This window comes from Nonomuraea sp. 3-1Str, from assembly GCF_031570565.1.
Lineage (GTDB): Bacteria > Actinomycetota > Actinomycetes > Streptosporangiales > Streptosporangiaceae > Nonomuraea.
In genome coordinates this window covers 57275-114101 of sequence record NZ_JALHBK010000005.1, presented here as the reverse complement: position 1 = coordinate 114101, position 56827 = coordinate 57275, and the positions used below count along the sequence as shown (strand labels likewise).

The window sequence follows — 56827 nt, the reverse complement described above, 5'->3', positions numbered from 1 at the left end:
CCGGGGGCCGACTGGGGCGGTGCGCCGGGCTCGACCTTGACGCTCACCCCGTTCCTTCCCTTGACGTCCTTGGCCACGACGTCGATCACCATGCGGACGGAGTCTCCGGCGCCGACGACGGGAGACGCCGGCCGCAGGTTGATCTCGCGGATGGTCGGGACACGGGCGGCGCGCGCGGCGGCGGCGAGCCCAGGGCCGGAGGCGGAGGCGGAGGTGGAGGTGGAGGCGACCCCGGCGGGACTCGCGGCCCCGGGCAGGGTCGTGGCGGCGGAGGACGCCGGCGCGGGCACCGTGAGGGCCCCCGCCGCGAGCGAGACGAGAACGAGTCTTCTGGTCATGATCCAGACCGTAGGAAGCGCCCGGTCATGGCAGTGACCACGACACACGCCCCGGAGGGCAAAGACTCGTCAGCCGGAGTACAGCTCCTCGATCAGGTCCGCGTACTTGGCGTGGATGACCCGCCGCTTCAGCTTCAGGCTGGGCGTCAGCTCCTCGGTCTCGGCCGTCCATTCGGCGCCGAGCAGCGCCCACCGCTTGACCTGCTGGACCCGGGCGAGCCGCTGGTTGGCGGCGGCGACGGCGGTCTCGACCTCCTTGAGCACGTCGGGGTGGGCGGCCAGCTCGGCGAGGGTGCCCTCGATGCCGCGGGCCCGGGCCCAGCCGGGCGCCATGTCCGCGTCGAGGGTGAGGAGGGCGACCGGGTAGGGGCGATTGTCGCCGTAGGCCAGGGCCTGGCCGACGAGGGGGTGCTCCTTGAGGTGGTTCTCGATCGCGGCGGGCGAGATGTTCTCGCCGCCGGAGGTGATGATGAGCTCCTTCTTGCGGTCCACGACCCGGTAGAAGCCGTCGTCGTCGACCGTGCCGATGTCGCCGGTGTGCAGCCAGCCGCCGGCGTCGACGAGCGCGGCGGTGCCGTCGGGCCGGTTGAGGTAGCCGCGGGTGTTGAGGGGGCTGCGGGTGAGGATCTCGCCGTCCTCGGCGATGCGCACCTCGACGCCGGGCTCGGCCCGGCCGACGGTGCCGAGCCGGTAGCAGCCGGGGCCGTTGCCGGTGAACGCGCCGGTCGTCTCCGTCATGCCGTACACGTCGATGACCTTGAGGCCGAGACCGGCGTAGAAGCGCTGCACCTCGGCGGGCAGCGGCGCGGCGCCGGTGGCGGTCCACTCCGCGCGGTCGAACCCGATGAGCGCGCGCACTCCGGCCAGCAGCTCCGCGTCGGCGCGCTCGTAGGCGGCGCGGACCTCCGGGGTGACGGTGTGGCCGTGCTGCCCCGCCTCGACGTAGGCGAGGCCCGCCGCCATGGCCCGCCGCACCGCCTCCTGGCGCTCCTCGGGCTGGGCGGAGAGCACGGCGAGCAGGCGGGCCATCATCTTCTCCCACACGCGGGGCACGCCGAAGAACAGCATCGGCCGCACCTGCCCGAGCGTGGCGCCGAGCTGGGCCAGGTCGGTGCAGAAGTGCACGTGCGACGCCTTCACCAGCGGCAGGTAGAGGCTGAGGACCCGCTCGGCGATGTGCGCGTACGTCAGGTAGGAGACCTGGGTGCCGCGCTCCGGCAGCCGGGCCATGCGGTCGGTGGCCGCGACCTCGTACAGCACGTTGCGGTGGGTGAGCGGCACGCCCTTGGGCGTGCCGGTGGTGCCCGAGGTGTAGAGGACGGTCACCACGTCCTCGGCGGTGACGGCGCGCAGGCGGGCCTCGGCGGCCTCCGGATCGGCGGCCAGCGCGGAGCGGCCGAGCGCGAGCAGGTCGTCCCACGCCATGAACCGGTCGCCGGCCGGCGCCCCCTCCAGCAGGATGACCTTCCGCAGGCCGGGCAGCTCGTCGAGCACGGGCTGCCAGCGCGCGAGGTCGTCGGGGCCGCCCAGCACGGCGTAGGCCGCGCCGGCGTCGGCGGCGGCGAACGCGATCTGGCCGGGCGCGAACGTGGAGTAGATCGTGCACCCGACGCCGCCCGCGTGGACGGCGCCCAGGTCGGCCAGCACGTGCTCGCTGCGGTTGACCATCATGAGCGCGACCGTCTCACCGGGCCGCAGGCCGAGCGCGGCGAACCCGGCGGCGATCTCCAGCACCCGCAGCCGCGCCTCGGCGTAGGTGAGCGTGACCCAGCCGCCTCCGGCCGGATCCGAATAGGCGGGAGCGCCGGGATGCCGCTCGGCCGCCGTCCTGAGCTGGTCGCAGATGGTACGGCCGGCGATCAGCTCGTCGATCTCCGCCCGCACGTCGAGGACATCGGCCATGGCAACCGCCTCCGCAGCTGTTCACTTGTCCGCTCACTTGTCCGCGTGGCATGCATCGCACCACACGACCGGGGTAGCGGCAAGGCCTCACCGGTGACGGAGTCCGCTATCACGTAGAGTGATGAATCGACTGCGGAAGAATGCCCGGGGGCGCGCATGAAAACGCACGAACGCACCTTTTTCGGCCATCCGTGGGGGCTGGCCACGCTCTTCGGCACGGAGATGTGGGAGCGGTTCAGCTGGTACGGCCTGCGCGCCATCCTGGCCACCTTCATGGCCGCGTCCCCCGCCCAGCACGGCCTGGGCATGAGCGAGCAGACCGCGACGGCCGTCGTCGGCGTGTACGGCGCGCTCATCTACCTGGTGGCGCTGCCCGGCGGCTGGATCGCCGACCGCATCCTCGGCCCGCGGCGCTCGGTGTTCTGGGGCGGGTTCGTCATCATGTGCGGCCACATCAGCATGGCCGTGCCGGTGACGTCGCCGGTCTTCGTGTGGCTGGGGCTGGGGCTGATCATCGCCGGGACCGGCCTGCTCAAGCCGAACATCTCCGTCATGGTGGGCAAGCTCTACCCGGACGAGGACGACGGCCGCCGCGACGCCGGGTTCTCGCTGTTCTACCTGGGGATCAACCTGGGCGCGTTCTTCGCGCCGATCGTGGTGGGCTGGCTGGCCGACGGCGACCGCTGGCACCTGGGATTCAGCGCCGCGGCCGTCGGCATGGCCCTCGGCCTGGCCCAGTACGTCCTCGGCCGCGGAAACCTGCGCGGCGTCGGCGACCGGCCCGGCATGCCGCTGCCGCCGGAGCACCGCCGGCAGGTGCTGCGGCACGTGGGGCTGGGCACGCTCGGCGTCGTGGCGGCCATGGCGATCTGGGTGGCGACGGGCACGTTCACCATCGACCGGTTCACGGTCGTCGTGACCGTGATCATCCTGGCGGTGCCGGTCGTCTACTTCGGCTACATCCTGCTGGGCAGCCACGACCTGACCGAGGACGAGCGCTCCCGGGTGAAGGCGTACGTGTGGCTGTTCGCCGCCGCGGCGATCTTCTGGATGCTGTACGACCTGGCGCCGAGCAAGCTGCTGTTCTTCGCCGAGAACGACACGGACCTGACGCTGTTCGGGATCCACATCAACGCGGCCACCACCCAGTCCTTCAACCCGCTGTTCATCATGATCTTCGTGCCGGTGTTCGCGGCGCTGTGGGTGAAGCTGGGCACGCGGGTGAGCACGCCGCAGAAGTTCTCCTTCGCGCTGGTCATGGTGGGGCTGAGCTTCCTGGTGATGGCGGTGGCGGCCACGCTCGCCCAGGGCGGCCGGGTGTCGGTGTGGTGGCTGGTGCTGGTCTACCTCATCCAGGTGTTCGGCGAGCTGTCGCTGAGCCCCGTCGGGCTGTCGGTCACCACCAAGCTGGCTCCCCGGGCGTTCAAGGGGCAGATGCTGGGGCTGTGGTTCATCGCGGTCTCGGTGGGCGACGCGGTCGGCGGGCAGACCGGGCGGCTGAGCGGCGTCGTGTCCGAGCCGATGTACTACACGTTGCTGGCGCTGATGGCGATCGTGGCGGGGCTGGCCCTGCTGATGTTCACCCGCAGGCTGCGCCACCTGATGTCCGAGCACCACGAGCCCGCGACGCCGCCGATCCGCTGACTCCGCCCGCCCGTCCCGCCCGCTGAGTCCGCCCGCTGAGCCCGTCCGGGCGGCCCCGCACGCGCCCGCGGGACGGCCGATCCGATAGACATGTGACCGTGCCCGAACTGCTCGACCTGGTGGGAATCTTCGTCTTCGCGCTGTCCGGCGCGCTCATGGGCGTGCGCAAGCGGCTCGACGTCGTGGGGATGGCGGTGCTCGCCGAGATGACGGCGCTGGGCGGGGGCGTGGTGCGCGACCTCATCCTGAACGTGCGGCCGATCGCGTTCCAGAGCGTGGGGTACGTGCTGGTGCCACTGGCGGCCACGGTGATCGTGTTCTTCTGGCACCCGCACGTGGCGCGGCTGATGCCGGCGATCCTGGTGTTCGACGCGGCCGGACTCGGGCTGTTCTGCGCGGTCGGCACGGTCAAGGCGCTGGACTACGGGTTGAGCCCGCTGCACGCCACCCTGCTCGGCGTCACCACGGCCGTCGGCGGCGGCGTGCTGCGCGATGTGCTGGCACGCGAGATCCCTGCGCTGCTGTACGACCGCCAGCTCTACGCGGTGCCCGCGCTGCTCGGCTCGGCCATGATGGCGGAGCTGTCCACCCTGGGGCTGCACGGCTGGCCGGCCACGCTGGCCTCGGCGCTGGTGGCCTTCGGGCTGCGCGTGGTCGCGATGCGCTACAAGTGGCGCGCTCCGCTGACCCGGGGAGTCACACGCTCCGAGTGAGAGCCGGTCAGACCATCGGGACCAGCGAGTCGGCGGGCCTGTCCCCTCCTGCGGGGCCGTGGTCGCGGGCGGCCACGATGCGCTCCACGGCCTCCTCCAGCACCGCCGGCGGCAGCGTGTACGGCAGGCGCAGGTACCCCTCCAGCGTCCCGTCGACGCCGAACCACGGCCCGGGCGCCAGCCGCACCCCGCGCGTGGCGGCGGCCTCGGCCAGGGTGACGGCCGAGCCGGAGTCGAGCCGTACCCACAGCGTGCCGCCGCCGCGCGGCACCGTGAACTCCCAGGCGGGCAGTCGCTCCCGCAGCGCGGCCACAAGCGTGGCGCGGGAGGCGCGCAGCCCGCGCAGGCGCTCGGCCCTGGTCTCCTCCAGCCGGTCGAACAGGCGGGCCACCACGAGCTGCTCCAGCACCGGGCTGGCGATGTCGACGGCGGCCCGGTGCACGGCCAGCCGGCGGATCAGCGCGGCGCTGGCGCGCAGCCAGCCGATGCGCAGCCCGCCCCACCACAGCTTCGAGGCGGAGCCGATGCTGATCATCCGGTTGTCGGAGTCGAAGGCGCCCATGGGCGCGACGGTCCCGCTCCTGACAGCCGTGTGAGGGGCGGGCTCGGACGGGTCGGGCTCGGACGGGTCGGGCTCGGACAGGTCCAGCTCGGCCCAGGTCTCGTCGATGAGGATCGTGGTGTCGGTGCGCCGGGCCGCGCCGGCGACGGCGGCGCGGGTGGCGTCGTCCATGAGCGCGCCGGTGGGGTTCTGGAAGTCGGGCATGAGGTACGCCACCCGGGCCGCCGACTGGCGCAGCGCGCAGGCGACCAGGTCGGCCTGCCAGCCCTCGTGGGAGATGCCGACCGGGACGATCCGGGCGCCGCACCGGCGGGCCGCGTCGATGGCGTGCGGGTAGGTGGGCGACTCGACGAGCACGGGGTCGCCGGGCCCGGCCAGCAGGCTCATGGCGAGGTGGAGGGCGTGCTGGGAGCCGGTGGTGACGAGGATCTGCTCGGGCCGGGTGGCCAGCCCGCGCGCGGTGTAGCGGGCGGCGACGCGCTCGCGCAGCACGGCCAGGCCCATGGGGTCGTAGCCGTGGCCCATGCCGTACCGGGGCAGGTCCTCGACGGCCTCGGCCATCGCCTCGCGCAGCGCGGACGGCGCGGGCGGGGCGGCGGCGTGGAGCTGGATGAGCCCGTCGCGGCCGGTGGACAGCCACGGGTTGTCGTCGGTGGAGGCGGGGTCGGGCAGGGCGGTCCAGCTTCCGGAGCCCTGCCTGCTGTCGAGGTAGCCTCGTTCGCGCAGCAGGTCGTAGGCGGCCGTCACGGTGGTGCGGCTGACGCCCAGGGTGGCGGCGAGGTGCCGCTCGGCGGGCATGCGCACGCGGACGGGGATGCGCCCGTCGAGGATGAGCGCGCGCACGGCGTCGGCGAGCGCCCGGTAGTACGGGCGGGCCTCCGGCGGCACGTCGGCGAGCCGGGCCACCTGCGCCGCTCCCACATATCTCATCAGGCCACTTTTGATGATTGGCCCTGTTTTGGCAAGGGGGTGGCCTGCCACTCTGGGTCCACTATGAGCGAAGCGACCGTCCCGCACCTGGGCTCCCTCCCCTCCCGTCTCGTCCGGCTCTACGGCGGCCTGGCCCTGTACGGCCTCGGCGTCGGCCTCCAGGTCCGCTCGGGGCTGGGCAACGACCCGTGGGACGCCTTCCACCAGGGCCTGGCCGGCCGCCTGGGGGTGTCGATCGGCACCGTGATCATCGGGGTCGGCGCGCTGGTGATGCTGCTGTGGATCCCGCTGCGGCAGCGGCCCGGTCTCGGCACCGTCAGCAACGTGATCCTCCTCGGTCTGTTCGCCGACGCCGCGCTCTTCGTGCTGCCCGCCTCCGGCCACTGGGCGTTGAGCTGGCTCTACCTGGGCCTCGCCATCGTGTCGATCGCACTGGCCACCGTGCTCTACATCGGCGCCGGCATGGGTCCCGGACCGCGTGACGGGCTCATGACCGGCCTGGCGCGGCTGGGGGTGTCCCTGCGGCTCGGCCGCTTCCTCATCGAGATCGCCGTGCTGGCCGTGGGCTGGCTGCTCGGCGGCACCGTCGGCATCGGCACGCTGGTGTTCGCGCTCGCGATCGGGCCGCTGACCCAGCTGTTCGCCCGCCGCTTCCCCCTGACGTGATCGCGCGGCAGGGCCCGTCACGACGCGACGTGATCGGACCCGGCCGCGTGATCACCCTCCGGCCGAGTAGCGTCAAGGCATGCGGATCGAGGACTACGCGCTGATCGGAGACATGCAGTCGGCCGCCCTGGTGGGCAGGGACGGCTCGATCGACTGGCTCTGCCTGCCCAGATTCGACTCCCCGGCCTGTTTCGCGGCGCTGCTCGGCGGCGACCGCAACGGCCACTGGTGGATCGGCCCGCCCGGCAGGCAGCCCGCCACCCGCCGCCGCTACCGCCCCGACACGCTGATCCTGGAGAGCGAGTGGGACACCCCCACGGGCACCGTCCGGGTCATCGACTTCATGCCGCCCCGTGACCGCAACCCCGACGTGGTGCGGATCGTGGAGGGCGTCTCCGGCACGGTGGAGGTGGCCACGCAGTTGCGGGTGCGCTTCGACTACGGCCGGATCGTCCCGTGGGTGCGCCGTACCGACGGGCACCTCCAGGCCGTCGGCGGGCCCGACTCCGCCTGGCTGCACTCCCCCGTCCCCCTCAAGGGCGGCGACTACGCCCACCGCGCCACCTTCCACGTCAAGGCGGGCCAGCGGCTGCCGTTCGTGTTCACCTGGCATCCGTCGCACGAGCCGATGCCCGAGCAGATCCACGCCGAGGCCCAGCTCGCCGAGACCGAGGCCCTGTGGAAGGAGTGGGTGGAGACCTGCACCCACCAGGGCCCCTGGCGCGAGGCCGTGGTGCGCTCCCTCATCACCCTCAAGGCACTCACGTACGCCCCCACCGGCGGCATCGTCGCCTCCCCCACGACGTCCCTGCCGGAGGACCTCGGCGGGGTGCGCAACTGGGACTACCGCTTCTGCTGGCTGCGCGACGCCACGATGACGCTGGAGGCGCTCATCAACAACGGCTACCTCGGCGAGGCCGCCGAGTGGCGGGCCTGGCTGCTGCGCGCGATCGCCGGCCGGCCGCAGGACCTCCAGATCATGTACGGCGTGGCGGGCGAGCGGCGGCTGCCGGAGATGCAGCTCGACTGGCTCGACGGCTACGAGGGCTCCCGGCCCGTCCGCATCGGCAACGACGCCGTCAACCAGCTCCAGCTCGACGTGTACGGCGAGGTGATGAACGCCCTCTACCTGGCCGGCGCCTCCGGGCTCACGGCCGACCAGCGGGCCTGGTCCATCCAGCGGCAGCTCCTGGACTACGTCGAGGAGCACTGGGACGAGCCCGACGAGGGCCTGTGGGAGGTGCGCGGCCCCCGCCGGCACTTCACCCACTCCAAGGTCATGTGCTGGGTGGCCCTGGACCGGGCGGTCAAGTACGTCGAGCGGTACGGCCGGCTCGGCCCCGCCGACAAGTGGCGGAGCATCCGGGACCGCATCCACGCCGAGGTGTGCGAGCACGCCTTCGACGCCAGGCGCAACACCTTCACGCAGTCCTACGGCTCCAGCGAGCTGGACGCGTCGCTGCTGCTGATGCCCATGGTCGGCTTCCTGCCGGCGGACGACCCGCGCATGGTGGGCACCGTGGCAGCCATCGAGAAGGAGCTCATGGCCGACGGCTTCGTGCTGCGCTACCCCGTGGCCGAGGACAACGCGGTGGACGGCCTGCCCGGCGGCGAGGGCGCGTTCCTGGCGTGCAGCTTCTGGCTGGTCGAGGTGATGGCGTTGCAGGGGCGCAGGGACGAGGCGAAGGAGCTGTTCGAGCGGCTGCTGGCGCTGCGCAACGACGTGGGGCTGCTGGCGGAGGAGTACGACCCCCGCTACGGCCGCCTGGTGGGCAACTTCCCGCAGGCGTTCAGCCACGTGCCGCTGATCCACGCGGCCCGCGCGCTGTCGGAGAGCGACCGCACCCCCAAGCTGGGCCGCGACACCTGAGCCGGGCGCCCCGCTCAGGCGGCGAGGCGGGCCAGGACGCGGGCGAAGTCGGGCGGCGGGGCGACGACCAGTCTCGTCTGGCCGCCCCGCAGCTCGATGTCGGCCCGGATGAGCGTCAACCGCCCGCCGTGCCACCAGTAGACCTGCGGGCTGAGCCCGCCGGTGCGGGCGGCGTGGACGCGCAGCCGCTCGATGGCGCGCACCACGCCGATCCCGTTCACCGGATGGACGAGCAGCGTGTACGGGTCGGGCAGCACGGCGAGCGCGCCGTGGGCGGGCACCGGAAGGTAGTCGCCGAGCCAGCGCAGGTGCGTGGCCGCCGACGGCGTGGGCCCGGTCAGCCGGACGACGGCCGTGCCGGACAGCTCGACGGCCTCCACCGTCAGCCTCTCGCCGCGCCGGACGTTGGCGACGGCCAGCTCCAGGGCCTCGGCCGTGGGCAGGGGCCAGCAGCCGGCCTCCTCGGGCAGCACCGGGCGGTCCCCGACGGTGAGCAGCTCCACCAGGTCGCCGTTGAGGTGCCGGCCGACCACGCGGGCCGGGTCGGGCACCTCGTCCACCGCTTCGACGCGGGTGCGCAGCAGCGGCGCCGCCTGTTCGAAGTCGCACACGTCCACCCGGTCCCCCGCGGCGCCGACGGCTCGTGCCAGGTGCTCGGAGACGAGGGTCGGCCAGTCCTCGCGCGGGCGGCGGCCCGCCTCGCGGCGCAGCCCGGCCAGCCGGACGAGGATCTCGCCTTCGCGCGGCCGGCGGGGAGCCGGGAGACCGAGGGTGAGCGAGCCGCCGTCGGCGGCGAAGACGCAGGTGAAGCCGAGAGTCTCGGCGACGAGTGCGAGCAGGGAGTCGAGGTCGACGTCCTCGACCGCCCTGCGCGGGGGTTTCCGGCCACGTTTGAAGAACGTCACGTGCCGTGTCCCATCATGTCCGTTTCATCCCGATATGTATCTCCTACCTTGCCTGCTCCCCACTGCGGAGCGGCCCAGCCAGCGAGCACGATTCGGTATCGATAACGGCCGGGGCTCCAAGCCACACACTCAGCTGTGGTGATCCGTGTCCAACCGGCAGGCCCGCCAGGACCGGCACCCCGAGCGGCAGCAGCCGGTCACGCAGCACCGGAGCGGGGTCGCCGCAGTCCACCCACGAGCCGAGCACGAGGCCCCGGACGCCGTCGAAGGCGCCCGCCTGAAGGAGCTGGGTGAGCATCCGGTCGATCCGGTACGGCTCCTCGCCGATGTCCTCCAGAAGGACGATCTTCCCGTCGAACGACGGGTGGTGGCGGGTGCCGCACATCGAGGCCAGCAGCGACAGGTTGCCCCCGGCCAGCACGCCCTCGGCCCGGCCCGGGGCCAGCGCCCGGTCGCCGGTGACCGGGGGCGCCTGCCCGGTCAGGGCCGCCCGCAGGTGCTCCCACGACACCGGCTCGGGGGCGTCACCGCCGGCGATCGTGTCGCAGGCCGGCATCGGGCCGTGCAGGGTCGGCACGCCCAGCTCGGCCGCGAACACGTGGTGCAGCGCGGTGATGTCGCTGGAGCCGACCAGCGTCTTCGGGCCGGCCGCCCGCATCGCGTCCCAGTCGATCAGGCCGAGCAGCCGCGCCGCCCCGTACCCGCCCCTGGCGCAGAACACCGCCGTGACGGCCGGATCGCACCAGGCGGCCTGCAGGTCGGCGGCGCGGTCCGCGTCCGAGCCGGCCAGGTACGGCAGCTCCTGCCGGTCGAGGACCCGCCCGCCGGCCACGACCTTCAGCCCCAGCCCCTCCAGCCGCTCGACTCCGCGCTTCAGCAGCGCGGCGTCCGGCGGCCCCGACGGCGCCACGACGGCGACGGTGTCCCCGGGCCGGATCGGGGTGATCTGTCCGTCAGGCCGCGACGGCCCGTTCCCTGGCTCGTTCCCTGGCTCGTTCACGGGGAAAACGGTGTCACACTTGCATCTCGTATGCGACTTCCGCCCCACATCCTCGTGGTCAACGGCATCAAGGTCCGCCGGCCGGTCTTCCTGCTCGGAGCGCCGCATTCCGGCACGGACCTGCTCGGCCGCGCCCTGAAACGGTCACCGGGATTCCACGTGACCATGGGCCGGACCGGCGTGGCCCATGTCCTGTACGCCTTCGCCCGCAAGCCGTCCCTCGGCGAGAGCTCCGGCGCCGTGCGGGTGCTGCGTGACGCGCTCGCCGAGTCGTGGCAGGTGCTGCCCGGCTCGTGCCGCCAGTGCGGCGAGGCGTGCCGCGACGCGGGCGGCGTCACCGGCGCCGGTCCCTGCGTCTCGACGGGGGACGTCACCCGCTTCGGCGACGCGAGCCCCGACCTGATCTACAGCGCGGCCACACTGCTGCGGGCCTTCCCCGACGCCCGGTTCGTGCAGATCGTCCGCGACGGCCGTGACGTGGTGGCCGACATGCTGGCCGACCCGGCGTGCCTGGCCTGGTTCAAGCCGGCGATGCTGTCGGAGGGAACCGAGTTCCCCAACGCGTTCCTCGGCGTCAACCGCGACGAGCACCTCGACAAGTGGAAGGGCATGCCGGTCGCCGGCAAGAGCGCCCTGCGCTGGCGCAGCGCCGTGCGCCTCAGCGCCACGCTCCGCCGCGACCTGCCCGAGGACCAGCTCCTGACGCTGCGCTACGAGGACCTGGCGCTCAGGCCCGCCCAGGCGGCGGCCTCGGTCGCGGACTTCCTCGGCACGCGCGTCTCCAAGGTCGCCCTGTACGGCGGCCCCTCGGAGCCGGGCTCCCGCCGCTCCCGGCTGCGGCCCGACGACCTCGCGCTGGTGGAGAAGGTCGCCCGGCAGGAGCTCACGACGCTGGGCTACCTGACGAGTTGAACTGCGTGCGGTGCAGCTCCGCGTAGAGGCCGCGGCGTGCCAGCAGCTCGTCGTGGGTGCCCCGCTCGGCGATCCGCCCGTCCTGGACCACGAGGATCTCGTCGGCCTCGCGGATCGTGGACAGCCGGTGGGCGATGACCAGCGAGGTGCGGCCCGCCAGGGCGGTCTTCAGCGCCTGCTGCACGGCCGCCTCCGACTCCGAGTCGAGGTGCGCCGTGGCCTCGTCGAGGACGACGACGCGCGGCGCCTTCAGCAGCAGCCGCGCCAGCGCCAGCCGCTGCTTCTCGCCGCCCGACAGCCGGTGGCCGCGGTCGCCGACGACCGTGTCGAGCCCGTCGGGCAGGCCCTCCACCAGCTCGCCGATCTGCGCGGCGCGCAGCGCCTCCCACAGCTCCTCGTCGCTCGCGCCGGGCCGGGCGTACCGCAGGTTGGCGCCGATCGTGTCGTGGAACAGGTGGGGGTCCTGGGCCACCACGCCGACGGTGTCGCGCAGCGAGGCGAGCGTGGCCTCGCGCACGTCGAGCCCGTTGAGCCGGACCGCGCCCTCGCTCACGTCGTAGAGCCGGGACACCAGGGAGGTGATCGTGGTCTTGCCCGCTCCGGACGGGCCGACCAGCGCCACGAGCCGGCCCGGCCTGCCGGTGAACGACACGCCCTTGAGCACGGGGTGCGAGGGGGCGGTGTCCTGCCGGGCCACCGACTCCAGCGAGGCCAGCGACACCTCCTCGGCCGCCGGGTAACGGAAGTGGACGTCGTCGAACTCGATCGTCACCGGCCCGTCGGGCACCGGCCGGGCGTCGGGCCGCTCGGCCACCATGGGCTTCAGGTCGAGGATCTCGAAGACCCGGTCGAAGCTGACCAGCGCCGTCATCACGTCCACGTGCACGTTCGACAGCGACGTCAGCGGGCCGTACAGGCGCATGAGCAGGGCGGCCAGGGCGACCAGCGTGCCCAGCTCGAACACGTCGCCGATGGCCAGCACGCCGCCGATGCCGTACACCAGGGCGGTCGCCAGGGCCGCGACCAGGCCGAGCGCCACCCGGAACACGGTGCCGTACATGCCGACCGTGACGCCGACGTCGCGCACCCGGGCCGCGCGCCCGCCGAACATCGCGGCGTCGTCCTCGGGCCGGCCGTAGAGCTTGGCGAGCATCGCGCCGGCCACGTTGAAGCGCTCGGTGGTGACGGAGCTCATCTCGGCGTCGAGCCGCATCTGCTCGCGCGTCAGCGCCGACATGCGCCGGCCCACCCACTTGGCCGGGATCACGAAGATCGGCAGCAGCACCAGGGCGACCAGCGTCACCTGCCACGACAGCACGAGCATGGCGCCCAGCACGAGCACCAGGCTGATCACGTTGGACACGACGGACGACAGGGTGCTGGTCAGGGCGCGCTGGGCGCCGATGACGTCGGTGTTGAGCCGCGAGACGAGCGCACCGGTCTGCGCCCGCATGAAGAAGGCGACCGGCATGCGCTGCACGTGGTCGAACACCTCGGTGCGCAGGTCGTAGATCAGCCCCTCGCCGAGCCGGGCCGAGAACCACCGCTGCGCCAGCGTGAGCCCGGCGTCGAGGAGCGCGAGCGCCCCGATCGCCAGCGCCAGCCCCACCACGACGTCGGTGCGGCGGGGCAGGATGCCGTCGTCGATGATCGCCTTCATCAGCAGCGGGTTGGCCACCACGACGACCGCGCCCGCCATCACCAGCAGCAGGAACGCGGTGATCTGCCGGGTGTACGGCCGGGCGTAGCCCGCGATGCGCCGCACGGTGCCGGGCGTGAGCCGCTGCTTGGTGACCGACTCGTCGCGGCGCAGCGACGCCATCAACTGGGGGCCGAAGCCCCCTCCCATCATCGCCATCCGGGGCCCTCCTCCCCGGTATGAGCGCCGCCGGGACGCCCGGTGATTCCCGGCTCCGCTCAGCGCGAAACCCGTCCGGGGGTCAAGGTTGAGAGGAGAACAGCGCGCGGAGGCGTTCGGCCTGCTCGGCGCCCTCGGCCGCGCACTGCTCCTCCAGGGTGCGCGAGCGCGCTCCCTGGAGGAGTCGCTTGGTCGCCGCCGCCGCGTCCCGGTTGGTCGAGAGCAGCCCGGCGATCTTGTCGTGTACGGCCCGGTCCAGGCCGTCGCGGGCGACGACCTGCTCGGCGAGCCCGATCCGCTGGGCCTCGTCGGCCTCCACGGTCCGGGCGGTCAGGCAGATGTCGATCGCCTTGGCCAGGCCCACCAGCTCGACCAGCGGCTTGGTCCCGGTCAGATCGGGGACCAGCCCCAGGGCGGGCTCCTTCATGCAGAACTTGACGTCGTCGGCCACGATCCGCAGGTCGCAGGCGAGCGCGAGCTGGAAACCCGCGCCGATCGCGTGACCCTGCACGGCCGCGATGGAAACGATCTCGGGGCGGCGCAGCCACAGGAACCCCCGCTGTGCCTGCCGCAACCGCTGCTCGAACGCCGCGGCCCCGAGCCGCGCCGTCGAACTGAACGAGCCCTGTCCGGGCACCCCCTCTGGTGTGAACATCCGCAGGTCGATGCCTGCCGAGAAGGACGGTCCCTCACCTCTCACAACGACGACGCGCACCCGGTCCGGTAGGTCATCACCGATTCGGGCCAACGCTGACCAGGTCGCGAACGTCTGAGCGTTCCGCTTGTCCGGCCGGTCCAGCGTGATCGTCGCGATCTCACCGTCCACCTCGAAGCGCAGTCCCGTCTCCGCCGGATCCTCGGTGAACACGTTGTCCGCGTTCCCCCCGCGCTGCTGTGGCGCCTTCGCTTCCGCCATCGCCCGCTCCCTCTTCGCCACTGAACCGTCGCGCCCGAGCTTACAGAATGAGATTCTGGGCCCGGGCGCGGCGGCTGGCTGACTAGGGACGAGCGGCTGCGGTCGCACGTTCCGAGGCGGCCGTCAGCGCTTGGACTTGCCTCGGGTCGCCCCGCCGCGCCCGCGCAGAGTCACACCGGACTCGCTCAGGATGCGGTGGATGAACCCGTAGGACCGACCGGTCGAAGCGGCGAGCGCACGGATGCTCTCACCCGCGGCGTAGCGCTTCTTGAGATCGCCGGCCAGCTTTTCACGGTCGGCCCCGGTGACCCGGGTGCCCTTCTTCAGTGTCTCGGCCACGAGTACCTCCTGTAGTGCCGGACTTCCGCAGCGTTACTCCGCCATGATCAGTCATTTCAGCGGGATCGGCTACCTACTCCATGGGAAAAGATCCGTACCCGCCCAAATTAAGATCAGGCAAGTGCCACAAGATCGGAAAATTCGGCGCTCCATGCGTCTTCAGTTCCGTCCGGTAGCAAGATCACCCTATCCGGTGACAGGGCGTCAACGGCACCCTCGTCGTGGGTCACGAGGACGATTGCTCCTGAATACGACCTCAGAGCGTTGAGAACCTGCTCGCGGCTGACCGGATCGAGGTTGTTCGTTGGCTCGTCGAGGAGGAGGACATTGGCGCTGGAGAGGACCAGCATGGCCAGCGCGAGGCGGGTCTTCTCGCCGCCGGACAGCACGCCCGCCGGCTTGTCGGAGTCGTCGCCGCTGAACAGGAAGGAGCCGAGCACCTTGCGCAGCTCGGTGTCGGTGAACTCGCCGCCGGCCGAGCGCATGTTCTCCAGGATCGTGCGCTCGCCGTCGAGCGTCTCGTGCTCCTGGGCGTAGTAACCGATCTTGAGGCCGTGGCCGGGGCGGACCTCGCCCGTGTCGGGCTTCTCGATGCCGCCCAGAATCCGCAGCAGCGTGGTCTTGCCCGCGCCGTTGAGCCCGAGGATGACGACCCGGTGACCTCGGTCGATGGCCACGCTGACGTCGGTGAAGACCTCCAGCGAGCCGTACGACTTGGACAGGCCCTCGGCGGTGAGCGGGGTGCGCCCGCACGGCTGCGGCTGCGGGAAGCGCAGGCGGGCCACCTTGTCGCTCTGGCGCTCCTCCTCGGTGCCGGCCAGCAGCCGGTGGGCGCGCCGCATCATGTCCTGCGCGGCCTTGGCCTTGGTGGCCTTGGCGCGCATCTTGTCGGCCTGGGCGAGCAGGGCTCCGGCCTGCTTCTCGGCGTTGGCCCGCTCGCGCTTGCGCCGCTTCTCGTCGGTCTCGCGCTGGGCCAGGTAGGCCTTCCAGCCGACGTTGTAGTGGTCGATGACACAGCGGTTTGCGTCGAGGTGCAGGACCTTGTTGACCGTGGCTTCAAGAAGACCGACGTCATGGCTGATGATCGCCAAGCCGCCCTGATGGGAACGCAAAAAATCACGAAGCCACCCGATTGAGTCCGCATCTAGGTGGTTTGTCGGCTCGTCAAGAAGGAGAGTTTCCGCACCGCTGAAAAGAATGCGCGCCAATTCCACGCGCCTGCGCTGTCCGCCGGAAAGCGTTTCCAGCGGTTGCCCGAGGACGCGGTCCGGCAGACCGAGACTGGAGGCGATCGAGGCGGCCTCCGCCTCGGCCGCGTAGCCGCCGAGGACGTGCATCTGGTCCTCCAGCCGGCCGTAGCGGCGCACCGCCTTCTCGCGGGTCTTGTCGTCGGCGGAGGACATGCCGAGCTCGGCCTCGCGCAGCTTGCGCAGCACCTCGTCGAGCCCGCGGGCGGACAGGATGCGGTCGCGGGCGAGCACCTGCAGATCGCCGGTGCGGGGGTCCTGCGGCAGGTAGCCGACGCTGCCGCTCGTGGTGACCGTCCCGGAGGCGGGCAGCGCCTCTCCGGCCAGGACCTTGGTCAGCGTGGTCTTACCCGCGCCGTTGCGGCCCACCAGGCCGATCTTGTCGCCCGGGTTGACCCGGAAGGAGGCGCTTTCGATGAGCAGGCGCGCGCCGGCGCGCAGCTCGATGTCATTGGCAATGATCATGGTTGACGGAACACTCCCGAGCTAGGAAACGAGGGATGGGGTGTGCGGCGGCCGCGTGCGCCGTGCCGTCAATCGGGAGTGTGCATACCGATCAGTGTAGGCCCCTGAGCTGGAGTCCCACCTCCCGTTATCGCCCTGCTCGTCACCTGTGTCCCGCCGCTCCCTCCCCTACCGCCGGGACGCCTCCTCCGGGTTCTCCTTCTCGCCGGGAGCCTGCTCCGGGAGGTGGTCGCCGATGAGCGCGAGATTCTGGATGGCCGCCAGGCCGTACTGGGCGGCGTCGTTGGTCGAGACGAACGGCGCCTCCTCGACGGCGGCGAGCACGCCCGGCCCCTCCACGCGGGTCAGCCGCCAGTGCGGCTCGCGCTGCAGCTCGTTGCGGTTGAGCTGGTCGTCCTCGTCCAGGTAGAACTTGCGCCAGGCCCGCGCCGCCTGCGCCGCGTCGCCCGTGCGGGCCGCCGCGTACGCGGTGAGCCGGCTGTGCGCCTGCACCAGCGAGATGCCGCGCAGCGGCTCCCCCACCTCGGCGGCCTGCTCCGCGGCGGGCGCCAGGTAGAGCCGGCAGTAGTCCAGCCAGGCCCGCTCGAAGCCCGGCACGTCCAGGTCGAGCGCGATCAGCTCGGAGCACATCTCCGGCAGGCCGAACACCGACGACAGGTGCGAGACCATGATCGCGTCGCGGGAGGCGTCGAAGCGCCCCGTGGCCAGGTCGAGCCGGGCCTCGCCGGTCAGGAACCCCTGCGGCAGCGCCCCGATGCCGGCCATCGTGCCGAGCAGCCGGTCACGCGCCCGCTCGTCGCCGTGCCGCTCCCAGCGGGTCAGCCAGGCCGCCGCGAGCGCGCCCCAGTCGGTGCCGAGCCCGACCGACAACGCCGACGGGTCCGGCGTGTAGACGTCCTCGCGCACCTTGCGCTGCGGGTCGATCGCCACGAACGTCGCCTCCGGCTCGGACAGCTCGTCGAGCAGGTCGCCGGCGCGCTCGTCGGCGGTCAGGTAGTAGAAGAAGCGCCGGTAGGCGGCGTTGGAGATGCGCAGCTGCTTGCAGCTGCACCCCCAGTGCTGCACGTTGTGCCGGCTGCCCAGCCCCTTCCAGCGGCCCAGGTGGTAGACGTCGACCTCGCCGGTGTGGCGGGTCATCGCCTCGGCGAAGCGGAAGACGTCGGCCCGCCCGGTGCGCAGGAACTGGTACCACAGCCACAGGTCGGGCGACAGCTCCGAGTTGTCCCAGGCGTAGCCGCCCACGTCGTAGCGCCAGGTGTGCCGGTCGGCGTCGTAGGTGTGCATGACGTCGCCGTAGTCCCAGAAGCCGTACCAGCGGCGCTGCTCCCGCTCCCGCGTGTACAGGTCGAACAGGAAGTCCAGCCGGTCCTCGATCGCGGCGCGGGCCGGGGTCGAGCGGTCCGGCAGCGCCCAGTCGCCGAACACGCCCGCCGCGCGGATCCGCGCGGGCGGGGCCGTCAGCAGCGCGGGGTCGTTCATGGCCGCGGCGTGCGCGGCCAGCGCCTCCGCCGGGGGCGTGGCCTCGTGGACGCGCAGGGTCAGCTCATGGGTGCGGGCGACGCCGTGGGCGTCGCCGAAGCCCGGCTCGTGGTCCTCGTAGGTGATCTCCAGCCCTTCGAGCTGCTCGGCGTACGTGTCCTGGCCCATGCCGTCGTGCCAGAACCGCAGGTCCATGGCCGGGGCGGACGGCGACCACAGCCACACCGTCGCCGTGGCGAGGTCCGTGGCCGCGCCGCGCACGTCCAGCCGCGTCGGGTGCAGCCGCCAGAAGTCGCGCAGCCCGAACCCGAGCCCGCCGCTCACCCCGCCCACGTAGCCGTAGCCGGCCGAGCGGGTGCCCGAGGGAATCGTCACCCAGGCGTGGCCCTCGCCGGTGCGCTTGCGCAGCGTGAAGCCGTCGGCGGAGGTCTGGTCGAGGGTGTAGTCGTTCCAGGCCGGGATGAGGTGCAGGCGGCCGGCCACCTCCGGGTTGCCGATCGGGCCGCACGGCCGGCCCTCGACCTGCGCCCGCCGCACGACCTCGCCCGGGTCGCGGCGCAGCCCGGTCAGCCCGCGCACGGCCTCGGTGAGGAACCCGTCCGGCCCGGCCAGCCGTACGTGCCGGTCGTGGAGCTCGTCGCGCATGACGACATCGGCGCGCAGGCCGAGCCCGGCCAGGAAGTCCCGCTCGGGGTCGCCGTCCCAGACGAACGTGTGGACCACGCGGACGTCCTCGGCCCCGGCGTAGAAGTACAGCCGCACGCTGAACGGCAGCCGCGCGCCGCCGTCTCCTCCCACCGTGCTTCCCAGCGGGCCTCCCGCCGTGACTCCCAGCGGGCCTCCCACCGTGACTCCCGGCGTGCGGACGTGGTGGCCCTCCAGCCGGACGACCGCGCGGACCGGGCCGTCCTGCTCGACGGTGACGCGGGTGACGTGACCGGTCGCCTCGGCTCTCGTGAGCGTGCCGGCGTCGTCTGGCGTGGGCCCGTCCTGGTGCAGGCTGACCAGGCGGACGTCGCGGACGATCTCCTGGGAGCCGCGCTCCACCGAGCGCGCGAGCGTGGCGCCCGACTCCTCGATCGTCCAGGTCACGACGCCCGTGCTCACGCGCAGCACGCCGTCCCCGCGCGTCACGGTGACGGGCGAGGAGGGGGCGGCCGGGCCGCGGCCGGGCTCCAGCCGGTACGTCGCGGCGGGCTCCGCCTGCGGGGCGACGGCGTGCGCCGACCACTTCACCGAGCCGTCCGGCCAGGTCGCGGTCACCCAGCTCTGCACCGGGACCTCGCGGCCCTGCGGATCGGCCAGGGCGAACGCCGCGCCCGGCTCCACCGTGCCGCGCGACCAGGGGACTCCCCAGGTCACCCCCTGCTCCGCGGGTCGGTCCAGCCAGCGCAGCACGGTCATGCGATCTCCTTCAGTCGCTCGGCGACGATGGCGGCCACCTCGTCGGCACCGCGGAAGCAGAAGTGGGTGTCGTCGGCCACCCCGTCCGGGTAAAGGGGGTGCCGGCCGGGCGGTAAATGGGTGAACAGCGCCTTCGACCCCTCCGGGCCGAGGCGCTCGTACAGCTCGGTGGTGGCGGCCGTCAGGTCGATCAGCGGCACGTCCCGCTCGGCGGCGAGCGCGCGGACCCGGTCCGGGTAGTCGCCGTGCGTCGGCGCCAGCCGGTCCCCCACGAACCGGCGGCGCTGCACGGGCGTGCACAGCACCGGCAGGGCGCCCGCGCTGCGCGCCTCCTCGACGAAGGCGCGCAGGTTGTCGCGGTACGGCAGCTCGGGCTCCTTCTGGTCGTTGTGCCCGAACTGGATCACCACGAGGTCGCCCGGAGCCGCCTCCAGCAGGAGCGCGGCCCACAGGCCCTCGGCCCGGTGGCCGGCCGTGGTGGCCCCGCCCTTGGCGAAGTTGCGCACCGGCCCGCCGACGTGGCCCCCGAGCTGCGCTCCCCACCCGGACATGGGCGCCTCGACGGCCGGGCACGAGGCCACCGTCGAGTCGCCCGCCAGCAGCACGGCGCGGGTCACTCCTTGACGCCCCCGATCAGCACGCCCTTGGCGAAGTGCTTCTGCAGGAACGGGTAGAAGAACAGGATCGGCAGCGTCGCGATGACGACGACCGCGAACTTCAGCCCCTGCTCCGGCGGCACCCAGGTCCGGTCCATCTGGGCCAGGGCGTTGGCGGCGTCGGTGCTGGTGAGCTGGCGCACCAGTATCTGCAGCGTCCACTTGCTCGGGTCGTTGATATAGAGCAGCGGCGACATGTAGTCGTTCCAGATGCCCACCGCGTAGAACAGCGAGAACGTCGCGATGATCGGCTTGGAGAGCGGGAGAACGATCTTGAAGAAGACGCCCATCTCGTTGGCGCCGTCGATGCGCGCCGCCTCCTCGAGCGCCTGGGGCAGCTCCTGGAAGAAGCTCTTCACGATGATCAGGTAGAACGGGTTGATCGCCAGCGGCAGGATCAGCGCCCAGTAGCTGTCCAGCAGCCCCAGGTCGCGCACCACGAGGTAGGTGGGGATCATGCCGCCGGAGAAGACGAGCGTGAAGATGACCAGGTTCAGCACCAGCGCCCGGCCCGGCAAATACCGCTTGGCCAGCGGATAGGCCATGGTGAGCGTCAGCAGCAGCTGGATCACCGTGCCCACCGCCGTCACCACGACGGTCGTCAGCAGGGCGCGGACGAAGGTGTCCGTGGCGAAGATGTAGCGGTACGACTCCGTGACGAACTTCTCCGGCCACAGGAAGAACGGCCGTGAGGAGATCTCCGCCTCGCCGGCGAACGACCCGGCCAGGACGTAGAGCAGCGGCAGGATGGTGATCATCGCCACGCCGGCCAGCATGGCGATGTTGACCACGTCGAACACGCGGCTGCCCGTGGTGCTGTAGTCGTCCGCGAGCTTCTTGGTGTTGGTCTGCATGCCAGGCTCCTCAGAAGAGTCCACGCTGGCCGAGGCGCTTGGCCAGCCAGTTGGAGCCGAAGATCAGGATGACGCCGGCCACGCCCTTGAACAGGCCGACGGCAGTGGAGTAACTGATCGCGCCCTGGGTGATGCCGGTGTAGTAGACGTAGGTGTCGAACACGTCCGCCACCGAGCGGTTCAGCGACGTGGTCATCAGCCAGATCTGCTCGAAGCCCGAGTCGAGCAGGTTGCCGGAGGCGAGGATGGCCATGACGACGACCGTGGGCCGGATGGCGGGCAGGGTGACATGCCAGAGCTGCTTGAAGCGTCCCGCGCCGTCCATGCGCGCCGCCTCGTACAGCTGCGGGTCCACGCCGGCGAGCGCCGCCAGGTAGATGATCGTGCCCCAGCCGGTCTGCTTCCACAGCTGCTGCAGGATGATCAGCGGCCGGAACCAGTCCTCCTGCGCCATGTAGTCGATCTTCGAGGTGTCGCCCGCGATGTCGCGGATCCATCCGGAGATGACGCCGAAGTCCGCCGCGAACAGCACGTACGTCAGCGAGGCGACGATCGTCCAGGACAGGAAGTGCGGAATGTAGATCAGCGACTGGACCGAGCGCTTGAGGATGTTGATCCGCAGCTCGTTCAGCAGCAGCGCGACGATGATCGGCGCCGGGAAGACGACGACGATGTGCAGCAGCGCCAGGAGGAGCGTGTTGAACATCAGCCGGCCGAAGTCGGGGCCGGCGAACAGCTCCTCGAAGTGCTTGAACCCGACCCATGGACTGCCCGAGTAGCCGAGGAACGGCAGGAAGTCCTGGAACGCGATCGTCACGCCGTACATCGGCAGGTACTTGAAGAGCGCGAAGTAGAGGACGCCCGGCAGGAGCATCAGGTAGAGCCAGCGGTAGCGCACGAACGCGGTGCGCAACCCCAGCCTATGGCGTCGGTGCCCGGGTGTGCTCGCCGCCCTCGTGGGAGGCGGCGCCAGGTCGGTGGCCACAGCGGCCTCCTTTCAGATGAGGGACCCGGGCAGTTCCCCGGGTCCCTCAGGGCGGGGTCAGTTGGTGGTGCCGAGCTTGGAGACCAGGTCGTTGATCTCGGCGGCGACCTGCGTGCCGCCGCTGTCGTACCAGCGCTTGATCTCGCCCTTCAGCTGCTCCTCAGTGAGCTCGCCGGACAGGTACTTGATCCGGGCGTCGGGGATGATCGTGTCGATCTGAGCGCCCCTGGCGACGGCCGTGGGCGAGACCACCGGCAACGCGGGATTGAACACGGCGGTCTTGAGGTCCTCGACCATCAGCTTGTTCTGGAGGTTGATCATGTCCTGGTACGGCTTCCCGGGAGGCGTGCGCTGGTAGGCGATGCCGCCGATGTCCGCGGTGCCCTTGGTGCTGAGCTGGGTGAAGGCGTTGTCCACGTCCTTCTGGACGATCTCGACCTTGGGGTCGGTCTCGTTGATCAGCGAGGCGGTGTTGCCCACGACCTTGAAGTTGCGGCCCTCGATGCCGTTCTGCAGCAGCACCTGACCCTCCTTCGTGGCCAGCTTGTCCAGGGACTTCAGCAGGTTGTCGAGATCGGCCTCGGTCCGCACGCTCTGCTTCGAGATGGCCAGGGTGTCGTTGTAGCCGGTGAACGGGTAGGAGAACTTCTGGCCGTCGGACCGCTTGAGGTTGCCGACCATGGCGACCTTGTCGCCGTAGTGCTCGGGGTCGTCCTCCCTGAACAGGTCGAGCACCTGCCGGGAGCGGAGGTTCACGTCGATGATGATGCCGCCCTTGCCCTGGTGGAACGGCTCGTTCCACTTGGCCGAGTCGAGCGTGGCGAAGTCGGGGTTGACCAGACCCTCGCCGACCATCTTCTTGAGAAACTTGTTCGCCTCGAGGAACTCGGGGGTGTCGAACCCGGGGACGAGCTTGCCGTTGCGCTCCCCCCAGCCGTTCGGCGCGCCGAACCAGGTCTCCAGCACGTCGTAGGGGCTGGCACTGGCGTAGTTGCCCGGCCACTTCGGGATGATGAGGCCGTAGGTGTCCTTCTTGCCGTTGCCGTCGGGGTCCTTCTCGGCGAACGCCTTGGCGATGGTGTACAGGTCGTCGACCGTCTCGGGCAGCTTCAGGCCGAGCTTGTCCAGCCAGTCCTTACGGATGATCATCGCCGAGCGGAGCTGGGGCCGCATCCGGTAGAGACCGTAGATCTTGCCGTTGACGGAGGCATTGAGCGCCGTCCGCTGGTCCGCGGGCTTCAGGTTCGGATACTTGTCCAGCTTGTCGGTCAGATCCCAGAACGCACCTGCCTGGGCGGCCTTGACGAACCCCGGAAGCTTCGGGTCCACGACCATGACCTGCGGAAGGTTGCCCGAGGCGAGCGTGACGTTGAGCTTGTCGGTGTACTCGGCGTTGGGAACCCAGTTGACCTTGAGCTTCTTGCCGATGAGCTTCTCCACCGCCTGCTGCATCTCGCCCTTCGGGTCGGGCGCCGTGCCGAAGAGCTTGGACATCACGGTGATCGTGTTGGGGTCTGCCGCCGGCGCGTCACCGCCGCCGGAGCAGGCCGAGGCGGTGAGTGCAGCCGTGAGCGTTAGCGCACCGGCGATGAGCCGGCGGCGACGGGGTGCGCTCATGTGTTCCCTTTCGAATGCAGGCGCGCCTCGTTCTCCTCGAAGAAGCGCAGGCAGAGCCACGTGTTGAGGTAGATCCACGCGCCGAAGCTGATCACCGGGGCGAGGATGGGCGCCGCCGAGGTCGCGTAGGCGATGGCTGAGAGGGCTAGCAGCAACAGCACGGACGAGGCCGGGCGCAGGAGCGCTAGCTGTACCGCCTTGGGCCAGTACGCCCGGAGCGGCAGGTCGAAGTGCGCGTAGAGCGGTCCCACGTACGCCCCCACACCGGCCAGTGCGATGAGCGCCACGAAGGTCGCGATCCGCAGCGTTCCCATGCTGGGCCCGAGTGCGGAGAGGTACAGGTAGTTGCCGACCATGAGGACGGCCAGCACCGCCACCGGCAGCACCAGCAGCGAGCCGCGGACGAACTCCCGCCGGTAGACGGACCAGAACTCCGGAATCGCCTGAAACGATTCACCACGGGCGTGCCTCCGAGCCAGCGTGTAGGCGGCGACGGTGGCGGGGCCCAGACCCAGGACGACTCCACCCGCGAGAGTGAAGGCGATCCACAGCAGGTTCAGGAGGACCGCCCAGACGAGCTCCGAGCAGACCGCGTAGACCCTGGTTGACGTGGTGGTATGGCTCATCCGGCAGCACTTTCTCGTGGCGTGTGCACGGACACGGCGATGGGGGTGTTGCACCGTGGTTCCCGCCCCGTTACGGACGGATGAACGTCTCGGTGGTGGCGAACGTAGTGTTGAATCGACTCAGAGTCAATGACGCGAAACCCGGAGATTTCCGTATTCGCCAATCAATGGGGCCATCTGCCGGAAGCCGACCTTGCCTCCGGCCAGGGCCGGACCGCCTGCGAGGCCCTCGTCCATCCAGCTGAACGAGACCAAATCGTTGACCGAGAACGTGACCTCACCTGCGCGGATGTCGAGACGCATGGCGTAGGGCCCCTCGGCGTCGAGCACCGCGGGCAGCGGGTCGGGCCCCTGCGCGACCAGATGGAACCCGTGGCTCTTGCGCAGGTTGCAGGTATGCAACTTTCGCTCCGAGGGCCACATCCGTCGAAAGTAGGACACGTGGTAGGCGTCGATGTCGCCACTGTGATACTGCTCGTACGGCCCGTCACGCCTGGCCAGCGCCGGGTCGAACAGGTCCTCGCCGCCCCTGCCCCGCGCGTGGAAGAACAGGATGGCCAGGCCCGGCTCCCTGACCGGCCAGAAGTCCCACTCGATCCGCACGTCCGCGGGGAAGTCCTCGGGACACCACAGCACCAGGTTGGCCGCCTGCCCGTCGGCCGGCGGGCGCAGGCTCTCCAGCCGCATCCTGCCCATGGGGAAGGAGACCGCCCCGGCCCCCTCCATCCGGAACCCCGCCAGGTCGTCGGGTCCCGCGAGCCGGTTGCGGTAGATCTCGGTCACGGTGGTGCTCCTTCTAGCTGCGCCTTCGCGGTGCGCTGGACTCCCGGACGACCAGGTCCGGCTGGAAGATCACCTGCCGGTGCCGGTGCCGCTCCGGGTGGGCGACCTCCTCCAGCAGGAGCTCGATGGCCGTGCGGCCGAGCAGCTCGCGCGGCTGCCGCACCGACGAGAGGGGGACCGCCGCGGCGGCGGCGAAGTCGATGTCGTCGTAGCCGACGATCGCCATGTCGTCGGGCACGCGCAGCCCGCACGCGGCCATGGCCTGCAGGAACCCGAGCGCGAGCAGGTCGTTGGCGCAGAAGGCGGCCGTCGGCCGCTCGCCCGCGGGCAGGGCCGCGACGCGCTCACCGGCGGCGCGCCCGGCCGCGGCGCTGAGCATGGGCATCGAGGAGTCGATCAGCTCCACGCCCCCGGCCGCGGCGACGGCCCCGGCCACACCCGCGTGCCGGTCGGCCACCTGTTTGATCGACGGCGGCCCGCCGACGAACGTGATGCGGCGATGTCCCCGCTCGATGAGGTGGGCGGCGGCGATCTGGCCGCCGAGCCGGTCGTCCACGGCCACCGAGCACTGGAGGCCGGTGGCGGCGCTGTCGACCAGCACCACGGGCGTCCCCCGGGCGGCCAGCTCGGCCAGCCGGGGATGCTGCGCGTCGACCGGGGTGATCAGTATGCCCATGACGCGCTGCTGTTCGAGCTGGTCGAGATGGCGCCGCTCGCGGCTCGGATCGGCCCCGCTGTTGCACAGCACGACCATCGTGTCGTGCTCGTCGGCCAGCGCCTCGGCGCCCTGGGCGACGTCGGCGAAGAACGGGTTGGCCACGTCCAGCACGACCAGGCCGACCGTGCGGCTGCGGCCGACGCGCAGGTGGCGGGCCACCTCGTTGCGCACGAAGCCCAGCTCGCGGATGGCGTCGAACACCCGTGCCCGGGTCGCCGGCGCGACGATCTCCGGCCGGTTGAGCACGTTGCTCACGGTGCCGACCGAGACGCGCGCCAGACGCGCGACCTCCTTGATGCTCCTTGTCGCCATGGATCCTCACGAGGCCGCGCCGGGGGTGAACGTCGCTCATCATAGCGGCCTTGAACATTCTTTTGAATCGACTCAACCTGCGGTTTCTCTGGCAACCGCTTACCGGAACAATATTCTACTTCGTGTTTCATTGTGTCCCCGCCGAATGCCCCTGCAACTCACCCACCGAACGGACTCGGAGCGAGGAAGCCGGTCCCGCGCCTCCCAAGACGGCGGACGGCCGCGCGCGGGCCCCGTGCGATCGAGCCGGGAAGCCGCGTCACCGGGCCTGAGTCACGAACCTTCGGGCGCGGGTCCCCCGCGGTCCAGCCGGGAAGCCGGGTCGCCCGCAGCGGGTCCCGTGCCCGTGGGCGATGGCGGGTCCACCACGTGGACGCGGACTGCGCGGAACTGGGCGGGCGTCTCCCGCAGCACCGCCAGCCTGGGGTCCGGGACCGTCAGGAACGGCTCCGCCTCCAGCGCCAGGAGCGGCGCGAGCCGGCGGTCGGCGCGCAGGGCGTCCACGGCCCGCCGGTCTCCCCCGAGCACCACGGCCTCCAGCTCCGGCAGGTACGGCGTCAGCACGCGCAGCGCCGTGTCGGCGGCCCTGTCCAGCGCCTGGTCCGCCTGGTTGCGGCGCCGTCGGGCGAAGCGCTGCTGGGACCAGCCGCCCGCCGCCGTGCGGCCCTGGACCAGCCGGGAGCCCACCTTGGACGCCACCAGCTCCGAGCCCTGGAACACCCCGGCCGCGTACCCGCCGAGCCGTACCAGCACGACACCGATCCGCCGCTCCGCGCGGGCGTGCGCGACGAGCCGGGTGACGTGCGGCGGCCCCGGGCGCATGGGCGGGAAGGGCGCGTGCAGCTCGGCGAGCGCCCCGTCGGCGGCCACCAGCCGCACCGCCCGGTCGTCACCCGTCGCCTCGAACGGCCCGTGCCGGTCGGCGAACCCGTCGATCCACGGGTGGACCCGCTCGGGGGGCACGGACACCCACCGTCCGCCGCCCTTGGCCGGTCGCGCGCTCATGCCGGAAGGCTACCCTTGGCCGGTCGCGCGCTCATGCCGGAAGGCCACCCTTGGCCGGTCGCGCGCTCATGCCGGAAGGCTGACCGACGCGCCCGCTGCACCGGTCGGCCGAGCGGGGTGTCCGGCCGGAAACGACCGCGCGCGAGCCCCACGGCATGCGCGGCGCGGGCCGCCCGGCGGCGTGCGGCACGCGAGGGAGGCCCCGGCGGTGACCCGAAAGCCGCCGGGGACAGGAGAAGGGCCGGTCAGAGGCGGCAGGCGTAGATGTCGGTGACCAGGATCGCGCGGGCGCCGATGTCCCAGAGCTGGTCCATCACCTGCTGGTGGCCCTTGCGCCGGACCATGGCGCGGACCGCGACCCAGCCCTCGCGGTGCAGCGGCGACACCGTCGGGCCCTCCATGCCGGGCGTCAGCGCGATGGCCTCCTCGATGCGCTCGGCGCGGATGTCGTAGTCCATCATGACGAAGTCGCGCGCGTGCACGACGCCCTGGAAGCGGCGCACGAGCTGCTGGACGCCGGGCGACTCCGGGGCGCTCTGCCGCTTGATCAGCACGCCCTCCGAGCGCATGATCGGCTCGCCGAACACCTCCAGGCCGACGTTGCGCAGCGTCGTGCCGGTCTCGACGACGTCGGCGATCGCGTCGGCCACGCCGAGCCGGATGGCGGTCTCGACCGCGCCGTCGAGCTTGATGACGCGCGCGTCGACGCCCGCGTCGGACAGGTACTTGCCGAGCAGCCCGGTGTAGGAGGTGGCCACGCGCATGCCGTCGAGGTCCTTGACCGACGAGAGCGTGCCGGGCCTGGCGGCCAGGCGGAACGTGGAGTCGCCGAAGCCGAGCGGCATGATCTCCTCGACCGGCGCGCCGGAGTCGACGAGCATGTCGCGGCCGGTGATGCCGGCGTCGAGGGTGCCCTCGCCGACGTAGACGGCGATGTCGCGCGGGCGCAGGAAGAACAGCTCGCAGCCGTTGTCCTCGTCGAGGACGAACAGCTCCTTGCTGTCCCGGCGGGGCCGGTAGCCGGCCTCCTTGAGCATGGCCTGGGCGGCTTCGCTGAGGGCGCCCTTGTTGGGTACTGCCAGTCGGATCATGTCGGTGTCGTCTCTTCGTGTCTCGCGGGTGCGGGCGTGGGTCGGGCGAGGCGGGCGCCGGGCGCCCTAGAGATGCTTGTAGACCTCGTCCAGCCCGATGCCCTTCGCGAGCATGAGCACCTGCACGTGGTAGAGAAGCTGGGAGATCTCCTCGGCGGCCCGGTCGCTGGACTCGTGCTCGGCGGCCATCCAGCTCTCGGCGGCCTCCTCGACGACCTTCTTGCCGATGGCATGGACGCCGGCGTCGAGCGCGGCCACGGTGCCCGACCCCGCGGGCCGGGTGCGCGCCTTCTCGGACAGCTCGGCGAACAGCTCTTCGAAGGTCTTCATGGTCTCTCTCGTCGGTCGGCTGACGTGCACGACCAGCCTAGTCGGCCCGCGTGGGTCGCACGTCCGGTGTCCGGAACGCGAGACACGATGCCGGCGAACTGATCTTGACCCCATTCTGTCATTCATCTATGGTCCATTTGGCAAATGAACAGGGGAATTTTCGACCAGCCGATGGAGGCTTTTGTGCCGACGGAAAGCCTCTTTCCGCTTTCGCTCCGTACACTGCTCCGCCCCGAAATACTGCGCGACCCCGCTCCGGTGTACTCGGCATGGCGCGAGAACGACCCGTTCTTCTGGTACGAGGAGCTCGGCACCTGGGTGCTGACGCGTCACGAGGACTGCACGGCGGTGCTCAAGCGGCTCGACTGCTTCACCTCCGACTGGCGGCGGCTCGGCGAGGGCGTCCCCGACGAGCTGGTCATGCTGCAGACGGTGGACCCGCCCGAGCACCCTCCCGTGCGGCGGCTGCTCACGGCCGCCTACCGGGCGTGCGACCACGTCGCGCTGGTCGGGCGCACGGCCTCCCGGGTCACGGCGCTGCTGGCCGGGGTGGACGGGCGGACGGCCGACTTAGTGGACGAGGTGGCCCTGCCGCTGACGGTCGGGACGATCTGCGACCTGCTCGGGGTCGACCCCCCGGACCTCGCCCTGCTGCGGCGCGTGTCCCCGCCCGTCATCGACACCATGGACGCGGGGCTGCGACCCGAGGTGATACCCGCCGGACTCGCGGCGCGCGCGGAGCTGGACGAGATGATCGAGCGCTGGATGAGCGACCACCGTCCTGGCGGCATGTTCGCATATGTCAGTCAAAAACTCGACGCGCTCGGCGCGGATCGTCGTTTGGTAATGAATTCCCTGCGGTCCACATTTCACGCCGGTTTCGAATCGTCCGCCCGGCTGCTGTCGCTCGCGCTGCTCGCCTTCACCGATAATCCGGGCGTCCTTCCAAAATTCACCGGAAATCCGGAATCCGCGGTGCAAGAGGTCGTCCGTTACACGAGTCAGGTGCAGGTGCTCGCCCGCGGCTGTCTGACGGACACCGAGGTGGGCGGCCACAAGGTGCGCGGCGGCGACGGCGTGACGCTGATCATCGGCGCCGCCAACCGCGACCCCGCCGTCTTCCGGGAGCCCGACTCCCTGCGCCTGGGCCGCAACCCCAACCCGCACCTCGGCTTCGGCCGCGGCCTGCACGCCTGCCTGGGCGCAGGGGTCGCGTCGATGCAGGCCAGGGTGCTGTTCACCGAGCTGGCCGGCTACGCGGGCGTACGCCGCGACGGCGAGCCGGTCATGTGGGACAGCGGCACCCTGCGCGGGGTGCGAGCCCTGCCCGTCACGCTCTCCCGAGGAGGTGATCCCGCATGCGCTACGCCTACTGACCGGTAGCCGCGTGGCCGGTCGCCCGATGACCGGCGCGGCCGGCCGCGCCGGCGTCCCACCCTCCGAGGAGGCCCCATGGACCGATCCACCGGCCGGCCCCCCAAACCGTCTCGACCGGCGGCCCGGCCGTGACGGCGCGCGGCCGCTACCGCGATGCCCTGGCCGTCCCCGAGTTCCGTGCCCTGTTCCTGTCGCACGTGGCGGCCATGCTGGGCACGATCATGACCCAGTTCGCGCTCACCGTGCTGGTCTACCGCCAGACCGGGTCGCCGTTGCTCTCGGCCCTGGTGTTCACCGTGGCGTTCGTCCCCTACCTGTTCGGTGGGGTGCTGCTGTCCGCGCTGGTCGACCGGGTGCCGGTCCGCCGGCTGCTGGTGGGGTGCAACCTGGCCACGGCCGCGCTCGCCGCCGTGATGGCGCTGCCCGGGCTGCCGGTCGTGGCGGTGCTGCTCGCCGCGTTCGCGATCGGCCTGGTGGCGCCGGTCTTCGCGGGGGCGCGGGCCGCGGTGCTGCCCCGCGTGCTCGACGGCGACGTCTACATAGCCGGTCGCAGCCTCTTCCGGCTGGTGGCGCAGGCCGCGCAGGTGAGCGGCTTCGCGCTCGGCGGGCTGCTGCTGGTCGTGGTGACGCCGCGGACCGTGCTGCTGATCGACACGGCCGCGTTCCTGGTCTCGGCCGCGGTGCTCGCCGCGGGTGTCAGGGTCAGGCCGGCCGCCTCCGCCGGGCCCGCGGCCTCGCTCGTCCGCGACTCGGTGGGCGGCCTGGGGCGGGTCTTCCGGGTCGTACGGCTGCGCCGGGTCCTGGTGTTCGGCTGGGCCGTACCCGCGCTGGCGGTGGCTCCGGAGGCGCTGGCGGCCCCGTACGCGGAGCTGAAGGGGTTCGGCACGCTGGGGCTGGGCCTGCTCATGTCGGCGCTGCCCGTGGGCACGGTGCTGGGTGAGGTCCTGTGCCTGTGGATCGCCTCGCCGGAGCGGCGGCTGCGGCTGATCGTGCCGCTGGCCCTGCTGATGTTCGCGCCGCAGCTCGGCTTCGGGCTCTGGCCGGGGCTGCCGTCGGCCGTCGCGCTGCTCGTGCTGTCCGGCATGGGCCTGGCGCACCATCTGGGGCTGGACGCGCTGCTGGTGGACGCGGCCCCGGAGAGGTTGCTCGGGCGGGCGCTGAGCATCCAGACGTCGGGGCTGATGTTCTGGCAGGGCGTCGGCTTCGCCGTGGCGGGCGCGGCGGCCCAGCTCGTCCCGGCGCCGGTCGTGGTGGCGGCGAGCGCGACGCTGGGGCTGGCGCTGGTCACGCTGCTGCGCCCCGGCCGGGCCGCCGCCCGGACGGCGCCGCCGCCGGACGTCGCGCCGGAACGATCTGGGTGACACCCCCCGAGATCAGGCCCGGGCGGTCAGGGTCGATGAACCGGATAAGCACGTGACCGCAGGCTGTGGCGTGAACACTGACAATCCCGCTGATACGGTTCAGTGAAACTTTCATGCCGGAGGTGCGCGTGAAGAGGCCGACGATCGCCGACATCGCCAGGCGGGCCGGTGTCTCGAAGGGCGCGGTGTCCTACGCGCTGAACGGCCGGCCGGGCGTGTCGGACGAGACGAGGGCGCGCATCCAGGCGATCGCCCAGGAGATCGGCTGGCGGCCGAACGTCGCCGCGCGCCTGCTGACCGGGGCCGGCTCGGGCGCGATCGGGCTCGTCGTGTGCCGCCCGGCGCGCTTCCTCGGCGTGGAGCCGTTCTTCATGGAGCTGATCAGCGGCATCGAGGACGAGCTGGCGGCCCGCTCCTGCGCGCTGATGCTCCAGGTGGTCGCCGGCCACGAGGCCGAGATCGCCGTACATCGCCGCTGGTGGGGCGAGGGGCGGGTGGACGGGGTGATCCTCGTGGACCTGCACGCGGACGACCCGCGGGTGCCGGTGATGGAGCGGCTGGGCATGCCGGCGGTGGTGATCGGCCACCCGTCCGCGGCGGGCTCGCTGCCCGCGGTGTGGTCGGACGAGGCGGCCGCGATGCGCGAGGTGATCGAGCACCTGGCGGCGCTCGGCCACCGCCGCGTCGCCAGGGTGGCCGGTCCGTCCGCCCTGGCGCACACCGCGATCAGGGACGCGGCGTTCACCGAGTCGCTCGCGGCGCTGGGGCTGGAGGAGACGGCCGTCCCGCACACCGACTACACCGGCGAGGCGGGCGCCCGGGCCACCAGGCGGCTGCTCAGCTCGCGCGCCAGGCCCACGGCGATCGTCTACGACAACGACATCACGGCACTGGCGGGCCTGTCGGTGGCCCGGGAGATGCGGCTGGAGGTGCCGGCCGACCTGTCGATCGTGGCCTGGGACGACTCGCCGCTGTGCCAGGTGGTGCGGCCGCCGCTCACGGCGCTGACGCGGGACATCCCGGCCTCGGGCGCGCGGGCCGCCGGGCTCCTGCTGCGGAGGGCGGCCGGCCAGGAGATCTGCGGCGTGGAGGAACCGGCGGCGCGCCTGCGCCCGCGCGGGAGCACCGCCCCGCCGCCCCGCACCGCCCCCTGAACCGCCCCTGAACCGCTTCATCGCAGCTGCCCGGCGGCGGGACCACGGCCGACGGTCGGCGGGCTGGAAACATTCCGGCAATCTCGATCGCCGCCTATTGTAACTTACCCGTTTAAGTGGTGAGATCCCCATACCCGTGAATTCGGGCGCCGGGCGCGGGATGCCCCGCACATTCCGCATGCCTCCGCCAGGGGAACCGGGCGCCCATCCGACCGACAGATCGGACAGCCCCCATGCGACGAACAACGGCAGTCTGCAGCACGGTCCTGGTGGCACTCCTGAGCGCCGCGTGCGCCACCAGCGGCCAGTCGGAGACCAAGCAGGCCGATCAGAACGCCCCCGCGAACCTGTCCTTCTGGTCCACGGGCGGGGACGACGAGACCGCGATCTTCCAGAAGGCGGCCGACCTGTACAAACAGTCGCACCCCAACGTGACGATCAAGGTGCAGACCCTGTCGTGGGACGACGCGTACGCCAAGCTGCTGGCGGCGGCCACCAGCCGCAGCGGCCCGGACGTCCTGTCCGGCGGCATGACGTGGACGATCCAGTTCGGTGCCCGCGGCGCCATGGTGGACCTGCGCAAACACGGCCTGGACGCGCTGAAGGCGCAGGCCCAGCCCGCCCAGTGGGAGTCGGCCGTCTCCCCCGACGGCTCGGTGTACGGCGTGCCGCTCGACATGTCGACGTTCGCCCTGTTCTACCGCAAGGACCTGCTGGAACAGGCCAAGATCGACGCTCCGCCCAGGACGTGGGAGGAACTGGTCGCCGACATCGACAAGCTCAAGGCCGCCGGGGTGAAGAAGCCGTACAGCCAGGACTGGGGCAACCTCGACTGGATCGGCTACTTCAACTACCTCTACCAGGCGGGCGGCACGTTCTACACGCCCGACTGCAAGCCGTCGCTGAACACCCCGCAGGCCGAGCAGGCGCTGACGTACTGGGTGGACCTCTACCGCAAGCACGGCGCGCCGACGGCCCAGGTGGAGGGCTCCGACGCGCTCGACACCGGCACCGCGCTGGTGGTCGCCGGCAACTGGATCGCCAAGGGCATCGACATCAACAAGCCGAAGCTCAAGGGCAAGTGGGCGATGACCACGCTGCCCGCGGGTCCGGCCGGGCCCACCACGTTCATCGGCGGGCGCGCGATCGGCGTCACGTCTTTCAGCAAGTACGCCCAGATCGGCGCCGACTTCGTGAAGTTCCTCTACTCCGACCCGGCGATCACCACGATGGTGGACGAGGCCAAGAGGCGGAATCTGCCTTTCATCCCGCCGCGCCCCGACAAGGTGGTGTCGGACTCGACGTTCACCCCGGAGCAGGCCCAGGTGTTCGAGGCCTCGATCAGGACCGGCAAGGCCGCGCCGGGCTGCCCCGGCTGGGACGAGAGCGCCGGGGACGTGGCCAAGCAGCTCCAGTCGGCCATCCTCGGCAAGGCGGACGTCAAGACCGCGCTGGCCGAGGCCGCGAAGGTCATGGAACGCAACGCCGGATAGCCGCCCGCCGGGACCGGTGGGCGCCGGTCCCGGCCACCGATCCAGGAGCCTGACATGGCCGACATGGCGACCTCCGCCGTGACCACTCCCCTGCGCAGCGCGCTGCGCCGCTACGGCACCTCGTACCTGATGCTGCTGCCGTTCCTCGCGCTGTTCGCGGGCTTCCTCATCTGGCCGCTGGCCAACTCGCTGTTCCTGAGCTTCACCCGGTTCGACGGGATCAACCCGGCCGTGTTCACCGGCCTGGACAACTTCCGCCAGCTCGCGGAGGACGCCAGGTTCCGCCACGCGCTCGGCAACACGGCCCTGTACGTGGTGGCGTCGGTCGGCTTGGGCACGCTGCTCTCGCTGGGCCTGGCGCTGGCCTTCAACGGCACGAGCTGGCCGCACCGGATCATGCGCACCCTGTTCTTCCTGCCCTCGGTCACCTCCTCCATCGCGCTCATGCTCCTGTGGAAGTGGGTGCTGTTCCCCAGCGACGTGGGCCTGGCCAACACGATCGTGGGCTGGTTCGGCGGCAAGGCCGTCGCCTGGCTGGCCACGCCGGGGCTGACCATCCCGGTCCTCGTGCTGATGTCGGTGTGGGGCGGCATGGGGTACGGCATGGTGCTGTACGTGGCGGGGCTGGGCTCGATCCCGGAGGAGTACTACGAGGCGGCCCGGATCGACGGCGCCTCGGCCTGGCAGCAGTTCCGCCGGATCACGCTGCCGCTGCTGCGGCCGGTCACCACGTACGTGGTGGTCACGGGGCTGATCGGGGCGTTCCAGGTGTTCGAGGCCGTGTACATCGTCTTCCGCGGCACCAACAACGTCGGCGGCGTGCTCGACTCCGGCCTGATGATCGTCCCCTACCTGTACGACCAGGGCTTCACCCACTTCAAGCTCGGCTACGCCTCGGCGATCGCCTGGGTGCTGTTCCTGATCATCTTCGTGCTGAGCCTCGTCAACCTGCGGCTGGGCCGCGCGATGAAGGAGCTGTGATGGCCGTCGCCCCGCTGGACACCATCGCCCCCGCCCCTCACGCCCGGCAGCCGGCGCGGGCCGGCGACCGGCGCACCCGGGTCAACAGGCACCTGCTGCGCCTGCCGTTCTACCTGCTGTCGCTGACGATGATCGCGCCGTTCTACTGGCTGGTCATCACCGTCTTCAAGCCCCCGGCGGAGCTGGCCAGGACACCGCCGTCGTTCGTGCCCGAGTCGCCCACGCTCCACAACTTCTACGACCCCGCGTGGTCGGCCCAGCAGATCAACCCGGGCCACCTGCAGGGCATCTTCCAGCGGTTCCAGGTGGACTTCGGGTTCTGGCGGTTCCTGTTCAACAGCCTGTTCATCACCGGTGCCATCACGGTGGGATCGCTGCTGGTCTGCTCGCTGGCGGCGTACGTGATCGCGAAGCACGACATCAAGGGGCGGCGGGTGATCTTCTTGATGATCATCGCGTCGATGATGGTGCCGTGGCAGACCACGCTGATCCCCAACTACGTGATCATGCGGAACCTGGGCTGGCTGGACAGCTACGCCGCCTACATCGTGCCGGCACTGGCCAAGGCGTTCGTGCTGTTCTTCCTCGTGCAGTTCCTCCAGTCGCTGCCGAACGAGCTGATCCAGGCGGCCCGGGTGGACGGCGCCGGGGAGTGGCGGATCTGGTGGACGATCGTGCTGCCGCTGCTGCGGCCGGCCCTGGCCGCCATGTCGATCTTCATCGTGCTGGCGGAGTGGAACAACTTCCTCTGGCCCCTGATCATCGTGCAGAGCGACGAGATGGCCAACCTGCCCGTGGCGCTGGCCAGGCTCAACTCCTACTTCGCCGGGCCCGACCACCAGGGCGCCATCATGGCGGGCGGGCTGCTGGCCTCGGTGCCGACGATCGTGTTCTTCCTCGTCTTCCAGAAGTACTTCACCCGGGGCATCGCGCTCAGCGGCCTCAAGGGCTGACCGCGCTCCGCGCACCCGCACCACTCTGGGCACCGCTCCGCTGGAGGGACGACCGGACGACGACACGGCGACCGTCCCAGTGGGACGTACCGCCGGAAACGGCGAGGCCCGCCGTACCGCTCTCTTCGAGTGGTACGGCGGGCCGTCGAGGGTGGTGCGCGGGGCAGCGGCCGTAGCGGCGCTCACCCGAGCGGAAGTTGTTGCCACGGCCCTCGGAGCGGAAGCCGCCCGAGCGCGGACCGCGGTCGTCGCCACGGTAGCCCGCCGAGCGATGGCCGTCACGGGGACGGTCCTCGGAGCGGACGCCGCGCTCACGGTCGGCCGAGAACGGCCGGCCACGGTCACCGGTGCGGGGGGCGCGGTCGTCGGCCCGGTAGCCGCCGCCGCGCGGACCGCGGTCGTCGGAGCGGAAGCCGCCGTCCCTGGGGCCGCGGTCGTCGGAGCGGAAGGGGCGGTCGTCGGAGCGGTAGCCGCCGTCGCGCGGACCACGGTCGTCGCCGCGGTAGCCGCCGCCGCGCGGACCACGGTCGTCGGAGCGGAAGCCGCCATCCCTCGGACCACGGTCGTCGGAGCGGTAACCGCCGTCCCTGGGACCACGGTCGTCGGAGCGGTAACCGCCGTCCCTGGGACCACGGTCGTCGGAGCGGTAACCGCCGTCCCTGGGACCACGGTCGTCGGAGCGGTAACCGCCGTCCCTCGGACCACGGTCGTCGCGGCGGAAGCCGCGCTCGCCGGAGCGGCGGTCATCGCCGAACGAGCGCGGGCCGGAGCCCTGCTCGCCGCCGGAGGCCGGAGCGCCGTCGTCGTGGCGGCGGGGCCGCCGGTCGCCGTCGAAGTCGCGCCCGAAGTCACGGCGCCCGCGACGGCCGCCACGACGGTCGCCGCCCTGCCCGCCACCGTTGCCGTGCTCGCGGCGCGGCCGCAGCGGCTTGCGGACGTCGGGCTCCCACACCGGGATGGACTCGCCACTCGGGATGCGGGCGCCCGTCACCTCGGCGACCCGCGGGTGCCCGGGGGTGGCCTTGAGGCGGAACGGCTGGATGCCGGCCCGGCGGGTGAGCTGGTCGGTGGAGCGGCGCTCGTTGGGCAGCACCAGCGTGACGACGGTGCCCTTCTCGCCCGCGCGGGCCGTGCGGCCGCCGCGGTGGAGGTAGCTCTTGTGGTCCTGCGGCGGGTCGACGTGCAGCACGAGGCTGATGTTGTCGACGTGGATGCCGCGGGCCGCGACGTCGGTGCAGACGAGCACGTTGACGGAGCCCTCGCGGAACTCGGCCAGGATGCGGGTGCGCTGGTTCTGGCGCTTGCCGCCGTGCAGGCCGCCCGACTTGACGCCGACCCGGGCCAGCTGCTTGCACAGCCGGTCCACGCCGTGCTGGGTGCGGACGAAGATGATCGTGCGGCCCTCGCGGTTGGCGATCTCGGCCGTGATGTCGAACTTGTCGTCACGCGTGACCTGCATCACGTGGTGCTCCATGGTGTCGACCGGGGAGGTCGCGGGAGCCACGGAGTGCGTGATCGGGTCCTTGAGGAAGCGCCGCACGAGCTTGTCGACGTCGCCGTCGAGCGTGGCGGAGAACAGCAGCCGCTGCCCGCCGGCCGGGGTCTGCGCGAGCAGCTCGGTGACGACGGGGAAGAAGCCGAGGTCACACATGTGGTCGGCCTCGTCGAGGACGCTCACCTCGATGTCGGACAGCGAGCACTCGCCCTGGCGGATGAGGTCGCCGAGCCGGCCGGGCGTGGCGATGACGATGTCGACGCCGCGCCGCAGCGCCTCGATCTGCTTGCCCATGGACATGCCGCCGACGATGACCTTCATCCGCAGGCCGAGGCCACGGCCGAGCGGCTCCAGCGCGTCGTGGACCTGGAGGGCCAGCTCGCGGGTGGGGACGAGGATCATCGCGCGGGGACGGCCCGGCGCGGGCCGGACGCCGGCCAGGCGGGCCATGGTGGGCAGGCCGAAGGCGAGCGTCTTGCCGGAGCCGGTCTGGCCGCGGCCGAGGACGTCGGCGCCGGTGAGGACGTCGGGGATGGTCGCGGTCTGGATGGGGAAGGGGCTGTCGATGCCCTGGCGGGCCAGGCCGGTCACGAGCGGCTTGGGAAGACCCAGCAGCTCGAACTCGGAGATGCCCTGCTCGGAGGCGAGCTTGGCCAGGCCCTGCTCGGGGGCGAGCTCGGGCAGGCCCTGCTCGGGGGCGAGCTCGGGCAGGACAGCGTCAAGCATGGTCACGAACGTCGTGCCTTTCAGTCGAAGTGGCGCGTCACTTCTGCGAAAGGACGAGCCAGGACGTGCGGCGCCGTGCCGCACTCATTGCCAGGCGCGGGTGATCGGCACCCGCTGGGGTGGGGACAGGCCCGGCCGGTGATCTCACCGGCACGCATCAGGGCCGTCTACGCGCACCCGCTTGCCGGCCGCAGGCGGCGAACGCACGCGATGGTGCGTTAGGTGCACGTGGTGCCAACGCGGGGAAGACCTCGGGTATTCCCCGGCCGGTCCGACTCTCGGACCGTGGCACGGACGCGGCCGGCACCGGGGTGCCGGCCGTACTGCTCAGAACGTACTGCTGGAACTGCTCAGAACGTGGTGCTGAAAGCTGATACTGCTGACTGATGCTGAAGGTCAGGAGATCAGACGTTGAAGCCTAGCATACGCAGCTGCTCACGGCCCTCGTCAGTGATCTTGTCGGGGCCCCACGGCGGGAGCCACACCCAGTTGATCTTCACATCGGAGACCATACCATCGAGCGCGGAGTGCGCCTGATCCTCGATCACGTCGGTGAGCGGGCAGGCGGCACTGGTGAGCGTCATGTCGATGGTGGCCACGGGGCGGCCGTCCTCGGCGGGGTCGAGGTTGAGGCCGTAGATCAGGCCCAGGTCGACGACGTTGATGCCGAGCTCGGGGTCGACGACGTCCTTGAGCGCCTCCATGACCTCCTCGACGGTGGCCTCACCGTCGAACGTGGTGGGCGTCTCCACCGGCTTGCTCATCTGCTGGCACTCCTCACTACAGCGTCCTTGTAGGCCATCCACGACAGCAGCGCGCACTTGACCCTGGCCGGGAACTTCGCGACCCCGGAGAACGCCACAGCGTCGCCGAGGACGTCCTCGTCGGCCTCCACCTGGCCCCTGCCCTGCATGAGCCGGGTGAACTCGTCGACGACCGACAGGGTCTCCTCCACCGTGGAGCCGGCGGTCAGCTCGTGCAGGACCGACGCGGCTGCCTGGCTGATGGAGCAGCCCTGGCCGTCGTAGGAGACGTCCTCGATCCGGCCGGCGTCGCCGAGCTTCACCCGGAGCGTGATCTCGTCGCCGCACGTCGGGTTCACGTGGTGGACCTCGGCGTCGTACGGGTCACGCAGCCCCCGCCCCTGCGGGTGCTTGTAGTGCTCCAGGATCAGCTCCTGGTACATCGACTCGCCGATCATGGCTATGCGAACACTTTCTGGACGTGGTGGAGGCCGCGCACCAGGGCGTCGATCTCGCCCGTGGTGTTGTACAGGTAGAACGACGCCCGCGTGGTCGCCGGTATTCCGAACCTGAGGTGCAGGGGGCGGGCGCAGTGGTGGCCGACGCGCACGGCGACGCCGAAGCTGTCGTCGAGGATCTGCCCCACGTCGTGCGGGTGGATGCCCTCCAGCGTGAAGGACAGGGTGGCGCCCCGCCGGTCCAGCGAGTCGGGCCCGATGAGCCGCAGCGTGGGCACCTCGCGCAGCGCGTCCAGCGCGTACGCCGTCAGCGTGCGCTCGTGCGCCTCGATGGCGTCCAGGCCGACGGCCTGGAGGTAGTCGACGGCCGCGCCGAGGCCGATGGCCTCGACGATCGGCGGGGTGCCCGCCTCGAACTTGTGCGGGATCGGCGCGTACGTCGAGTGGTCCATCCAGACCGCCTCGATCATCTCGCCGCCGCCCATGAACGGGGGCATGGCGTCGAGCAGTTCGCCGCGTCCCCACAGCACGCCGATGCCGGAGGGGCCGAGCATCTTGTGACCGGTGAAGGCCACGAAGTCGACGCCCAGCTCGGCGACGTTCACGGGGTGGTGGGGCACGGACTGGGAGGCGTCGAGCATCACCAGGGCGCCCACCTCGCGGGCGCGCCGCAGCACGTCGGCGACCGGGTTGACGGTGCCGAGCACGTTGGACTGGTGGGCGATCGACACGATCTTCGTCCGCTCGGTGACCAGCTCGCCGAGGTTCGACAGGTCGAGGCGGCCCTCGTCGGTGACGCCGAACCACTTGAGCGTCGCGCCGGTGCGCTGGACGAGCATCTGCCACGGCACGATGTTGGAGTGGTGCTCCATCTCGGAGATGACGATCTCGTCACCGGGGCCGAGCGCGAAGCGCGGGTCGGCGTCCTGGCCGGCGCCCTCGCCGCCCGGGGCCCACAGGTGGGGCCCGAAGGCGTGAGCGACCAGGTTGAGCGCCTCGGACGCGTTCTTGGTGAAGATCACCTCGTCGCGTGAGGGCGCGCCGACGAACGCGGCCACCTTGTCGCGCGCGCCCTCGTACGCCTCGGTCGACTCGGCGCCGAGCACGTGCATGGCGCGCCCGACGTTGCTGTAGTGCATCGCCAGGTGCTCGCGCACCGTCTCGACGACCGGTGTGGGCTTCTGCGATGAGTTGCCCGAGTCGAGGTAGACGAGCGGGCGCCCGCCGGGCAGCTCGCGGGAGAGAACCGGGAAGTCCTTCCTGATCCTCTCCACGTCGAAGCTGGTGGGATAAGTCATGCAGTCGCCTTCGTGTACTGCTCGTAGCCCTCGGACTCGAGCTTGTCGGCCAGCTCCGGTCCACCCTCCTCGACGATCCGGCCGGCCGCGAAGACGTGGACGAAGTCCGGCTTCACGTAGCGCAGGATGCGGGTGTAGTGGGTGATGAGCAGCACGCCCGTCTCGCCGGAGGCGCGGAAGCGGTTGATGCCCTCCGACACCACGCGCAGCGCGTCGACGTCGAGGCCGGAGTCGGTCTCGTCGAGCACCGCGATCTTGGGCTTGAGCAGCTCGAGCTGGAGGATCTCGTGGCGCTTCTTCTCACCGCCGGAGAAGCCCTCGTTGAGGTTGCGCTGGGCGAAGGCCGCGTCGATGGACAGGGCGTCCATGCCGCCCTTGAGGTCCTTGGCGAACTCGCGCAGCTTGGGCGCCTCGCCGCGCACCGCGGTGACGGCCGAGCGCAGGAAGTTGGACACCGAGACGCCGGGGACCTCGACGGGGTACTGCATGGCGAGGAACAGGCCGGCGCGGGCGCGCTCGTCGACCGAGAGCTCCAGCAGGTCGACGCCGTCGAGCAGCACCTGACCGCCGGTGATCGTGTACTTGGGGTGGCCGGCGATGGCGTAGGCCAGGGTGGACTTGCCGGAGCCGTTGGGGCCCATGATGGCGTGGGTCTCGCCGGAGCTCACGGTGAGGTTGACGCCGCGCAGGATCGCCTTGTCGTCGACGGCGACCTGGAGGTCACGGATCTCAAGGGTGGACATTGTTTATGACTCCTTCGAGAGCGAGACGAGGACGTCGTCGCCGTCGATCTTGACTGTGTAGGTGTTCACGGGCCTGGTGGCGGGGGGGCCGGTGGGCTTGCCGGTCCGGACGTCGAAGCACGAGCCGTGCAGCCAGCACTCCAGCGTGCCGTCGTAGACCTCTCCCTCGCTGAGCTTGACCTCGGCGTGGGAGCAGATGTCGTGCAGGGCGAAGACCTCCTCGCCCTTGCGGACGAGCGCGACCGGGGTGTCGTCCACCTCGACGCCGATCACCCCGCCGTCGGGGATGTCGGTGACGCTGCACACCTTCTCGAAACTCATCGGGCCAGCTCCGCCTCCACCGCGCTCATCACGCGCTCGCGGATCTCGTCGATCTGGATGCGCTCGATGAGCTGGCCGAGGAAGCCCCGGATGACGAGGCGGCGCGCCTCGTCGAAGGGGATGCCGCGGGCCTGCAGGTAGAAGATGTGCTCGTCGTCGAGGCGGCCCGACGTCGAGGCGTGACCCGCGCCGGCGACCTCGCCGGTGAGGATCTCCAGGTTGGGCACCGAGTCGGCGCGGGCGCCGTCGGTGAGGATGAGGTTGCGGTTGAGCTCGTAGGTGTCGGTGCCCTCGGCCTCGACCCTGATGATCACGTCGCCGATCCAGACGGCGTGGGCGTTCTCGCCCTGCAGGGCGCCGCGGTAGTCGACGTTGCTCTTGCAGTTGGGCTGCGAGTGGTCGACCAGGAGGCGGTGCTCCAGGTGCTGGCCCGCGTCGGCGAAGTACACGCCGGACAGGTCGGCGTCGCCGCCCGGGCCGGTGTAGGACACGCTGGGCGACAGCCGGACGAGGTCGCCGCCGAGGGTCACCGCGAAGCTGCGGAAGGTGGCGTCCTTGGCCAGCTGGGCGTGGTGGTGCGACACGTGGACCGCGTCGCCGTCCCAGTCCTGGAGGCTGACGACCTTGAGCGAGGCGCCGTCGCCGACGACGAACTCGATGTTGTCGGCGTAGACCGCGCCGCCCTGGTGCTCGATGACGACCACGGCCTCGGCCAGCGGCTCCACCTTGACCACGGTGTGGCCGTAGGAGGCGCCGTCGGTGCCGCCGCCGCGCACCTCGACGCGGATCGGCTCCTGCGGGGTGGCCTCCTTCGGCACCGTGATGACCAGGGCCTTCTCGAAGGCGTTGTAGGCCTGGGCGCTGACCCGGTCGGCCGGCACGTACGCCTGGCCGATGCGCGGGTCGTCGCGGCCGACCCACTCGGCGCTCACGCCGGCCGGGGTGTAGGCCTGGACGACCACCTGTCCGGTGGCCTCGGCCTTGCCGTTGTGCAGGCCCTTGAGGCGCGACAGCGGGGTGAAGCGCCAGGCTTCCTCGCGCCCGGTGGGCACGTCGAAGTCGCCCAGGTCGTACGACGCCTTCTCGTGCAGGGTCGACAGGGGCTTCTCGTTCAGGCCCATCAGCCGACGGCTCCTTCCATCTGCAGCTCGATCAGCCGGTTGAGCTCGAGCGCGTACTCCATCGGCAGCTCACGCGCGATCGGCTCGACGAAGCCGCGCACGATCATCGCCATCGCCTCGTCCTCGCCGAGCCCGCGGCTCATGAGGTAGAACAGCTGGTCCTCGCTGACCTTGGAGACCGTGGCCTCGTGCCCCATCGACACGTCGTCCTCGCGGACGTCGACGTAGGGGTAGGTGTCGGAGCGGCTGATCTGGTCGACGAGCAGCGCGTCGCACTTGACGGTGCTGGCGCTGCCGTGGGCGCCCTCCTCGATCTGCACGAGACCGCGGTAGGAGGTGCGGCCGCCGCCGCGCGCCACCGACTTGGAGATGACGCTGGAGCTGGTGTGGGGCGCCAGGTGCACCATCTTGGAGCCGGCGTCCTGGTGCTGGCCCTCGCCGGCGAACGCGACGCTCAGGGTCTCGCCCTTGGCGTGCTCGCCCATGAGGTAGACGGCCGGGTACTTCATCGTGACCTTGGAGCCGATGTTGCCGTCGATCCACTCCATGGTGGCGCCCTCGTAGGCGACGGCGCGCTTGGTCACCAGGTTGTAGACGTTGTTCGACCAGTTCTGGATGGTCGTGTAACGGCAGCGGGCGTTCTTCTTCACGATGATCTCGACGACCGCGGAGTGCAGCGAGTCGGACGAGTAGATCGGCGCGGTGCAGCCCTCGACGTAGTGGACGTAGGAGTTCTCGTCCACGATGATCAGGGTCCGCTCGAACTGGCCCATGTTCTCGGTGTTGATCCGGAAGTACGCCTGGAGCGGGATCTCGACCTCGACGTTCGGCGGCACGTAGATGAACGAGCCACCGGACCACACGGAGGTGTTGAGAGCGGCGAACTTGTTGTCGCCGACCGGGATGACCGAGCCGAAGTACTCCTTGAAGAGCTCCTCGTGCTCCTTCAGGCCCGTGTCGGTGTCGACGAAGATGACACCCTTCTCCTCGAGGTCCTCACGGATCTTGTGGTAGACGACCTCGGACTCGTACTGGGCGGCGACGCCGGCGATGAGGCGCTGCTTCTCCGCCTCGGGGATGCCCAGCTTGTCGTAGGTGTTCTTGATGTCCGCGGGCAGCTCGTCCCAGGAGGCGGCCTGCTTCTCCGTCGAGCGGACGAAGTACTTGATGTTGTCGAAGTCGATGCCGGTGAGGTCGGAACCCCAGGTGGGCAGCGGCTTCTTGTCGAACAGGCGGAGGCCCTTCAGGCGAAGGTCGAGCATCCACTCCGGCTCGTTCTTGAGCCCGGAGATGTTGCGCACGACTTCCTCGGACAGGCCGCGCTTGGCCGCCGCCCCGGCGGCATCCGGGTCGGCCCAGCCGAACTTGTAATTTCCGAGGCCTTCCAGCTCCGGGCGGTCGGTGACAGTCACCTTCCGGTCTCCTTGCTCTTGTCTCTATGTACGGGATCACCCAGCGATTGCGGGCTGACGTGCGTGGTGCAGACCCCGTCGCCATGGGCGATCGTGGCCAGGCGCTGCACGGGGGTGCCGAGGAGTCGCGCGAACGCCTCCGTCTCGGCCTCGCAGAGCTGCGGGAACTCCGCCGCCACGTGCGCCACGGGGCAGTGGTGCTGGCAGAGCTGGTCACCGCCCGACTTGGCCTTGGTGGAGGAGGCGGCGTAGCCCTCCGCGGAGAGCGCCTGCGCCAGCACCTCGACGCGCCGCTCCGGGGGCACCGAGCTCATGACCGGCTCCAGCCGCCGCAGCAGGCCGGAGACCTGTGTGCGGGCGAAGTCGGTCACCGCTTCGTCCCCCATGCGCTCGGCCAGGAAGCGCAGGGCGCTCCCGGCCAGGTCGTCATAGGCGTGCTCGAAGGCACTGCGCCCCGCGTCGGTGATGGCGAACAGCTTGGCCGGTCGCCCTCGCCCGCGCTGGCCGCGTGGCCGTACCGTGCGAGGCTCTATCATCCCGTCGGACAGCAGCGCGTCGAGATGGCGGCGGACGGCGGCCGGGGTCAGCCCCAGCCGTTCGCCCAGCGCGGCGGCCGCGATGGGACCGTGCTCCAGGATGAGCCGGGCCACGCGCGCACGGGTGCTGCGCTCACTGCCTGGCTCGATCGTGGTGGACACGTTTTTCACAACATCAGTGTGCCGTAATTCCTTCCCGCCCCACAAATGGATCCGTGGAATGGGTCAATGCAATTTCTCACTCAGGTAAGGCTTACCTAATCCCCTGCTCGGCGGCCTGGAGGGATCCCCGGGACCGTCCCCGCAGAACGGTGAAGACGAGGGCCGCGAGGACGAGCAGCACCAGCATGACGGCGGCCATCGGCGTCGCCGAGCCGGACCCCACGAGACCCACCAGCGGGGCCGCCAGCGCGCCGAGCGCGAACTGCAGCACCCCGAGCAGGGCGGAGGCGCTGCCCGCGACCTGCGGCGGCTGCCCGGCCAGGGCGAGCGCGCCGGTGCCCGGCAGGACGAGGCCCTGCCCGCACATGATGACGAACAACCCCGCCACGATCCCGGCCAGCCCGAGCCCGGTGGCCGCGGCCGCCAGCAGCAGCGCGGCGCCCGCGACGGCGACGGCCAGGCCGGTGAAGACCAGCCGCGCCGGCGCCACCCGGCCCGCGAGCCGCCCGCCGACCTGCGCCATGACGGTCAGGCCGAGCGCGTTGAGCCCGAAGATGAGGGAGTACTGCGAGGGCGTGGCGTGGTACACCTCCTGGATCACGAACGGCGATCCGGAGATGTAGGCGAACATCGCGGCGAACCCCAGCCCGGCCGTCAGGGCGGAGCCCATGAACGGGCGGTCGCGCAGCAGCCGGCCGAAGGTGCGCAGGGTGTGCCGCAGGCCGCCGCTCTCCCGGCTTCCCGCCGGCAGGGTCTCGCGCACCCCGAAGACGACGGCCAGCAGCAGCACCACCCCGGCGACGCTGAGCGCGACGAACACGCCCCGCCACGAGGTGAACTCCAGCAGCTGGGCGCCGGCCACGGGCGCGAGGATCGGCGCGAGGCCGCTGACGAGCATGAGCGTGGCGAAGATGCGGGCGATCGCGGGGCCGTCGTACAGGTCGCGCACCACGGCGCGGACGATCACCAGGGCCGCGCCGCCGAGCACGCCCTGCAGCAGCCGCAGCCCGATGAGCACGGGCACGGACGGGGCGAACGCGCACAGCAGCGAGGACAGCGCGAACCCGGCGACCCCGACCAGCAGCGGCATCCTGCGCCCGCGCACGTCGCTCACGGGCCCGGCGACCACCTGGCCGGCGGAGACGCCGATGAGGCAGGCCGTCAGCGTGAGCTGGACCTGGGCGGGCGTGCTGAGCAGCTCGCCGGTGATGGCGGGCAGCGCGGGCAGGTACATGTCGATGGACAGCGGGCCGATGGCCGACAGCGCGCCGAGCACGAACAGGAGCAGGGCGGTGCCCCGCTTCGCCTGACGGTCGTCCCCCTCGATCCCCGCCGGTTCGGATGCCGTCGGTGACCCGGATACGGACGGCCCGTTTACGGACGACCCAGTTACGGACGACCCAGTTACGGACGACGCTGATGCGGACGATGCCGCCGGCGCCACGGACATGCGTGTACCCCTCTCCCTCGCAGGCTGCGGCCCACGAGGGCCGAGGGAGTTCAACAGCGGTAAAGTCCTCCTAATTCCCGGTTATCTGATTTTTACTGATTTTCGGTGAGCTGGATCACCGACAGGGCCGCCCCCTGCGGGTCCGTGAGCATCCCGAACCGGCCCGGCGGCGCGTCCATGGAGTCCACGAGGATCTGCGCGCCGCCGCGCCGGGCCGCCGCGATGGTCGCGTCGAGGTCGGCGACCGCGAAGTAGACCATCCAGTGCGACGGCGTCTCCGGCGGGTACATGGGGCTCATCTCGATCATGCCGGCGACGCCCCGGCCGCCGGAGTGCCACTCGGTGTAGGTGACGCCGTCCATCTGCTGCGGCTGCGGGGTCCAGCCGAACACCGTCCGGTAGAACCGCTCCGCCGCCCCGGGGTCGCGGGTGACCAGCTCGGCCCAGCAGAACGAGACCGGCTCGTTGACCAGCTCGGCGCCGGGGTGGCGGCCCGCCTGCCAGATCGACGCGTACGCGCCGTCGGGGCTCTGGAGGACCGCCATCCGGCCCTCCTCCATGACCTGCATCGGCCCGGCCACCACGGCCCCGCCGGCGTTCTTGACCCGGTCGACGGTCGCGTCGGCGTCCTCGACGGCCACGTAGGTGTTCCAGTGGGGCGGCATGCCCTCGCCGTACAGGGGGCCCACGCCGGCGACCCGCTTGTCACCGTGGAAGAACTGGCCGTAGCCCCCGGCCGCGGGGTCGTCGGCCATCTCGGCCCGCCAGCCGAAGACCTCACCGTAGAAGCGCACCGACGCGCCGACGTCGGAACTCGACAGATCCACCCAGCACGGGACACCCGGCTCGTAGGCGCTGCGCTCTGACATGGGAACCCTCCTTGCCGTCCTCGCCGGCCGCCGTCGCCGTCGACGGCCGCCCGGCTCTCCCCCGTCATCAGGCTTTCACCCGGTCCGTGCCCCTGCCGGGAAACGCCGGGCAAACAGGTGGCCATATCCGGCCAGGGGCCGGGCGGTGCCGGGGCGGGTGATCGGTTGGGTGATCCGGCAGCGGCCGGGCTGCGCACGAGACCGCTGCCCGCAGTCCTTAGACTCGTGGCCATGGACTCCCCAGCCGTCGAGATCATCGGCCTGGTCAAGCGCTACGACGGCACGACCGCGGTCGACGGCCTGTCGCTGCGCGCCGGCCGCGGCGCGGTGACGGCCGTGCTCGGGCCCAACGGCGCGGGCAAGACGTCCACGGTGGAGATCTGCGAGGGGTTCCGCAAAGCCGACGGGGGCACCGTGCGGGTGCTGGGCCTGCCGCCCGACGCCCCCGCGCTGCGGCCCCGGGTGGGGGTCATGCTCCAGTCGGGCGGCGTGCCGCCCGCGACGCGCTGCGGCGAGTGGCTGCGCCTGGTGTCCCGCTTCTACGCCCGTCCCCTCGACGTCGAGGCCCTGCTCGTACGGCTCGGCCTGGCCGCCCACGCCCGCACCCCGTACCGCCGGCTGTCGGGCGGGCAGCAGCAGCGGCTGTCGCTGGCCGCGGCGGTCGTCGGGCGGCCGGAGCTGGTGTTCCTCGACGAGCCGACGGCCGGGCTCGACCCGCAGGCCCGGCACGCCTGCTGGGACCTCGTGGCCGACCTGCGCGCGGCGGGCGTCTCGGTGGTGCTCACCACGCACCACATGGACGAGGCCGAGCGGCTGGCCGACCACGTCGTGATCATCGACGGCGGACGGGTGGTGGCCGAGGGCAGCCCGGCCACGCTGACCGGCGCCGAGCGGCAGCTCCGCTTCCGCGCCCGCCCCGGGCTGGCGCTGGAGGAGCTGCTCAACGCCCTGCCGTCGGGCAGCGCGGCCAAGGAGTCGCCGGCCGGCCACTACATCGTCGAGGGGCAGGTGGGCCCCGAGCTGCTGGCCACCGTGACCGCCTGGTGCGCGGCCGAGGGCGTCACGGCCGACGACCTGCGCATCGAGCGCCGCACGCTGGAGGACGTCTTCCTGGAACTGACGGGCAGGGAGCTGCGATGACGGCGCCGCACACGACCACGCTGGACCTCACGCCCGCGCCGGGGGCGGCGCCGTTCCCGCGCATGGTGCTCGCCCAGGCGGGCGCGGAGGTGCGCGCGACGCTGCGCAACGGCGAGCAGCTCCTGCTCACCCTCGTCATCCCGGTGCTGCTGCTCGCCGGGTTCACGGTGGCGCCGCTCATCGACGTGGGCGGGGGCAGCCGGGTGGCGTTCCTGGCCCCTGGCGTGCTCGCGCTGGCGGTCATGTCCACGGCGTTCACCGGGCAGGCGATCGCGACCGGGTTCGAGCGGCGCTACGGCGTGCTGAAGCGGCTCGGCGCGACCCCGCTGTCGCGGGCCGGGCTCATGCTGGCCAAGACGGCGGCGGTGCTCGTGGTGGAGCTCCTCCAGGTGGTGGTGGTCACGGCGGTGGGGCTGGCGCTCGGCTGGCGGCCGCACGGGTCGTTCGCGGCGGCGGCGCTGCTCGTGGTGCTGGGCACGGCTGCCTTCAGCGGGCTCGCGCTGCTCATGGCCGGCACGCTGCGGGCCGAGGCGACGCTGGCCGCGGCCAACCTCGTCTACCTGGTGCTGCTGGGGGCGGGCGGGGTGATGTTCCCGCTGTCGAAGCTGCCGGAGGCGGTGCGGCCGGCGCTGGAGGTGCTGCCCATCTCGGCGCTCACCGGGGGGCTGCGGACGGTGCTGTCGGGCGGGGCGCTCCCGCTGGGCGCGCTGGGGGTGCTGGCCGCGTGGGCGGTGCTGTCCCTCGGGCTGGCCTCGCGCACGTTCCGCTGGGAGTGACGCCTGGCACCGGTGACGCACGCACGTCCCGCGGCCGGTGCGAACGGTCAGGCCGGTGGCGGCGGGGCGTCCGGCGGGGGCGTGCCGTACCTGTGGCGCCCCACGACGGCGACGGCCGTGAGCGGCAGCGCCACCGCCGCAGCCACGCCGAACAGCAGCCCGTACGACCCGTCACCGGCGAGCGGCCCGCCCGCCCAGGACGGGGCCGCCCCGCCGATGAACAACGCCGCCGCGAAGAACGCCACGGCCGTCCCCCTGGCGCGGGGCGCGACGGAGGTCGCCCAGTTCTGCAGTGACGAGTGCATGAACGACCAGCCGCCGCCGAACAGCAGCGCCGCCGCCATCACCGTCACCAGGCTCACGTGGACGGCGACGAGCGCGTGCCCGAGGCAGAGCTGCGTGCCGCCGACCGCGATGAGCAGCGGCGCCGGCCAGGTCCGCGACAGCCGCTTGACCAGCCGGCTCAGCAGCCACAGCCCCACCCCGTACACCGCGGTGGCCAGGCCCGCCACGGCGGCCGTGACCCCGTGGTGCTGGAGCGCGGTGGCCAGGTACGGCAGCAGCCCCAGCAGGACGGCCCCCTCCACGAACGCCAGCCCGAACACCAGCAGGGCCCACCGCTCCCGCAGCACCGCGCCCACGTGCGCGCCGAGCCCGCCGACGGCGCCCCGGGACGGCTCCGGCACCGAGCGCAGGCCGAGCGCGCACGCCAGGGCGCACAGGGCGGCCGTGACGAAGACGACGCGCCAGCTCACCAGGTCGGCCAGCACGCCGCCGAAGCCGGTCGCCACGGCGGTGCCGAGCGCGGCGGTGCCCATGAGGTCCGTCAGGGCGCGCTGGCGGATCGGCGCCGCGACGGTGTCGCCGACGTACGTGAGCGAGGTGGGGATCACGGCGCCGAAGCAGGCGCCCGCCACGACGCGGAGCGCGACCAGCGGGACGAGCGAGGGCATCAGCGCGGAGGCCAGGCCCGCCGCGGTGGCGCCCAGCAGCGCGGCCCGCATCACCGGCATGCGCCCGAACCGGTCGGACAGCACCCCCCACAGCGGCTGGGACAGGCCGTAGGCGAGGTAGTAGCCGCTGGCCGCCGCGACAGCCGCGGCGAGCGTGACGCGGAGGTCCAGGGCGATCAGCACCAGCATGGGGCCGACGGCGAAGCGGTCGAAGCTGCTGACGAAGGACGCCGCGGACAGCGCGAACGGCGGCCGCACCAGGGTGACGGGCGGAGCGGGTGCGGTCATGTCTCCATCGCGGGACGGGGAGGTGTTCGGGTGACGGACATTCGTCCTACCACCCCAAGTGGGGAAATGTCGAGGTCGGCGACTATCCTCAGCTATCGCCCTGTTCCGGCCGCGCGCCTGACCAGCTCCCCGAGGAGTACCGTGACCGCCTTCGCCCTCGACGACCCCTTCGACCGCAGGTCAGGAGTACCGCGGCCGGGAAGTCTCCTGCGCTCGGCGGCCGACTCCATGCCGCCGTCGGGGCTCGTCCTGCTGGCGATCTTCTCCGTGCAGCTCGGCGCCGGGTTCGCCAAGGAGCTGTTCGCGGCGCTGCCGCCGAGCGCGGTGGTGTTCCTGCGCATCACGGCGGGCGCGATCATCATGGGCGCGGTGGCCCGGCCGAAGCTCCGGGGGATGTCCTGGCGCCACTGGGCGGTCGGGCTCGGCTTCGGCGCGACGCTCGGCCTGATGAACCTGTCGTTCTACGAGGCGCTGTCGCGGCTGCCGATGGGGATCGCGGTGGCGATCGAGTTCCTCGGCCCGCTCGGCGTGGCCGTGGCCGCGTCGCGGCGGCGGCTGGACCTGCTGTGGGTCGGGCTGGCCGGGCTGGGCGTGGTGCTGCTCGCGCCGTGGGGCCAGTCGCAGAGCGTGAGCTGGGCCGGCATCGGGTTCGCCCTGGTGGCCGGCGTCTGCTGGGCGGCCTACATCGTGCTGTCGGCCGCGGCGGGGCGGCGCTTCCCCGGGACGTCGGGGCTGTCGTTCGCGATGATCGTCTCGGCCGTGGTGGTGGCGCCGGTGGGCGTCGCGACGGGCGGTGCCGACCTGCTCCAGCCCGAGCTGGTGCTCATCGGGCTGGGGGTGGGGCTGCTGTCGTCGGTGATCCCGTACTCGCTGGAGCTGCAGGCGCTGCGCAGGATGCCCAAGCACGTGTTCGGCATCCTCATGAGCCTGGAGCCGGCCGTGGCGGCGATGATCGGGCTGGTGGTGCTGGGCGAGGTGCTGCACATGCAGCAGTGGGCGGCCATCGCCTGCATCGTGGCGGCGAGCCTGGGCGCGACCCGCTCCCGCTGAGCCCGACCTCCCGAACGCTTCAGGGCCTTCCAGGGCGTTCTAGGCGCCGGCAGGCTCGGCCCCGGTCTGCTCGGGGCCGGCCCAGATGCCGCGGACGTGGCCGATGTGCTCGGCCATGATGTGCCCCACCGCGTCGCGGTCGCCGGCCTCCAGCGCGTCGAGCAGGGCCAGGTGCTCGCGCGCCGACCCGGCCAGCTTGTCGCCCGGCAGCGTCGACAGCCCGTACAGGCGGGCGCGGGTGCGCAGGTCTGTGACGATCGACACCAGGCGGGAGTTGCCCGACAGGGCCAGCAGCTCCACGTGGAAGCGCAGGTCCGCGTCCACGTACGCGAGCAGGTCGCCCCGCTCGGCGGCCGCGACGATCTCCTCGGCCAGCGGCCGGAGCCGGGCGAAGCCCGTGGCGGGGGCGCCGCCGGCCAGCCGCGTCACGGTCGGCACCTCGATCAGCCGCCGCAGCTCGGTCAGCTCGTCCAGGTCGCGGGCGGACAGCTCGGCGACGCGGAAGCCCTTGTTGCGCACGGCCTCGACGAGGCCCTCCTTGGCCAGGTCGAGCATCGCCTCGCGGACGGGCGTGGCCGAGACGCCGAACTGCTGCGCCAGCGCGGGCGCGGAGTAGACCACCCCGGGGCGCATCTCGCCCGTGACCAGCGCCGCGCGCAGCGCGTGGGCCACCTGCTCGCGCAGGCTCTGCCGCTCTCCGACGGCCGGCAGGTCGAGCCGGTGCTCCGCGCCCATGCGCTCATCCCTTCGCTACGTCCCACGCCTCGTACGCGGCGGCCGCCACCACCAGGTCCTCCCACGCCATGCCCGTGCTCTTGAAGACGCGGGGCCCGGGACCCGGGGCGACCCGGCCGGCGATCAGCTCGGCGAGGTTTCCGGCGAGATGACCAGTGGTGATCGTACCGTGGCGGATCGGCGCCATCACGTCCCCCGCCTCGGCCAGGGCGGAGGAGCGGGCCTCGACGACCACGGTGGCGCGGGCGACGAGCTCGTCGTCGAGCTCGCGGGCGTCGGGCTCGTGGGAGCCGACGGCGACGACGGTGGCGCCGTCGCGGGGCAGGGCGCCGGGGAACAGCGGCACCCTGGCGGTGGTGCAGCAGGCGACGAGGTCGGCCCGGCAGAGCGCCTCGCGCAGCGCGCCCGGCTCCGGGGCGGAGCCCGTCACGGGCAGCGCGCGGGCGCGCAGGCCCAGCTCACGGCAGTGGGCGGCCAGCGCCTCGGCGCGGGCGGCGTCGCGGCCGGCGACGGTGACGGTCTCGACGGGGCGTACCGCGGCGAACGCCTCGACGTGCCCGTACGCCTGCGGCCCCGTGCCGAACACCAGCAGGTCGCGCGCGTCCGGCTCGGCCAGGTGGCGCACGGCCAGCGCGGAGACGGCCGGGGTGCGCAGCGAGGTGAGGGCGACCCCGTCGAGGGCGGCCAGCGGCGTCAGGGTGCCGCCCTCGAACAGCAGGTACGTCCCCTGGATGCGGGGCAGCCCGCGCTCCGCGTTGCCCGGGGCGACGGTGACGGCCTTGACCCCCGCGTACCGCCCCGCGGCTGCGGGCATCAGCAGGAGCTGGCCGCCGGGCAGGTCCGCGGCGGTGCGCAGGGGCGTGTCCTCGGGGTCCAGCCCGGCCCGCAGCGCGTCCTCCAGGATGCCCACCGCCCGCGCGACGGGCACCAGCCGTCGCAGCGTGCCGGCGTCGAGGTAGGGCAGCGCCGCAGCGGACGGGCCCGGACTCCGCGGGGCGGGGCCGGGCCGGGGGTCCATGCTCGGATCATCCTGCACGCGTCACCTCAGCACGAACCCGGTGCCGAGCGGGTCGTCCGGATCCAGCTCGAAGGCGTGCCGGCCGGTGCGGTACGCCATTCCCTCGACCTCCGGCACCACCGCCTCCCCCGTGACCCGGGCGACGCGGGCCCGGAAGGTGGAGCCCACGACGCTGTCGTGGATCAGCGGCTCGCGGACGCCGTCGTCGTGCAGCAGCGCCAGGCGCGCGGCCGTGCCGGAGCCGCACGGCGAGCGGTCCACCTCGCCGTCGGCGAAGACGGTGACGTTGCGCTGGCGGACGTGGCCGTCCTCGCCGGGCAGGTCGTCATGGAAGATCACGCCGTAGACGCCGGACAGCCGCTCGTCCTCGGGGTGCCGCGTGGCCGGGTGTCCCTCCAGCGCCCGCTTGATCCGGCGGGCGCGGGCGATCAGCTCGGTCAGGTGCTCGGGCCGCGCCTCCAGCCCCGCCGCGCGGGCCGGCAGGCTGGCGTAGACGGCGCCGCCGTAGGCGAGGTCCACGCGGGTGCCGTCCGCGGGGACGCCGCGGGCGAGCACGAACGACGGGACGCCGACGAACGTGACGGCCACGATCCGCCCGGCCGCGCGGCGGACCCGGGCGGTGACGCGCCCCGACGGCACGTCCACCACGACGTCGGTCTCCCCGTCGGGCGCGGCGGGCACCAGGCCCTCGCGGACGGCGTGGACGCCGAGCGCGATCGTGCCGTGCCCGCAGGCGGTGGAGAAGCCGTCCTTGTGCCAGAACAGCGCCCCGAGGTGGGCTCCCGGGTCGTCCGGAGGGACGAGGAAGCAGCCGTACATGTCGGCGTGGCCGCGCGGCTCGTGGCAGAGCAGCCGCCGCAGCCGGTCGGCCTCGCCACCGGGGCGGCGGGCGTGCTCGCGGCGGTCGAGCACGGTCGCGCCGGGGATCTCCGGCGCGCCGCCGGTGACGACGCGGAACGGCTCGCCGCCGGTGTGGTAGTCGACCGTGGTGACCACGCCGTTCTCGCCCTGCCCTGGCCGGCGATGGGTCATGACCAGTCCTCCAGACCGGGGCTCGGAGCGCTCCTGCGCGGGCTGCTGCGTCGTCAGTAATGTGTCACATACCGCCCGGCTTGAGAAGGGCGTTCCCCGGTGACGGGACCGGCCGGTACGGCCCATACCATCGATGACGTGAAGGTACCCACGGACCACCCGAACCCCCTCGTCCGGAGCCTGCTGTCGCCCTGGGCGCCCACGGCGGCGTCGTTCCGGGCGTGGGCGCTGGCGTCCGTGGCGGCCAACGCCGGCATCACCGTGAGCGGCGCCGCGGTGCGCGTCACCGGCTCCGGCCTCGGCTGCCCGACCTGGCCGAGGTGCACACCCGACAGCTTCGTGCCGGTGCCGCATCCCGAGGTCGCGATGGCCAACATGCTCGTCGAGTTCGGCAACCGGCTGGTCACGTTCCTCGTGCTGGCCGTGGGGGTGGCCTGCGTGCTGTCGGCGCTGCGGCTGGCGCCGCGCCGCCGCTCGCTGCTCGGGCTGGCCCTGCTCCAGCCGCTGGGCGTGCTGGCGCAGGCCCTGTGGGGCGGCCTGGTGGTCAGGACCATGCTCAACCCGTTCACGGTGGCCGTGCACTTCCTCATCTCGATCGCGCTGGTCGCCGCGTGCTGGATGCTCTACCAGCGCACCCGCGAGGGCGACGGCCCGATCCGGCGGGTGGTCCACCGCGACATCCGCCGGCTCGGCCACGTCCTGATCGCCGCGGTGTCCGTCCTCCTGCTCGCCGGGGTGGTCGTGACCGGCACGGGCCCGCACTCGGGCGACGTCCTGGCCTCGCGCTTCGACCTCGACATCGAGAGCGTGGTGCGGCTGCACGCGGACATCGCGTACCTGGTGGTGGGGCTCTCCTTCGCGCTGGCGTTCGCCCTGCACGTCACCGACGCGCCTCGCACGGCCCGCCGGGCGGCGCTGGCCCTGCTCGGGATCGAGCTGCTCCAGGGCGTGATCGGCTACGTCCAGTACTTCCTCGCCGTGCCCGCGTTCCTGGTGGGGCTGCACGTCCTCGGCGCGACCCTGGTGTGGATCTTCGCGCTGCGTGCCGTCACCTCCCTGCGCGTGCGCGGCCCGGTCGAGGAGGCGTCCGCCCCCTCCCCCACCGAAGTGGCCGCCGTCCACTGATCGGTTATGCCAGGGTATGGGGTGAGAAGTCGGCCACTCCCCCACCGATGTGAGGTGCCGTTTTGCGGCAGTTCGTCCGCTCCTTCTGGAAGTCCTCGCGGCTGCGTCGCCCCTCCCGGAAGACGCTGCGGCGGGCCTACCAGGGGTCGGTGCTGGTCAGCGCGCTCGCGCTGGCCCCGATGACCTGGGCCTGGCTCGGCAGCGCCCCGCACCGCGCGGTGGCCGGCGCCCCGGGCTGGGAGGCGCGGGTGCCCGCCGCCGAGACCGCGCTCGTGCTCGGCGCCGGCCTGTACCGGGGCAGGCCCACCGGCATGCTGGCCGGCCGGCTCGACATCGCCGCCCGGCTGTACCGCACGGGCAAGGTCAAGGCCGTGCTGCTGTCGGGCGACAACAGCAGGAAGGACTACGACGAGCCGTCGGCGATGGCCGCCTACCTGCGCGCCCACGGGGTGCCGGACGACGTCATGGTGCTGGACTACGCCGGCTTCGACACCTGGGACTCCTGCGTACGGGCCCGCCGGGTGTTCGGCGCCGCCCGGGTGACCGTGGTGACCCAGGCCTTCCACCTGCCCCGCGCGGTCTCGCTGTGCCGGGCGGCGGGCCTGGAGACGTTCGGCGTGGGCGAGGACTCGACCCGCCAGTGGGCCGCCACCACCTACGTCTACGCCACCCGGGAGCTCGCGGCGACCGCCAAGGGGCTCGCCGACGCCCTGCTGCTCCACTCCGACCCGGTCTTCCCCGGGCCGCGGGAGACGTCGCTCACCACGATCCTGGCGCGCTCCCGCTGACCGACGGGAACCGCGCGCGGGACATGCTCATGATCTCCAGCAGGGCCCGCTGCTCCTCGTGGAAGGCCTGCTCGTCGACGACGTGGCGGGCGGCCCGCTCGTGCAGCAGGCCCAGCTCGGTGGCGGCGAGCTGGTAGTCGCGCATGGCCCGCAGCCCCCGCTTGCCGCCGTAGGCCCTGGCCCACTGCCGGGCCTTGCGCCGGCGGGGCAGCGCGGACAGCATGCGGATGTCGGCCGCGTCGACCAGCCGCGTCGGCTCGTACGGCGGCAGGTAGCGCTGCAGGAGCGCGACGATGCGCCGCCGGTCGCGGAAGACCACCGCGATCAGCACGGCCAGCACCACCAGCAGCGTCGCGTACGCGACGACCAGGCCGGCCAGCCCGCCGTAGGACACCATCCCGTTCCACAGGCCGTGCAGGACCATGGCCCCGGTCCAGCCGGCCAGGATGTAGAACACCCGCTCGGGCCCGTGCCGCTGGGCGGCGTAGGCGACCGCGACCCCGATCATCGAGGTGAACAGGGGATGCGCGAACGGCGACAGCACCCCGCGCAGCACCACGGTGACGGCCAGGCCGACGCCGCCGGCCTCGGAGTTGAGCGCCTGGACGTAGTAGCTGACGTTCTCGCTCATCGCGAAGCCGAGGCCCACCATGCTGGCGTAGATGACCCCGTCGGTGGGCCCGTCGAGCTCGGCCCGCCGGAACCTGAGCAGCCCGAGCAGCACCAGGCCCTTCATGGTCTCCTCGACCACGGGGGCGCCGAAGGTGGCGGTGAGGTTGCGGGCGCTGGCCGCGGACAGGTTGGCCGTGTCGATGATGTAGTGCAGGTTGAGCGAGTTGATCAGGCCGGCGACCAGCACGGCGACGCCGGCGCCCCAGGCGAAGGCGAAGACCAGGTTGCTGCGCGGCTCGGGCTCCATCCGGTCGAGCGCCAGCACGGCTGCCAGCAGCAGCGGCACGGGCGCGAGGGCCAGCACGAGCGCGATGAAGAACTGCACGGGCGCCCCGTTGATCACGTCGAAGGAGAACGAGACCAGGGCGCAGATGCCGGTGACGACCAGCCCGGTGATCAACGCGAACGACGGGCGGTCCTTCAACACCCAGCGTGGATCACGGGACGTCATACGGTGACTTTAACGGATC

Annotated in this window: 52 protein-coding genes (1 of these 52 only partly in view); 16 read left to right on the top strand and 36 right to left on the bottom strand. The window is 71.9% G+C overall.

Annotated elements, in window-relative coordinates; translation table 11 throughout:
- Both MTP10_RS11045 and MTP10_RS11040 read right to left on the bottom strand, forming a co-directional pair.
- Window positions 1-338 carry the 5' portion of a hypothetical protein gene (locus tag MTP10_RS11045; protein WP_310708979.1) on the bottom strand. 943 nt of this gene lie to the left of the window's left edge, so 338 of the gene's 1281 nt are visible here — the first part of the coding sequence; its start codon is at window positions 336-338; its stop codon lies off the left edge, out of view.
- A gap of 69 nt (window positions 339-407) precedes the next feature.
- On the bottom strand, window positions 408-2240 hold the full coding sequence (locus MTP10_RS11040; RefSeq protein ID WP_310708978.1) for an AMP-dependent synthetase/ligase: 1833 nt from the start codon (window positions 2238-2240) through the stop codon (window positions 408-410).
- 156 nt (window positions 2241-2396) lie between these two features.
- Between MTP10_RS11040 and MTP10_RS11035 the strand changes: the two genes are divergently transcribed.
- Window positions 2397-3884 carry a peptide MFS transporter gene (locus MTP10_RS11035; RefSeq protein WP_310708977.1) on the top strand — a complete coding sequence of 496 codons (1488 nt, stop codon included), beginning with the start codon at window positions 2397-2399 and terminating at the stop codon, window positions 3882-3884.
- 92 nt (window positions 3885-3976) lie between these two features.
- Window positions 3977-4597 carry a trimeric intracellular cation channel family protein gene (locus MTP10_RS11030; protein ID WP_310708976.1) on the top strand — a complete coding sequence of 207 codons (621 nt, stop codon included), beginning with the start codon at window positions 3977-3979 and terminating at the stop codon, window positions 4595-4597.
- A 7-nt stretch (window positions 4598-4604) separates the two neighbouring features.
- Here the strand turns inward: MTP10_RS11030 and MTP10_RS11025 are convergent, their stop codons facing one another.
- Window positions 4605-6089, bottom strand: coding sequence for a PLP-dependent aminotransferase family protein (locus MTP10_RS11025; RefSeq protein ID WP_310708975.1), 1485 nt, complete (start codon window positions 6087-6089; stop codon window positions 4605-4607).
- Window positions 6090-6152: 63 nt separating this feature from the next.
- On the opposite strand from MTP10_RS11025, the gene MTP10_RS11020 reads away from it, so the two are divergent.
- Window positions 6153-6755 (top strand): hypothetical protein, encoded by a 603-nt coding sequence (locus MTP10_RS11020; protein ID WP_310708974.1) that lies wholly within the window; start codon window positions 6153-6155, stop codon window positions 6753-6755.
- A 79-nt stretch (window positions 6756-6834) separates the two neighbouring features.
- The gene (locus MTP10_RS11015) at window positions 6835-8625 is read left to right on the top strand and encodes a glycoside hydrolase family 15 protein (RefSeq protein WP_310708973.1); all 1791 of its coding nucleotides are present in this window, start codon (window positions 6835-6837) and stop codon (window positions 8623-8625) included.
- 14 nt (window positions 8626-8639) lie between these two features.
- Here the strand turns inward: MTP10_RS11015 and MTP10_RS11010 are convergent, their stop codons facing one another.
- The gene (locus tag MTP10_RS11010) at window positions 8640-9530 is read right to left on the bottom strand and encodes a hypothetical protein (RefSeq protein ID WP_310708972.1); all 891 of its coding nucleotides are present in this window, start codon (window positions 9528-9530) and stop codon (window positions 8640-8642) included.
- A gap of 43 nt (window positions 9531-9573) precedes the next feature.
- Window positions 9574-10530: an LD-carboxypeptidase gene (locus tag MTP10_RS11005; RefSeq protein WP_310708971.1), complete on the bottom strand. Its 957-nt coding sequence runs from the start codon at window positions 10528-10530 to the stop codon at window positions 9574-9576.
- Between the two features lie 30 nt (window positions 10531-10560).
- Here MTP10_RS11005 and MTP10_RS11000 point away from each other — a divergent pair, with 30 nt between their 5' ends.
- Window positions 10561-11442, top strand: a complete 882-nt coding sequence (locus MTP10_RS11000; RefSeq protein ID WP_310708970.1) for a sulfotransferase — start codon at window positions 10561-10563, stop codon at window positions 11440-11442.
- Here MTP10_RS11000 and MTP10_RS10995 read toward each other — a convergent pair.
- The 15 genes from MTP10_RS10995 to MTP10_RS10925 form a co-directional block, all read right to left on the bottom strand.
- Entirely contained in the window at window positions 11414-13300 is a 1887-nt protein-coding gene (locus MTP10_RS10995; protein ID WP_310708969.1) for an ABC transporter ATP-binding protein, read from the bottom strand. The two genes, MTP10_RS11000 and MTP10_RS10995, sit on opposite strands and share 29 nt — an antisense overlap.
- Before the next feature lie 82 nt (window positions 13301-13382).
- Complete coding sequence (locus MTP10_RS10990) at window positions 13383-14216, bottom strand: enoyl-CoA hydratase/isomerase family protein (protein WP_310708968.1); 834 nt, start codon at window positions 14214-14216, stop codon at window positions 13383-13385.
- A gap of 123 nt (window positions 14217-14339) precedes the next feature.
- Complete coding sequence (locus tag MTP10_RS10985) at window positions 14340-14555, bottom strand: helix-turn-helix domain-containing protein (RefSeq protein ID WP_020547488.1); 216 nt, start codon at window positions 14553-14555, stop codon at window positions 14340-14342.
- A 113-nt stretch (window positions 14556-14668) separates the two neighbouring features.
- A complete protein-coding gene (locus MTP10_RS10980; RefSeq protein WP_310708967.1) occupies window positions 14669-16267 on the bottom strand; it encodes an ABC-F family ATP-binding cassette domain-containing protein in 1599 nt (532 codons plus the stop codon).
- Window positions 16268-16435: 168 nt separating this feature from the next.
- Window positions 16436-19150 (bottom strand): Tat pathway signal sequence domain protein, encoded by a 2715-nt coding sequence (locus MTP10_RS10975; RefSeq protein ID WP_310708966.1) that lies wholly within the window; start codon window positions 19148-19150, stop codon window positions 16436-16438.
- A complete protein-coding gene (locus tag MTP10_RS10970; RefSeq protein ID WP_310708965.1) occupies window positions 19147-19767 on the bottom strand; it encodes a rhamnogalacturonan acetylesterase in 621 nt (206 codons plus the stop codon). The genes MTP10_RS10975 and MTP10_RS10970 overlap by 4 nt, the downstream gene beginning before the upstream one ends.
- The gene (locus MTP10_RS10965) at window positions 19764-20660 is read right to left on the bottom strand and encodes a carbohydrate ABC transporter permease (protein ID WP_310708964.1); all 897 of its coding nucleotides are present in this window, start codon (window positions 20658-20660) and stop codon (window positions 19764-19766) included. Before MTP10_RS10965 ends, MTP10_RS10970 begins: the two co-directional genes overlap by 4 nt.
- Window positions 20661-20670: 10 nt before the next feature.
- The gene (locus MTP10_RS10960) at window positions 20671-21645 is read right to left on the bottom strand and encodes an ABC transporter permease subunit (protein WP_310708963.1); all 975 of its coding nucleotides are present in this window, start codon (window positions 21643-21645) and stop codon (window positions 20671-20673) included.
- Between the two features lie 57 nt (window positions 21646-21702).
- Window positions 21703-23262 carry an extracellular solute-binding protein gene (locus MTP10_RS10955; RefSeq protein WP_310708962.1) on the bottom strand — a complete coding sequence of 520 codons (1560 nt, stop codon included), beginning with the start codon at window positions 23260-23262 and terminating at the stop codon, window positions 21703-21705.
- Window positions 23259-23888, bottom strand: coding sequence for a DUF624 domain-containing protein (locus tag MTP10_RS10950; protein WP_310708961.1), 630 nt, complete (start codon window positions 23886-23888; stop codon window positions 23259-23261). The genes MTP10_RS10955 and MTP10_RS10950 overlap by 4 nt, the downstream gene beginning before the upstream one ends.
- Before the next feature lie 126 nt (window positions 23889-24014).
- Window positions 24015-24671 (bottom strand): DUF1961 family protein, encoded by a 657-nt coding sequence (locus MTP10_RS10945; RefSeq protein WP_310708960.1) that lies wholly within the window; start codon window positions 24669-24671, stop codon window positions 24015-24017.
- 13 nt (window positions 24672-24684) lie between these two features.
- On the bottom strand, window positions 24685-25701 hold the full coding sequence (locus MTP10_RS10940) for a LacI family DNA-binding transcriptional regulator (RefSeq protein ID WP_310708959.1): 1017 nt from the start codon (window positions 25699-25701) through the stop codon (window positions 24685-24687).
- A 273-nt stretch (window positions 25702-25974) separates the two neighbouring features.
- Window positions 25975-26706, bottom strand: a complete 732-nt coding sequence (locus MTP10_RS10935) for an acVLRF1 family peptidyl-tRNA hydrolase (protein WP_310708958.1) — start codon at window positions 26704-26706, stop codon at window positions 25975-25977.
- A 245-nt stretch (window positions 26707-26951) separates the two neighbouring features.
- Window positions 26952-27797 carry an ATP phosphoribosyltransferase gene (gene hisG / locus MTP10_RS10930; RefSeq protein ID WP_310708957.1) on the bottom strand — a complete coding sequence of 282 codons (846 nt, stop codon included), beginning with the start codon at window positions 27795-27797 and terminating at the stop codon, window positions 26952-26954.
- 66 nt (window positions 27798-27863) lie between these two features.
- Entirely contained in the window at window positions 27864-28127 is a 264-nt protein-coding gene (locus MTP10_RS10925) for a phosphoribosyl-ATP diphosphatase (RefSeq protein WP_214636287.1), read from the bottom strand.
- Between the two features lie 258 nt (window positions 28128-28385).
- Here MTP10_RS10925 and MTP10_RS10920 point away from each other — a divergent pair, with 258 nt between their 5' ends.
- The 6 genes from MTP10_RS10920 (at window position 28386) to MTP10_RS10895 (ending at window position 35446) form a co-directional block, all read left to right on the top strand.
- On the top strand, window positions 28386-29510 hold the full coding sequence (locus tag MTP10_RS10920; RefSeq protein ID WP_310708956.1) for a cytochrome P450: 1125 nt from the start codon (window positions 28386-28388) through the stop codon (window positions 29508-29510).
- 122 nt (window positions 29511-29632) lie between these two features.
- Window positions 29633-30865 (top strand): MFS transporter, encoded by a 1233-nt coding sequence (locus MTP10_RS10915; protein ID WP_310708955.1) that lies wholly within the window; start codon window positions 29633-29635, stop codon window positions 30863-30865.
- Between the two features lie 128 nt (window positions 30866-30993).
- Window positions 30994-32019 carry a LacI family DNA-binding transcriptional regulator gene (locus MTP10_RS10910; RefSeq protein WP_310709220.1) on the top strand — a complete coding sequence of 342 codons (1026 nt, stop codon included), beginning with the start codon at window positions 30994-30996 and terminating at the stop codon, window positions 32017-32019.
- Between the two features lie 269 nt (window positions 32020-32288).
- A complete protein-coding gene (locus MTP10_RS10905; protein ID WP_310708954.1) occupies window positions 32289-33512 on the top strand; it encodes an extracellular solute-binding protein in 1224 nt (407 codons plus the stop codon).
- A gap of 54 nt (window positions 33513-33566) precedes the next feature.
- Window positions 33567-34493 (top strand): sugar ABC transporter permease, encoded by a 927-nt coding sequence (locus MTP10_RS10900; protein ID WP_310708953.1) that lies wholly within the window; start codon window positions 33567-33569, stop codon window positions 34491-34493.
- Window positions 34493-35446, top strand: a complete 954-nt coding sequence (locus tag MTP10_RS10895; protein WP_310708952.1) for a carbohydrate ABC transporter permease — start codon at window positions 34493-34495, stop codon at window positions 35444-35446. The genes MTP10_RS10900 and MTP10_RS10895 overlap by 1 nt, the downstream gene beginning before the upstream one ends.
- Here MTP10_RS10895 and MTP10_RS10890 read toward each other — a convergent pair.
- The 11 genes from MTP10_RS10890 to MTP10_RS10840 form a co-directional block, all read right to left on the bottom strand.
- Window positions 35436-37667 (bottom strand): DEAD/DEAH box helicase, encoded by a 2232-nt coding sequence (locus tag MTP10_RS10890; protein ID WP_310708951.1) that lies wholly within the window; start codon window positions 37665-37667, stop codon window positions 35436-35438. The two genes, MTP10_RS10895 and MTP10_RS10890, sit on opposite strands and share 11 nt — an antisense overlap.
- A 404-nt stretch (window positions 37668-38071) precedes the next feature.
- Window positions 38072-38431 carry a metal-sulfur cluster assembly factor gene (locus MTP10_RS10885; protein WP_310708950.1) on the bottom strand — a complete coding sequence of 120 codons (360 nt, stop codon included), beginning with the start codon at window positions 38429-38431 and terminating at the stop codon, window positions 38072-38074.
- Window positions 38428-38868 (bottom strand): Fe-S cluster assembly sulfur transfer protein SufU, encoded by a 441-nt coding sequence (sufU, locus tag MTP10_RS10880; RefSeq protein ID WP_310708949.1) that lies wholly within the window; start codon window positions 38866-38868, stop codon window positions 38428-38430. The genes MTP10_RS10885 and sufU overlap by 4 nt, the downstream gene beginning before the upstream one ends.
- Window positions 38869-38870: 2 nt before the next feature.
- The gene (locus MTP10_RS10875) at window positions 38871-40166 is read right to left on the bottom strand and encodes a cysteine desulfurase (protein WP_310708948.1); all 1296 of its coding nucleotides are present in this window, start codon (window positions 40164-40166) and stop codon (window positions 38871-38873) included.
- On the bottom strand, window positions 40163-40909 hold the full coding sequence (gene sufC / locus MTP10_RS10870) for a Fe-S cluster assembly ATPase SufC (RefSeq protein ID WP_310708947.1): 747 nt from the start codon (window positions 40907-40909) through the stop codon (window positions 40163-40165). The genes MTP10_RS10875 and sufC overlap by 4 nt, the downstream gene beginning before the upstream one ends.
- 3 nt (window positions 40910-40912) lie before the next feature.
- A complete protein-coding gene (locus MTP10_RS10865) occupies window positions 40913-41230 on the bottom strand; it encodes a non-heme iron oxygenase ferredoxin subunit (protein WP_310708946.1) in 318 nt (105 codons plus the stop codon).
- Entirely contained in the window at window positions 41227-42351 is a 1125-nt protein-coding gene (sufD, locus tag MTP10_RS10860; RefSeq protein ID WP_310708945.1) for a Fe-S cluster assembly protein SufD, read from the bottom strand. Before sufD ends, MTP10_RS10865 begins: the two co-directional genes overlap by 4 nt.
- Entirely contained in the window at window positions 42351-43763 is a 1413-nt protein-coding gene (sufB, locus tag MTP10_RS10855) for a Fe-S cluster assembly protein SufB (RefSeq protein WP_310708944.1), read from the bottom strand. The genes sufD and sufB overlap by 1 nt, the downstream gene beginning before the upstream one ends.
- On the bottom strand, window positions 43760-44470 hold the full coding sequence (locus MTP10_RS10850) for a metalloregulator ArsR/SmtB family transcription factor (protein ID WP_310708943.1): 711 nt from the start codon (window positions 44468-44470) through the stop codon (window positions 43760-43762). Before MTP10_RS10850 ends, sufB begins: the two co-directional genes overlap by 4 nt.
- Window positions 44471-44552: 82 nt before the next feature.
- A complete protein-coding gene (locus MTP10_RS10845; RefSeq protein WP_310709219.1) occupies window positions 44553-45749 on the bottom strand; it encodes a multidrug effflux MFS transporter in 1197 nt (398 codons plus the stop codon).
- Between the two features lie 254 nt (window positions 45750-46003).
- Window positions 46004-46780, bottom strand: coding sequence for a VOC family protein (locus tag MTP10_RS10840; protein ID WP_310708942.1), 777 nt, complete (start codon window positions 46778-46780; stop codon window positions 46004-46006).
- A gap of 231 nt (window positions 46781-47011) precedes the next feature.
- On the opposite strand from MTP10_RS10840, the gene MTP10_RS10835 reads away from it, so the two are divergent.
- On the top strand, window positions 47012-47920 hold the full coding sequence (locus MTP10_RS10835; protein WP_310708941.1) for an ABC transporter ATP-binding protein: 909 nt from the start codon (window positions 47012-47014) through the stop codon (window positions 47918-47920).
- Window positions 47917-48696: an ABC transporter permease gene (locus MTP10_RS10830; protein ID WP_310708940.1), complete on the top strand. Its 780-nt coding sequence runs from the start codon at window positions 47917-47919 to the stop codon at window positions 48694-48696. The genes MTP10_RS10835 and MTP10_RS10830 overlap by 4 nt, the downstream gene beginning before the upstream one ends.
- A gap of 47 nt (window positions 48697-48743) precedes the next feature.
- Here the strand turns inward: MTP10_RS10830 and MTP10_RS10825 are convergent, their stop codons facing one another.
- Window positions 48744-49937 (bottom strand): MFS transporter, encoded by a 1194-nt coding sequence (locus tag MTP10_RS10825; protein ID WP_310708939.1) that lies wholly within the window; start codon window positions 49935-49937, stop codon window positions 48744-48746.
- Between the two features lie 141 nt (window positions 49938-50078).
- On the opposite strand from MTP10_RS10825, the gene MTP10_RS10820 reads away from it, so the two are divergent.
- Window positions 50079-50987 carry an EamA family transporter gene (locus MTP10_RS10820; RefSeq protein ID WP_310708938.1) on the top strand — a complete coding sequence of 303 codons (909 nt, stop codon included), beginning with the start codon at window positions 50079-50081 and terminating at the stop codon, window positions 50985-50987.
- Window positions 50988-51026: 39 nt separating this feature from the next.
- On the opposite strand, the gene MTP10_RS10815 is transcribed toward MTP10_RS10820, so the two are convergent.
- The 3 genes from MTP10_RS10815 to MTP10_RS10805 are packed head-to-tail and all read right to left on the bottom strand — an operon-like array spanning window position 51027 to window position 53772.
- Window positions 51027-51722 (bottom strand): GntR family transcriptional regulator, encoded by a 696-nt coding sequence (locus tag MTP10_RS10815; protein ID WP_310708937.1) that lies wholly within the window; start codon window positions 51720-51722, stop codon window positions 51027-51029.
- Window positions 51723-51726: 4 nt separating this feature from the next.
- Window positions 51727-52740 (bottom strand): ornithine cyclodeaminase family protein, encoded by a 1014-nt coding sequence (locus MTP10_RS10810; RefSeq protein ID WP_310708936.1) that lies wholly within the window; start codon window positions 52738-52740, stop codon window positions 51727-51729.
- 21 nt (window positions 52741-52761) lie between these two features.
- Window positions 52762-53772, bottom strand: coding sequence for a proline racemase family protein (locus MTP10_RS10805; RefSeq protein WP_310708935.1), 1011 nt, complete (start codon window positions 53770-53772; stop codon window positions 52762-52764).
- Between the two features lie 138 nt (window positions 53773-53910).
- On the opposite strand from MTP10_RS10805, the gene MTP10_RS10800 reads away from it, so the two are divergent.
- Window positions 53911-54897: a COX15/CtaA family protein gene (locus MTP10_RS10800; protein ID WP_310708934.1), complete on the top strand. Its 987-nt coding sequence runs from the start codon at window positions 53911-53913 to the stop codon at window positions 54895-54897.
- 62 nt (window positions 54898-54959) lie between these two features.
- Complete coding sequence (locus tag MTP10_RS10795) at window positions 54960-55685, top strand: ElyC/SanA/YdcF family protein (RefSeq protein WP_310708933.1); 726 nt, start codon at window positions 54960-54962, stop codon at window positions 55683-55685.
- Here MTP10_RS10795 and MTP10_RS10790 read toward each other — a convergent pair.
- A complete protein-coding gene (locus MTP10_RS10790) occupies window positions 55657-56808 on the bottom strand; it encodes a PrsW family intramembrane metalloprotease (protein WP_310708932.1) in 1152 nt (383 codons plus the stop codon). The genes MTP10_RS10795 and MTP10_RS10790 overlap by 29 nt on opposite strands.
- Window positions 56809-56827 lie beyond the last annotated feature (19 nt).

What these genes read in the sequence shown, in the direction of transcription:
- MTP10_RS11040 (WP_310708978.1), bottom strand. Translation starts at nt 2,240, where the DNA reads ATGGCCGATGTCCTCGACGTGCGGGCGGAGATCGACGAGCTGATCGCC.
- MTP10_RS11035 (WP_310708977.1), top strand. Translation starts at nt 2,397, where the DNA reads ATGAAAACGCACGAACGCACCTTTTTCGGCCATCCGTGGGGGCTGGCC.
- MTP10_RS11025 (WP_310708975.1), bottom strand. Translation starts at nt 6,089, where the DNA reads ATGAGATATGTGGGAGCGGCGCAGGTGGCCCGGCTCGCCGACGTGCCG.
- MTP10_RS11020 (WP_310708974.1), top strand. Translation starts at nt 6,153, where the DNA reads ATGAGCGAAGCGACCGTCCCGCACCTGGGCTCCCTCCCCTCCCGTCTC.
- MTP10_RS11015 (WP_310708973.1), top strand. Translation starts at nt 6,835, where the DNA reads ATGCGGATCGAGGACTACGCGCTGATCGGAGACATGCAGTCGGCCGCC.
- MTP10_RS11000 (WP_310708970.1), top strand. Translation starts at nt 10,561, where the DNA reads ATGCGACTTCCGCCCCACATCCTCGTGGTCAACGGCATCAAGGTCCGC.
- MTP10_RS10995 (WP_310708969.1), bottom strand. Translation starts at nt 13,300, where the DNA reads ATGGCGATGATGGGAGGGGGCTTCGGCCCCCAGTTGATGGCGTCGCTG.
- MTP10_RS10990 (WP_310708968.1), bottom strand. Translation starts at nt 14,216, where the DNA reads ATGGCGGAAGCGAAGGCGCCACAGCAGCGCGGGGGGAACGCGGACAAC.
- MTP10_RS10980 (WP_310708967.1), bottom strand. Translation starts at nt 16,267, where the DNA reads ATGATCATTGCCAATGACATCGAGCTGCGCGCCGGCGCGCGCCTGCTC.
- MTP10_RS10975 (WP_310708966.1), bottom strand. Translation starts at nt 19,150, where the DNA reads ATGACCGTGCTGCGCTGGCTGGACCGACCCGCGGAGCAGGGGGTGACC.
- MTP10_RS10965 (WP_310708964.1), bottom strand. Translation starts at nt 20,660, where the DNA reads ATGCAGACCAACACCAAGAAGCTCGCGGACGACTACAGCACCACGGGC.
- MTP10_RS10955 (WP_310708962.1), bottom strand. Translation starts at nt 23,262, where the DNA reads ATGAGCGCACCCCGTCGCCGCCGGCTCATCGCCGGTGCGCTAACGCTC.
- MTP10_RS10950 (WP_310708961.1), bottom strand. Translation starts at nt 23,888, where the DNA reads ATGAGCCATACCACCACGTCAACCAGGGTCTACGCGGTCTGCTCGGAG.
- MTP10_RS10940 (WP_310708959.1), bottom strand. Translation starts at nt 25,701, where the DNA reads ATGGCGACAAGGAGCATCAAGGAGGTCGCGCGTCTGGCGCGCGTCTCG.
- MTP10_RS10935 (WP_310708958.1), bottom strand. Translation starts at nt 26,706, where the DNA reads ATGAGCGCGCGACCGGCCAAGGGCGGCGGACGGTGGGTGTCCGTGCCC.
- hisG (WP_310708957.1), bottom strand. Translation starts at nt 27,797, where the DNA reads ATGATCCGACTGGCAGTACCCAACAAGGGCGCCCTCAGCGAAGCCGCC.
- MTP10_RS10925 (WP_214636287.1), bottom strand. Translation starts at nt 28,127, where the DNA reads ATGAAGACCTTCGAAGAGCTGTTCGCCGAGCTGTCCGAGAAGGCGCGC.
- MTP10_RS10900 (WP_310708953.1), top strand. Translation starts at nt 33,567, where the DNA reads ATGGCCGACATGGCGACCTCCGCCGTGACCACTCCCCTGCGCAGCGCG.
- MTP10_RS10895 (WP_310708952.1), top strand. Translation starts at nt 34,493, where the DNA reads ATGGCCGTCGCCCCGCTGGACACCATCGCCCCCGCCCCTCACGCCCGG.
- MTP10_RS10890 (WP_310708951.1), bottom strand. Translation starts at nt 37,667, where the DNA reads ATGCTTGACGCTGTCCTGCCCGAGCTCGCCCCCGAGCAGGGCCTGCCC.
- MTP10_RS10885 (WP_310708950.1), bottom strand. Translation starts at nt 38,431, where the DNA reads ATGAGCAAGCCGGTGGAGACGCCCACCACGTTCGACGGTGAGGCCACC.
- sufU (WP_310708949.1), bottom strand. Translation starts at nt 38,868, where the DNA reads ATGATCGGCGAGTCGATGTACCAGGAGCTGATCCTGGAGCACTACAAG.
- MTP10_RS10875 (WP_310708948.1), bottom strand. Translation starts at nt 40,166, where the DNA reads ATGACTTATCCCACCAGCTTCGACGTGGAGAGGATCAGGAAGGACTTC.
- sufC (WP_310708947.1), bottom strand. Translation starts at nt 40,909, where the DNA reads ATGTCCACCCTTGAGATCCGTGACCTCCAGGTCGCCGTCGACGACAAG.
- MTP10_RS10865 (WP_310708946.1), bottom strand. Translation starts at nt 41,230, where the DNA reads ATGAGTTTCGAGAAGGTGTGCAGCGTCACCGACATCCCCGACGGCGGG.
- sufD (WP_310708945.1), bottom strand. Translation starts at nt 42,351, where the DNA reads ATGGGCCTGAACGAGAAGCCCCTGTCGACCCTGCACGAGAAGGCGTCG.
- MTP10_RS10840 (WP_310708942.1), bottom strand. Translation starts at nt 46,780, where the DNA reads ATGTCAGAGCGCAGCGCCTACGAGCCGGGTGTCCCGTGCTGGGTGGAT.
- MTP10_RS10835 (WP_310708941.1), top strand. Translation starts at nt 47,012, where the DNA reads ATGGACTCCCCAGCCGTCGAGATCATCGGCCTGGTCAAGCGCTACGAC.
- MTP10_RS10830 (WP_310708940.1), top strand. Translation starts at nt 47,917, where the DNA reads ATGACGGCGCCGCACACGACCACGCTGGACCTCACGCCCGCGCCGGGG.
- MTP10_RS10825 (WP_310708939.1), bottom strand. Translation starts at nt 49,937, where the DNA reads ATGACCGCACCCGCTCCGCCCGTCACCCTGGTGCGGCCGCCGTTCGCG.
- MTP10_RS10815 (WP_310708937.1), bottom strand. Translation starts at nt 51,722, where the DNA reads ATGGGCGCGGAGCACCGGCTCGACCTGCCGGCCGTCGGAGAGCGGCAG.
- MTP10_RS10810 (WP_310708936.1), bottom strand. Translation starts at nt 52,740, where the DNA reads ATGGACCCCCGGCCCGGCCCCGCCCCGCGGAGTCCGGGCCCGTCCGCT.
- MTP10_RS10805 (WP_310708935.1), bottom strand. Translation starts at nt 53,772, where the DNA reads ATGACCCATCGCCGGCCAGGGCAGGGCGAGAACGGCGTGGTCACCACG.
- MTP10_RS10790 (WP_310708932.1), bottom strand. Translation starts at nt 56,808, where the DNA reads ATGACGTCCCGTGATCCACGCTGGGTGTTGAAGGACCGCCCGTCGTTC.